The 54479-nt window shown below is 71.4% G+C and carries 59 protein-coding genes and 1 rRNA gene (1 of these 60 running past the window's edge); 30 read left to right on the top strand and 30 right to left on the bottom strand.

The window, feature by feature from the left end:
• A protein-coding gene (locus tag AB0E77_RS05220; protein ID WP_361566657.1) for a winged helix-turn-helix domain-containing protein crosses the window boundary here: on the bottom strand, nucleotides 1-237 show its beginning. Its footprint begins 639 nt before the window's first position; only the first 237 of its 876 coding nucleotides appear in the window; it begins with the start codon at nucleotides 235-237; the stop codon falls past the left edge of the window.
• Nucleotides 238-387: 150 nt separating this feature from the next.
• Here AB0E77_RS05220 and AB0E77_RS05215 point away from each other — a divergent pair, with 150 nt between their 5' ends.
• Entirely contained in the window at nucleotides 388-576 is a 189-nt protein-coding gene (locus AB0E77_RS05215; RefSeq protein ID WP_361565770.1) for a hypothetical protein, read from the top strand.
• Nucleotides 577-624: 48 nt separating this feature from the next.
• On the opposite strand, the gene AB0E77_RS05210 is transcribed toward AB0E77_RS05215, so the two are convergent.
• Entirely contained in the window at nucleotides 625-1536 is a 912-nt protein-coding gene (locus tag AB0E77_RS05210; RefSeq protein WP_361565767.1) for a GntR family transcriptional regulator, read from the bottom strand.
• A gap of 189 nt (nucleotides 1537-1725) precedes the next feature.
• Between AB0E77_RS05210 and AB0E77_RS05205 the strand changes: the two genes are divergently transcribed.
• The gene (locus AB0E77_RS05205) at nucleotides 1726-1911 is read left to right on the top strand and encodes a hypothetical protein (RefSeq protein ID WP_077799238.1); all 186 of its coding nucleotides are present in this window, start codon (nucleotides 1726-1728) and stop codon (nucleotides 1909-1911) included.
• 149 nt (nucleotides 1912-2060) lie between these two features.
• On the opposite strand, the gene AB0E77_RS05200 is transcribed toward AB0E77_RS05205, so the two are convergent.
• The 3 genes from AB0E77_RS05200 to AB0E77_RS05190 all read right to left on the bottom strand — a co-directional run bounded on the left by AB0E77_RS05200 (nucleotide 2061) and on the right by AB0E77_RS05190 (nucleotide 5114).
• Nucleotides 2061-3317: a GNAT family N-acetyltransferase gene (locus tag AB0E77_RS05200; RefSeq protein WP_361565764.1), complete on the bottom strand. Its 1257-nt coding sequence runs from the start codon at nucleotides 3315-3317 to the stop codon at nucleotides 2061-2063.
• Nucleotides 3318-3402: 85 nt separating this feature from the next.
• Entirely contained in the window at nucleotides 3403-4386 is a 984-nt protein-coding gene (locus AB0E77_RS05195; RefSeq protein ID WP_361565761.1) for an asparaginase, read from the bottom strand.
• Between the two features lie 92 nt (nucleotides 4387-4478).
• Nucleotides 4479-5114, bottom strand: a complete 636-nt coding sequence (locus AB0E77_RS05190) for an aerial mycelium formation protein (RefSeq protein WP_361565758.1) — start codon at nucleotides 5112-5114, stop codon at nucleotides 4479-4481.
• 171 nt (nucleotides 5115-5285) lie between these two features.
• On the opposite strand from AB0E77_RS05190, the gene dtd reads away from it, so the two are divergent.
• Entirely contained in the window at nucleotides 5286-5711 is a 426-nt protein-coding gene (dtd, locus tag AB0E77_RS05185) for a D-aminoacyl-tRNA deacylase (protein ID WP_361565756.1), read from the top strand.
• A gap of 15 nt (nucleotides 5712-5726) precedes the next feature.
• On the opposite strand, the gene AB0E77_RS05180 is transcribed toward dtd, so the two are convergent.
• From AB0E77_RS05180 to AB0E77_RS05145, 8 genes are all read right to left on the bottom strand, one after another.
• On the bottom strand, nucleotides 5727-6692 hold the full coding sequence (locus AB0E77_RS05180; protein ID WP_361565753.1) for a folate-binding protein: 966 nt from the start codon (nucleotides 6690-6692) through the stop codon (nucleotides 5727-5729).
• A gap of 9 nt (nucleotides 6693-6701) precedes the next feature.
• Entirely contained in the window at nucleotides 6702-7139 is a 438-nt protein-coding gene (locus AB0E77_RS05175; protein WP_361565750.1) for a Fur family transcriptional regulator, read from the bottom strand.
• 28 nt (nucleotides 7140-7167) lie between these two features.
• Complete coding sequence (locus AB0E77_RS05170) at nucleotides 7168-7836, bottom strand: restriction endonuclease subunit S (RefSeq protein WP_361565748.1); 669 nt, start codon at nucleotides 7834-7836, stop codon at nucleotides 7168-7170.
• Nucleotides 7833-9515, bottom strand: coding sequence for an N-6 DNA methylase (locus AB0E77_RS05165; protein ID WP_361565745.1), 1683 nt, complete (start codon nucleotides 9513-9515; stop codon nucleotides 7833-7835). The genes AB0E77_RS05170 and AB0E77_RS05165 overlap by 4 nt, the downstream gene beginning before the upstream one ends.
• Before the next feature lie 15 nt (nucleotides 9516-9530).
• Nucleotides 9531-10199: a hypothetical protein gene (locus tag AB0E77_RS05160; RefSeq protein WP_361565742.1), complete on the bottom strand. Its 669-nt coding sequence runs from the start codon at nucleotides 10197-10199 to the stop codon at nucleotides 9531-9533.
• A gap of 275 nt (nucleotides 10200-10474) precedes the next feature.
• A complete protein-coding gene (locus tag AB0E77_RS05155) occupies nucleotides 10475-11050 on the bottom strand; it encodes an FABP family protein (protein WP_361565739.1) in 576 nt (191 codons plus the stop codon).
• Nucleotides 11051-11216: 166 nt separating this feature from the next.
• The gene (locus tag AB0E77_RS05150) at nucleotides 11217-11429 is read right to left on the bottom strand and encodes a DUF397 domain-containing protein (protein WP_361565736.1); all 213 of its coding nucleotides are present in this window, start codon (nucleotides 11427-11429) and stop codon (nucleotides 11217-11219) included.
• Nucleotides 11411-12250: a helix-turn-helix transcriptional regulator gene (locus tag AB0E77_RS05145; protein ID WP_361565733.1), complete on the bottom strand. Its 840-nt coding sequence runs from the start codon at nucleotides 12248-12250 to the stop codon at nucleotides 11411-11413. Before AB0E77_RS05145 ends, AB0E77_RS05150 begins: the two co-directional genes overlap by 19 nt.
• 172 nt (nucleotides 12251-12422) lie before the next feature.
• On the opposite strand from AB0E77_RS05145, the gene AB0E77_RS05140 reads away from it, so the two are divergent.
• Genes AB0E77_RS05140 through AB0E77_RS05130 form a run of 3 tightly spaced genes read left to right on the top strand, consistent with a single transcriptional unit; the run spans nucleotide 12423 to nucleotide 13454 of the window.
• Nucleotides 12423-12815: a hypothetical protein gene (locus tag AB0E77_RS05140; RefSeq protein ID WP_361565730.1), complete on the top strand. Its 393-nt coding sequence runs from the start codon at nucleotides 12423-12425 to the stop codon at nucleotides 12813-12815.
• Nucleotides 12812-13063, top strand: coding sequence for a hypothetical protein (locus tag AB0E77_RS05135; RefSeq protein ID WP_361565727.1), 252 nt, complete (start codon nucleotides 12812-12814; stop codon nucleotides 13061-13063). Before AB0E77_RS05140 ends, AB0E77_RS05135 begins: the two co-directional genes overlap by 4 nt.
• 28 nt (nucleotides 13064-13091) lie before the next feature.
• On the top strand, nucleotides 13092-13454 hold the full coding sequence (locus AB0E77_RS05130; protein WP_361565724.1) for a DsrE family protein: 363 nt from the start codon (nucleotides 13092-13094) through the stop codon (nucleotides 13452-13454).
• Here the strand turns inward: AB0E77_RS05130 and AB0E77_RS05125 are convergent.
• From AB0E77_RS05125 to AB0E77_RS05090, 8 genes are all read right to left on the bottom strand, one after another.
• The gene (locus AB0E77_RS05125) at nucleotides 13448-13834 is read right to left on the bottom strand and encodes a VOC family protein (RefSeq protein ID WP_361565722.1); all 387 of its coding nucleotides are present in this window, start codon (nucleotides 13832-13834) and stop codon (nucleotides 13448-13450) included. The genes AB0E77_RS05130 and AB0E77_RS05125 overlap by 7 nt on opposite strands.
• A gap of 10 nt (nucleotides 13835-13844) precedes the next feature.
• Nucleotides 13845-14105 (bottom strand): DUF3099 domain-containing protein, encoded by a 261-nt coding sequence (locus AB0E77_RS05120; RefSeq protein ID WP_361565719.1) that lies wholly within the window; start codon nucleotides 14103-14105, stop codon nucleotides 13845-13847.
• A gap of 111 nt (nucleotides 14106-14216) precedes the next feature.
• Nucleotides 14217-14504 (bottom strand): DUF1416 domain-containing protein, encoded by a 288-nt coding sequence (locus tag AB0E77_RS05115; protein ID WP_100569102.1) that lies wholly within the window; start codon nucleotides 14502-14504, stop codon nucleotides 14217-14219.
• 31 nt (nucleotides 14505-14535) lie between these two features.
• Entirely contained in the window at nucleotides 14536-15381 is an 846-nt protein-coding gene (locus AB0E77_RS05110) for a sulfurtransferase (RefSeq protein ID WP_361565716.1), read from the bottom strand.
• 434 nt (nucleotides 15382-15815) lie between these two features.
• Nucleotides 15816-16553 carry a DUF2993 domain-containing protein gene (locus AB0E77_RS05105; RefSeq protein ID WP_361565714.1) on the bottom strand — a complete coding sequence of 246 codons (738 nt, stop codon included), beginning with the start codon at nucleotides 16551-16553 and terminating at the stop codon, nucleotides 15816-15818.
• 147 nt (nucleotides 16554-16700) lie between these two features.
• On the bottom strand, nucleotides 16701-17906 hold the full coding sequence (locus AB0E77_RS05100) for a hypothetical protein (RefSeq protein WP_361565711.1): 1206 nt from the start codon (nucleotides 17904-17906) through the stop codon (nucleotides 16701-16703).
• A gap of 2 nt (nucleotides 17907-17908) precedes the next feature.
• Complete coding sequence (locus AB0E77_RS05095; RefSeq protein WP_361565709.1) at nucleotides 17909-18163, bottom strand: MoaD/ThiS family protein; 255 nt, start codon at nucleotides 18161-18163, stop codon at nucleotides 17909-17911.
• Nucleotides 18164-18224: 61 nt separating this feature from the next.
• Nucleotides 18225-19085 carry an alpha/beta fold hydrolase gene (locus AB0E77_RS05090; RefSeq protein WP_361565706.1) on the bottom strand — a complete coding sequence of 287 codons (861 nt, stop codon included), beginning with the start codon at nucleotides 19083-19085 and terminating at the stop codon, nucleotides 18225-18227.
• 266 nt (nucleotides 19086-19351) lie between these two features.
• On the opposite strand from AB0E77_RS05090, the gene AB0E77_RS05085 reads away from it, so the two are divergent.
• The 5 genes from AB0E77_RS05085 (at nucleotide 19352) to AB0E77_RS05065 (ending at nucleotide 24687) form a co-directional block, all read left to right on the top strand.
• Nucleotides 19352-20125, top strand: coding sequence for a response regulator transcription factor (locus AB0E77_RS05085; RefSeq protein ID WP_361565703.1), 774 nt, complete (start codon nucleotides 19352-19354; stop codon nucleotides 20123-20125).
• 92 nt (nucleotides 20126-20217) lie between these two features.
• Nucleotides 20218-21216, top strand: coding sequence for a LacI family DNA-binding transcriptional regulator (locus AB0E77_RS05080; protein WP_361566654.1), 999 nt, complete (start codon nucleotides 20218-20220; stop codon nucleotides 21214-21216).
• 123 nt (nucleotides 21217-21339) lie between these two features.
• Nucleotides 21340-22434: a trypsin-like peptidase domain-containing protein gene (locus AB0E77_RS05075; protein ID WP_361565699.1), complete on the top strand. Its 1095-nt coding sequence runs from the start codon at nucleotides 21340-21342 to the stop codon at nucleotides 22432-22434.
• Between the two features lie 76 nt (nucleotides 22435-22510).
• The gene (locus AB0E77_RS05070) at nucleotides 22511-23251 is read left to right on the top strand and encodes a response regulator transcription factor (protein WP_361565697.1); all 741 of its coding nucleotides are present in this window, start codon (nucleotides 22511-22513) and stop codon (nucleotides 23249-23251) included.
• A complete protein-coding gene (locus tag AB0E77_RS05065) occupies nucleotides 23248-24687 on the top strand; it encodes a HAMP domain-containing sensor histidine kinase (RefSeq protein ID WP_361565694.1) in 1440 nt (479 codons plus the stop codon). The genes AB0E77_RS05070 and AB0E77_RS05065 overlap by 4 nt, the downstream gene beginning before the upstream one ends.
• Before the next feature lie 72 nt (nucleotides 24688-24759).
• Here AB0E77_RS05065 and AB0E77_RS05060 read toward each other — a convergent pair whose 3' ends face one another.
• On the bottom strand, nucleotides 24760-26565 hold the full coding sequence (locus AB0E77_RS05060; RefSeq protein WP_361565691.1) for a bifunctional metallophosphatase/5'-nucleotidase: 1806 nt from the start codon (nucleotides 26563-26565) through the stop codon (nucleotides 24760-24762).
• 182 nt (nucleotides 26566-26747) lie between these two features.
• Here AB0E77_RS05060 and mshD point away from each other — a divergent pair, with 182 nt between their 5' ends.
• The 8 genes from mshD to pstB all read left to right on the top strand — a co-directional run bounded on the left by mshD (nucleotide 26748) and on the right by pstB (nucleotide 36045).
• Complete coding sequence (gene mshD / locus AB0E77_RS05055; protein WP_361565689.1) at nucleotides 26748-27674, top strand: mycothiol synthase; 927 nt, start codon at nucleotides 26748-26750, stop codon at nucleotides 27672-27674.
• 204 nt (nucleotides 27675-27878) lie between these two features.
• Nucleotides 27879-30131 carry an RNA degradosome polyphosphate kinase gene (locus AB0E77_RS05050; protein ID WP_361565686.1) on the top strand — a complete coding sequence of 751 codons (2253 nt, stop codon included), beginning with the start codon at nucleotides 27879-27881 and terminating at the stop codon, nucleotides 30129-30131.
• A gap of 100 nt (nucleotides 30132-30231) precedes the next feature.
• Complete coding sequence (locus AB0E77_RS05045; protein WP_361566652.1) at nucleotides 30232-31314, top strand: CHAD domain-containing protein; 1083 nt, start codon at nucleotides 30232-30234, stop codon at nucleotides 31312-31314.
• Entirely contained in the window at nucleotides 31311-31733 is a 423-nt protein-coding gene (locus AB0E77_RS05040; RefSeq protein ID WP_361565684.1) for an NUDIX hydrolase, read from the top strand. Before AB0E77_RS05045 ends, AB0E77_RS05040 begins: the two co-directional genes overlap by 4 nt.
• 183 nt (nucleotides 31734-31916) lie before the next feature.
• The gene (gene pstS, locus AB0E77_RS05035; protein WP_361565681.1) at nucleotides 31917-33047 is read left to right on the top strand and encodes a phosphate ABC transporter substrate-binding protein PstS; all 1131 of its coding nucleotides are present in this window, start codon (nucleotides 31917-31919) and stop codon (nucleotides 33045-33047) included.
• Between the two features lie 122 nt (nucleotides 33048-33169).
• Complete coding sequence (gene pstC, locus AB0E77_RS05030; protein ID WP_361565678.1) at nucleotides 33170-34183, top strand: phosphate ABC transporter permease subunit PstC; 1014 nt, start codon at nucleotides 33170-33172, stop codon at nucleotides 34181-34183.
• Nucleotides 34180-35238 (top strand): phosphate ABC transporter permease PstA, encoded by a 1059-nt coding sequence (gene pstA / locus AB0E77_RS05025; RefSeq protein WP_361565675.1) that lies wholly within the window; start codon nucleotides 34180-34182, stop codon nucleotides 35236-35238. Before pstC ends, pstA begins: the two co-directional genes overlap by 4 nt.
• 30 nt (nucleotides 35239-35268) lie before the next feature.
• Complete coding sequence (pstB, locus tag AB0E77_RS05020) at nucleotides 35269-36045, top strand: phosphate ABC transporter ATP-binding protein PstB (RefSeq protein ID WP_030191650.1); 777 nt, start codon at nucleotides 35269-35271, stop codon at nucleotides 36043-36045.
• A 288-nt stretch (nucleotides 36046-36333) separates the two neighbouring features.
• Here the strand turns inward: pstB and pitH are convergent, their stop codons facing one another.
• Both pitH and AB0E77_RS05010 read right to left on the bottom strand, forming a co-directional pair.
• Nucleotides 36334-37332 carry a low-affinity phosphate transporter PitH gene (gene pitH / locus AB0E77_RS05015; protein ID WP_361565672.1) on the bottom strand — a complete coding sequence of 333 codons (999 nt, stop codon included), beginning with the start codon at nucleotides 37330-37332 and terminating at the stop codon, nucleotides 36334-36336.
• Nucleotides 37333-37339: 7 nt separating this feature from the next.
• Nucleotides 37340-37960, bottom strand: a complete 621-nt coding sequence (locus AB0E77_RS05010) for a DUF47 family protein (protein ID WP_009326469.1) — start codon at nucleotides 37958-37960, stop codon at nucleotides 37340-37342.
• 227 nt (nucleotides 37961-38187) lie between these two features.
• Here AB0E77_RS05010 and AB0E77_RS05005 point away from each other — a divergent pair, with 227 nt between their 5' ends.
• Entirely contained in the window at nucleotides 38188-38583 is a 396-nt protein-coding gene (locus AB0E77_RS05005; RefSeq protein WP_361565670.1) for a metal-sensitive transcriptional regulator, read from the top strand.
• Between the two features lie 16 nt (nucleotides 38584-38599).
• Here AB0E77_RS05005 and AB0E77_RS05000 read toward each other — a convergent pair whose 3' ends face one another.
• The gene (locus AB0E77_RS05000; protein ID WP_361565667.1) at nucleotides 38600-38779 is read right to left on the bottom strand and encodes a hypothetical protein; all 180 of its coding nucleotides are present in this window, start codon (nucleotides 38777-38779) and stop codon (nucleotides 38600-38602) included.
• Nucleotides 38780-38847: 68 nt separating this feature from the next.
• Nucleotides 38848-39723, bottom strand: a complete 876-nt coding sequence (locus AB0E77_RS04995) for a hypothetical protein (protein WP_361565665.1) — start codon at nucleotides 39721-39723, stop codon at nucleotides 38848-38850.
• 88 nt (nucleotides 39724-39811) lie between these two features.
• Here AB0E77_RS04995 and AB0E77_RS04990 point away from each other — a divergent pair, with 88 nt between their 5' ends.
• Nucleotides 39812-39982, top strand: a complete 171-nt coding sequence (locus AB0E77_RS04990) for a hypothetical protein (protein ID WP_361566707.1) — start codon at nucleotides 39812-39814, stop codon at nucleotides 39980-39982.
• Between the two features lie 445 nt (nucleotides 39983-40427).
• Entirely contained in the window at nucleotides 40428-42002 is a 1575-nt protein-coding gene (locus AB0E77_RS04985; protein WP_361565662.1) for an FAD-binding oxidoreductase, read from the top strand.
• A gap of 12 nt (nucleotides 42003-42014) precedes the next feature.
• On the opposite strand, the gene AB0E77_RS04980 is transcribed toward AB0E77_RS04985, so the two are convergent.
• Together AB0E77_RS04980 and AB0E77_RS04975 are read right to left on the bottom strand one after the other, a co-directional pair.
• Nucleotides 42015-42722, bottom strand: coding sequence for a phosphatase PAP2 family protein (locus AB0E77_RS04980; protein ID WP_361565659.1), 708 nt, complete (start codon nucleotides 42720-42722; stop codon nucleotides 42015-42017).
• Nucleotides 42723-42947: 225 nt separating this feature from the next.
• Nucleotides 42948-43967 (bottom strand): bifunctional lytic transglycosylase/C40 family peptidase, encoded by a 1020-nt coding sequence (locus AB0E77_RS04975; protein WP_361565657.1) that lies wholly within the window; start codon nucleotides 43965-43967, stop codon nucleotides 42948-42950.
• A 342-nt stretch (nucleotides 43968-44309) separates the two neighbouring features.
• Between AB0E77_RS04975 and AB0E77_RS04970 the strand changes: the two genes are divergently transcribed.
• From AB0E77_RS04970 to AB0E77_RS04945, 6 genes are all read left to right on the top strand, one after another.
• Complete coding sequence (locus AB0E77_RS04970; RefSeq protein ID WP_019526682.1) at nucleotides 44310-44618, top strand: hypothetical protein; 309 nt, start codon at nucleotides 44310-44312, stop codon at nucleotides 44616-44618.
• Nucleotides 44619-44823: 205 nt separating this feature from the next.
• Entirely contained in the window at nucleotides 44824-45633 is an 810-nt protein-coding gene (locus tag AB0E77_RS04965) for a hypothetical protein (protein WP_361565655.1), read from the top strand.
• Entirely contained in the window at nucleotides 45623-46972 is a 1350-nt protein-coding gene (locus AB0E77_RS04960) for a hypothetical protein (RefSeq protein ID WP_361565652.1), read from the top strand. Before AB0E77_RS04965 ends, AB0E77_RS04960 begins: the two co-directional genes overlap by 11 nt.
• Nucleotides 46969-48528, top strand: coding sequence for an SCO6880 family protein (locus tag AB0E77_RS04955; protein WP_361565649.1), 1560 nt, complete (start codon nucleotides 46969-46971; stop codon nucleotides 48526-48528). Before AB0E77_RS04960 ends, AB0E77_RS04955 begins: the two co-directional genes overlap by 4 nt.
• 12 nt (nucleotides 48529-48540) lie before the next feature.
• Nucleotides 48541-49953 (top strand): ATP-binding protein, encoded by a 1413-nt coding sequence (locus AB0E77_RS04950; RefSeq protein ID WP_361565647.1) that lies wholly within the window; start codon nucleotides 48541-48543, stop codon nucleotides 49951-49953.
• A gap of 18 nt (nucleotides 49954-49971) precedes the next feature.
• A complete protein-coding gene (locus tag AB0E77_RS04945) occupies nucleotides 49972-51555 on the top strand; it encodes a TraM recognition domain-containing protein (protein WP_361565644.1) in 1584 nt (527 codons plus the stop codon).
• 26 nt (nucleotides 51556-51581) lie between these two features.
• Here the strand turns inward: AB0E77_RS04945 and AB0E77_RS04940 are convergent, their stop codons facing one another.
• On the bottom strand, nucleotides 51582-52142 hold the full coding sequence (locus AB0E77_RS04940) for a GNAT family N-acetyltransferase (protein WP_361565641.1): 561 nt from the start codon (nucleotides 52140-52142) through the stop codon (nucleotides 51582-51584).
• 94 nt (nucleotides 52143-52236) lie between these two features.
• On the opposite strand from AB0E77_RS04940, the gene AB0E77_RS04935 reads away from it, so the two are divergent.
• Both AB0E77_RS04935 and AB0E77_RS04930 read left to right on the top strand, forming a co-directional pair.
• Nucleotides 52237-53487 carry a sensor histidine kinase gene (locus tag AB0E77_RS04935; protein ID WP_361565639.1) on the top strand — a complete coding sequence of 417 codons (1251 nt, stop codon included), beginning with the start codon at nucleotides 52237-52239 and terminating at the stop codon, nucleotides 53485-53487.
• Nucleotides 53484-54143, top strand: coding sequence for a response regulator transcription factor (locus tag AB0E77_RS04930; protein WP_361565636.1), 660 nt, complete (start codon nucleotides 53484-53486; stop codon nucleotides 54141-54143). Before AB0E77_RS04935 ends, AB0E77_RS04930 begins: the two co-directional genes overlap by 4 nt.
• A 58-nt stretch (nucleotides 54144-54201) precedes the next feature.
• Here AB0E77_RS04930 and rrf read toward each other — a convergent pair.
• Nucleotides 54202-54318: ribosomal RNA gene (gene rrf, locus AB0E77_RS04925) — 5S ribosomal RNA — on the bottom strand.
• Nucleotides 54319-54479 lie beyond the last annotated feature (161 nt).

Raw genomic sequence — 54479 nt, 5'->3', positions numbered from 1 at the left:
GGGCGGGCTGCCCTTGCTGACGTTGGTGAGCAGGCCGTCCTCCTGGAGGGCCCGCAGGGCCTGGCGGACGGTGCCGCGCTCCACGCCGAACTCGTCGGCCAGCTCGGCCTGGGTGGGCAGGCGGTCGCCCGCCTTGAGCTCACCCCCGCGGATCCGTTCCCGCAGGATGTCGGCGATCTCCTGGGACGAGAGCCTTCTGCTGCCGTTCACGGACACGTTCTCCTGAGTCACGACCAGACGCTACAACTCCGACCTACCTAACGGGAGTTGTTTGAAACTTGTTTATAACTAGTAGCCAAGTGGGGACAACATAGGCAGAGTTGGTTGCCAACTTCTCCGAGTTGGCGGAAGTTTTACCCTCCCGAAGCTTCCGAAGGGAGAATGACCATGCCCGTCCTCGCCCTCGTCTCCGCGGTCTTCGTCGTCGCCTTCGAGCAGATCGTCCAGTGGCAGTACGGCGCCACCGGAGTCGTCGGCCTGCTCCTGCTCACCATCGGCATCAAGGCCAAGAGCCCGTCCGTCAGCTCGGCCGGCGCGGTGGTGCTGGCCCTGCTGGTCGCGGGGCCCGCCCTGTGAGGAGCCGGCCCCCGGATCCGTGCGGGGGAGACCCGACACCGGAGGCGGTCAGTCCGTGAGCACCAGCTCCGTGCTGATCGTCTCCCACAGCGCGTCGAACCACAGGTGCGACTGCCGCACGAAGGACGTGTCCCGCGGGCCCGCCCCGTGCTCGAAGGCGAACAGCGTCGAGCGGGTGCCCTCGGCGTCGTACATCTCCACCTCCTCCTCGCCGACCCGCTGTTCGCGCCGCGTGAGCGTGTAGTAGGCGAACAGCGCCTCCGTGCCGTTGAGCAGGTACAGCTTCACCGGCGGGGTGAAGGGCAGTGCGCGGAAGGAGACGCTCACGTCGATGCCGTGCGTCGCGCGCAGCGCCAGCAGGTTATGCCGGAGCACCTGCCCCTGGGCGTTGCGCATCGCCAGCCACCGCTCGTGCACCGGGCCCCCGTTGCCTCGGCCCGCCACCGGCACCGGGAAGGCGAGGTCGATGTCCCGGCCCGGCAGCAGGACCCGGACGTCGACCTTGGCCGGTTTCCGCCGCCCCGCGTGGATCCGGCTCAGCGGTTCGCCGAGGGCGAGGGTGAGGGAGACCGCGGTCAGGCACAGCGCGTCGATCCTGACGTGCGGGGCGGCGAAGGCCTCCGCGATCCGCGGGGCGAGCGCCACCGTGGTCGGCCTGGGCAGCGCGTCGGGCCCGGTCAGCGCGGTGCCGGAGTCGGGCGCGACGGTCGCCGGGCTGCCCTTGGAGACGTTGGTGAGCAGGCGCTCCGACTGCAGGATGCGCAGGGCCTGGCGGACGGTGCCGCGCTCCACGCCGAACTCGTCGGCCAACTGGGCCTGGGTGGGCATGCGCTGGCCCGACGGCAGCCTCCCGGACCTGATCCGGGCGCGCAGTTCGTCGGCCACCTCGCGATGGGTTCTCGCGGGCTCCTGAGGCTTCTTCCGCCCGTTGACGGCGACGCGTTCCCTCTCCACGACCAAACCCTACAACTTCCCGCCATCTTTGGGCAGTTCACGGAAAGGTGGTTATGAGTCGCCCCCAAGCGGAGATAAGTAAAGAGAAGTTGGCTGCCAACTTGGGCAACGTGGTCGGCTCCTTCCGGGGGTTGGCCACCACGTGACAGCAGAAAGGGACGCGTCCCGCCCGGGACGGCCCGAAGGGGGACCGCCATGCCGCTCATCGCCATCGTCGTCGCCGCTCTGGCCATCGGGTTCGAGCAGCTGGTGCAGTGGAGGTACGGACCGATGGGAATCATCGCGTTCGTCGCCCTGTCCATCGGCATCAAGGCGAAGAACACCGCGATCGGCGGGGTGGGCGCGGTGATCCTCGTGATGCTGCTCGCCCAGTCCGGCTGAGCCGGCGTACCGCGGTCCGGGCTCCTTTCCGGAGGGGAGCCCGGAGCCCGGACCGCGGTCGGCACCACCGCACGACCACAACCACAACTGAAGAGCAGGCGCTGACTACGGACAGCGCGTCCATCCGCCGCCGGCAGAAGGGAGCGACCTCAGAACAGGTCCGGGCACCAAGGCCGCCTGGGCGTACGCAGCAGGGCGTCGGCCAGCCGGGCGGCGCCCGCTCGCTCTTCCCGGACCCGGCCGAGGGCCGCCAGCCGCACCGCCGACTCGTCACCCAGCCACAGCGCCGCCAGCTCGCCGGCGTCCAGGACCAGACCGGCGCTCTCGGTGGTCGGCGCGCAGGACGCCCCGTCCGGCGAGGCCTCCAGCCGCCACCGTCCGCCGGCCACACCGTCCCGGTCCACGACCTCCAGCACCAGCGTGCCCTCGGCGCCGTAGGTGCGCGCCTCCAGCGCCCGTACGACGTCCAGGATCCGCACCCAGAGCCAGTCGGCCTGCGTCACGATCCTGGCGGCGCGCGGGTCGGGCAGCAGGTGCGGGAGCAGGTCGTCGGGGGCCCGCCAGCCGCTCTTCACCGTGGTGATCCAGTCGATCGAGCACAGATACCGCCACAGCGCGCGCTCGGCGGCCGGGGTCACGGCGAGCAGCCAGTCGACGGTGGCCGTGTTCAGGGGCTGCTTGGCGTCGCCCCAGCGGTCGTCCGCCCGGTAGCAGACCATGCCCTCGACCTCGCCGTCCGCCGAGCGGTACACGGCGTAGAAGGGTTCGGTCCACGGGGTGCCCCGCATGTTCACCGCGCCGGTGCGCACCCGCCACCACAGGTCGGTGCGGCTCACCGCGCCGGGCTGGCTCCGGCGCAGCCGTTCGTGGAGCTCGGGGCCCAGCTTGCGGACGTCCTCGCCGTCCACGAGGTCGATCCGGCCGCCGTCCTCCGGGACCGCCCGGCGCGGGTCCAGACCGGCGCGGGGCACGTCGACGGCCCACTCGGTCATGGTGGTGGCGGGGCCGAAGCCGTAGCGGCCGTAGATCCGGTACTCCGCCGCGATCAGCGTCGCGACGACGTCCCCGCGCTCCCTCGCCGCCGCCAGGTCCTGCCCCATCATGCGGGTGAGCAGGCCGCGGCGGCGGTGGGTGGGGCTGACGGTGACGTTGGAGACGGCGTCGGCCCGCACGGGCGCCCCGCCGACGGCGGTGATCTCCTGGTCGAAGGACCGGAAGGTCGCCACACAGCGGCCCCCGTCGAAGGCGCCGAGAAGCCGGCCGGGGACGAACTCGTTCCGGCGCGCCTCCAGCTGCTCCGCGGAGACGGCGGGCGGCTGCAGGAACCCGGTGCTCAGGGCGCGGGTCCAGTCGGGGAACTCGGCCTCGGTTATGGGACGTACGTCGATGTCGGTGCGGCGGGTCATGCGCTCACGGTAGGCCGCCGACGCCACCGCCGTCGCGGGCATTTGCCCCCGGGCCGTCCGCACCGGGACCACCCCGCCGCACGTGTCAGAAGGCCGCCCGGATCTCCCCCACCTCGTGGCCGCCGCCGAGCAGCGGGGAGCGGCCGATGCGCTCGACCACCGGGGCGTCCACGCCCAGCAGGGTCAGGGCGCGGGCCAGTACCGGGCCCAGGGCCCTGCTCGCGCCGTCCTCCACCTTGAAGGCCAGTGCGCGGCCGTCCGGCAGGGCCACCGCCTGGACGGCCTCCGCGCCCATCTTGGAGAGCGTGCCGGGCACCTCGCGCATCAGCCAGGTGTCGGCGCGGCGGGTGCCGGCCACGTACTCGGGGTGGGCGCGCATCGCGTCGGCGACCCGGCGCTCGGCCGTGCCGGGCTCGGCGGCCACGAAGGAGCGGAAGGCGCGGGCCAGCCCGACCAGGCTGATCGCCATGAGCGGCGCCCCGCACCCGTCCGTGCCGACGGCGGCGACCGGCTCGCCCGCCGCGTCCTCCACAACCCTGTGGATGAGCCGCTGGAGCGGGTGGTCCGCGTCGAGGTAGCTCTCCAGCGGCCAGCCCCGCTGGGCGCAGACGGCCAGCATCGCGGTGTGCTTGCCCGAGCAGTTCATGGTGATCCGGTCGGGCCCCGCGCCCGACGCCAGGTAGGTGTCGCGCTCCTCGGCGTCCAGCGGCAGGTCGGGCGGGCACTGGAGCAGGGCCGGGTCGAGGCCGTACTCGTCGAGCATCTTGCGGACCAGGTCGCGGTGGAAGGGCTCACCGGAGTGGCTGGCGGCGGCCAGTGCGAGCCGCTCCCCCGCGAGGTCCAGCCCGGCCCGCAGCACGCCCGCCGCCTGCATCGGCTTGTTGGAGGAGCGCGGGAAGACCGGCGCGGTCACGTCGCCGAGCGCCAGCTCCACCGCCCCGTCTGCGGCCAGGACGACCAGACTGCCCCGGTGCCGCCCCTCGACGAACCCGGACCGGACGACCTCGGCGAGGACGGGCGGCACGGCGGGCGAGAGGGCGGACGTGGGCGCGGACGGGGACGCGGACATCGGCGGTGGCCTTCCGGACGGGTGACCCGCCGCCGTGACGGCCCGGGTTCACCGAGGCCCCGCGGGGCGGCCGGCGTAGGCCGCTCCCGGCGTCACACGAGCAGGTCGTCGACTTGTGCTTCCCCTTCACGGTACCGGCGTGCGATCTCCGCGCTGCAGTCGTCCGCCGTCCGCTGGAGCCACTGCCGCCGCCGGGAGACCTGCTGCTCATAGCGCACGAGGCGGCCCATCGCGGCGTTCAGCTCCGGATCGGTGCGGGCCGTCAGGTCGGACAGCTCCACCTCGCCCAGCATCTCCGCGGCCAGCCGCCTCCCCTCCTCGCCGCGCGGTGTGCCCAGCGTCACATGGCGGGCGGAGGACCGCTGCCGGGCCGGCGCGTCGGTGAGGATCTCCGACAGCCGCTCCACGACCGACGCCACGGACTCCGCGGCCGTCACGCCCGGATCCACCGCGGGCCCCGGACCGCGCCGTGCCAGCTCCGCCCGCAGGATGTCGATCCGCCCCTGAAGCAGCCGCCGTACGTAACTGAGATCGGCCTCCTCGAGCTGGGCGTCCCGGCGCAGGGTGCGCAGCTCGGGCAGGCTCAGCACGGGCAGGTCGTGCTCCGGCGGGCCCACGGGCAGCTCCGGGCTGTCCGTGCGCTGCACGGGCGGCCGGGGCGGCTCCAGGCCCCCCGGACGGCTCCACTCGACAGTCCCGGGCTGCTGCCCCGTACTCGGTGTGCTCATGTCCCTCAACCCGTCCCCTCGACCGGCGTCCGGGAAGCATCGTGCCACCCCAAGTGGCCGCTATGTGACCGAGTGCCCCCGATCGGCCCCAGATGGGTGGGTTATGGAGGGGAAAGAAGCCCCGTACGGCCCGCGTTCGGGCCCTCCCGGGCGGCACGGCATCATGGCGGCATGCGTGCGGTGGTGCAGAGAGTGGACGGCGCGAGCGTCGTCGTGGACGGCGAGACGGTGGGCGCGATCGACGGCGAGGGACTGTGCGTCCTGGTCGGCGTGACCCACGAGGACACCAAGGAGAAGGCGGCCCAGCTGGCCCGCAAGCTCTGGTCGGTGCGGGTGCTGCACGACGAGAAGTCGTGCAGCGACATCGACGCGCCGCTCCTGGTGATCAGCCAGTTCACCCTGTACGGCGACGCCCGCAAGGGCCGCCGCCCCACCTGGAACGCCGCCGCCCCCGGCGATGTCGCCGAGCCCCTCGTCGAGGAGGTCGTGGCGCAGCTGCGCGCGCTGGGCGCGACCGTGGCGACGGGCCGCTTCGGCGCGGCGATGCGGGTGTCGCTGACGAACGACGGCCCGTTCACGGTGCTGATCGAGGTCTAGCGAGGTCTAGGAGCCCTACGGCTCGACGACCGTCTCCTGGGCCGCCGCGGTGCCCTCGGCGAGCAGCCGGGCGTCCACGGGGACGTTCCGCTTGACGAGGGCGAGGGCGACCGGGCCGAGCTCGTGGTGGCGTACGGACGTGGTGACGAAGCCGATCCTGCGCCCGTCGGGCCCGTCGTCGGCGAGGCGCACCTCGGCACCGGCGGGCGGCAGGTGGACCTCGCTGCCGTCCAGGTGCAGGAAGACCAGCCGGCGCGGCGGCTTGCCCAGGTTCTGCACGCGGGCGACGGTCTCCTGGCCCCGGTAGCAGCCCTTCTGCAGATGCACGGCCGTGCCGATCCAGCCCAGCTCGTGCGGGATGGTGCGGTGGTCGGTCTCGAAGCCGAGACGGGGCCGGTGCTGCTCGACGCGCAGCGCCTCGTGGGCGAGGATCCCGGCGGGCGGGCCCGCCTCGGCGGCGAAGGCTTCCAGCTCCTCCCTCGGCAGGAAGAGATCACGGCCGTACGGCGTCTCGCGCACGACGGCGCCCTCGGGGGCCGCGGTGATGGAACCGGCCGGCAGGTGGACGACCGCGGTGTCGGCGGTGCGGTCGGCGACCTCGACCCGGTAGAAGAACTTCATCGACTCCAGGTAGGCGATCAGCGCCTCCTGGCTGCCGGGCTCCACATGGGCCCAGACGGTCTCGCCGTCGTCCACGAGGTAGAGGGCGTGCTCGATGTGCCCGTTGGCGGAGAGGATCAGCGCCTCGGTGGCCTCACCGGCCGGCAGCTCGCTGACGTGCTGGGTGAGCAGCAGGTGGAGCCAGGCCAGCCGGTCGTCGCCGGTGACGGTCACGACGCCGCGGTGGGAGAGGTCGACGAAGCCGGTGCCGTCGGCGAGGGCACGCTGCTCGCGGAACAGGTCGCCGTAGTGGGCGGCGACGCCTTCGTCCACGCCCTCGGCGGGGACGGCGCCGGGCAGGGACAGCAGGGGGCTCTTCATACGCCTAGCCTACGACTCGGTGCTCGAGCCCTTCCGGGAGCATTCCTTGCACCGGCCGAAGATCGCGAAGTGCTTCATGTCGGTGTCGAAGCCGAACTGTTCACGCAGCTTGGCGGTGAACTCGGCGGCCACCGACAGGTCGGCCTCGATGACGTTGGTGCAGTCCCGGCAGACCAGGTGGATGTGGTGGTGCCGGTCGGCGAGGTGGTAGGTGGGCGCGCCGTGCCCGAGGTGGGCGTGGCTGACCAGCCCGAGCTCCTCCAGCAGCTCCAGCGTGCGGTACACGGTGGAGATGTTGACCCCCGACGCCGTCTTCCTCACCTCGCCGAGGATGTCGTCGGGGGTCGCGTGCTCCAGGGTGTCGACGGCTTCGAGCACCAGCTGCCGCTGCGGGGTCAGCCGGTAGCCGCGCTGCCTGAGGTCGCTCTTCCAGTCGGTGCTCACCACAGGGCCAGTGTAGGAGTGCGGACCGCCGTCATGGGCTCGGAGGGCCGGAGGGCATGCGATCGGACAGGAGCAGATCGGCCAGTGTGCCGCGCAGGTCCGCGGTCGCGCGGACGACCTCCTCATGCGCCCTGATCTTCTCGTCCACGGCCTGGAGCGCTGCCCCGATCTCCCTCTGCCGGTCGGCGGTCGGCAGTGGCACCGGCAGGTCCATCAGGGTGCGCAGGGTGATGGAGCGCATGCCGGTGGTACCTGCCGCACGGCGTTCCAGCCAGTCCCCGGAGCTGTGGTGCGCAAGGCGGGCGAGCAGGTAGGGGGCTTGCAGCGGGTCGATCGCACGTACGCGGAACAGATGGGTGTTGTACAGCCATCCGCCCTCCTGCCCGGTCACCAGAGCCACCCGGCCCACCGTCCCGGTGCGCGTCACGAGAATGTCGTCGGCGAGCAGCCGGTATTTGCCCAGTCCTCGCGCCCGTTCGGGGTCGACACAGATCATCGCGGACCGGGCCGAGACCCTTCGGTGCCGGAGATCGGCCGGGCGGACCAGCGGGACGCCCCCCTCCACATGCTCGGTGGAGCGTACGGCAGGGCCGCCTCCCTGGATGTCGCAGATCTCCCCGAGGCGCACCGGAGTCCAGCCCTGGGGGTGGTCCGGGGAAAGGCCCTGTTCCGCGCCTGATTCAGCGGTTTCACCACTCACAGTCCGTACCTCTCCAGCATGCGCTCGACCGCGACATCCGCGTCCCTGGCCCGCGTCTGCGCCTCGGCAAGGCGTCCTGCCTGAGCGGCCAGTACCGACGAATCCCCGGCCGTGGGGGCGTCCGTTCGCGCGCCCGGTACGTACAGGGCGGGGCTGAGCAGGTGGTCCTGCTCCCTGAGCCGGTCGAGGGACACGGCTTCGCTCAGGCCCTCGGTCCCCGAGAAGGGGCGCCCCTCGGCCCGGTCCGCCCGCCAGCGCCGGTACTCCGTGAGGATGCGCTGCACATTCGGAGGGGTCAGTTCCTGGCGTACACGCGAGACCGGCGTGCCGAGCCGGCCGGCGTCGATGAGGAGTACCTCGTCGCACCGGCCCTCCGGATACCGCAGCAGCCAGACCGTGACCGAGATAGCGGTGGAGGTGAAGAGCTGCGCGGGCAGCGCGATCAACGCCTCCACCGCTCCGTCCTCCACCATCGCGGCCCGAATCCGCCGTTCTCTCGGGTTGGCGGAGAACGCCGCGATGTCCGGCATGATGACGGCTGCCCGCCCGCCGGGCTTCAGGGTGGTCACCGCGTACTGAAGCCAGGCGAAGTTGGCGTTGTGCCGGGGCGGTGGACCGTAGCGCCATTGCCGGTCGTCGACGGATCCCGTGAACTTCATGTTGAACGGGGGGTTCGTCACGACACGGTCGTACCCGCGGTCCTGTTCCGGGCCGGGACCGGTCGCGTCCGACAGTGCGGCGCTTCCGGTGCACAGGGCGGCGTCGGGCACCCCGTGCAGAGCGAGGTTCATCCCCGCCAGCATCAGCGGATGCTCGCCCACACCCGCACCGCTGGCCTGGACCCGTTCCCGCCCCTCAGTTGCCGCTACGGCGTTCCATGACGCCGACAGCAGCTCGCCTGCGCGGACGAAAGGGTCGTGCACGTGCCGGACGCCATCTCCGTCTTGAGCCACGAGGTCCGCGATGACGTCGACGGCCGCCCGGGGGGTGAAGAAGTCGCCCGCCCTCTTCCCCACCAGGTCGCTGTATCGGGTCAGCAGCCTTTCGTAGGCTTCGGCGTGCTCCTTCAGGTCCACGGGACCCGTGTCGTCCAGCTGCCGCACGGTGTCGGTCAGCGGGGCGTCCCGGAGATTGCGGGACAGAGCATCGAGCCGAGTCCGGTGGGCGGCGCCCAGGCCGTCCCCCACCGCCTCCGCCAGCAGCCGCACAAGGAGTGCACCGGTGTGCGGGAGGCTCTCCCGGGCCTCCGTGCTGATCTCCTGCCACGCGTCGGGGAGACAGGCCCGGACGTAGAGCAGGGACAGCAGCAGGGTGATGTAGTCGGTGGGGGACAGCTCACCGCGGAATCGTTCCGCCTCGACATCCGCCAGCCGATCCACCGTCTTGACCAGGAGCCGGGACCGGGCGCCGCCGAGCGAGGCGCGGAACCGGTCTCCGTAAGTGGTGCCCTCGGGCTCCCCGGGCTGCCTGGCATTCGCCGGAACAGTGCGGAGGTCCAGCCAGGCCAGGACGTCCGCCGCCGAGAAGACCTCGGCCTCCCCCGGCAGGTCGGCGGGCCGTTCCACGGGAACCGGAAAGTCCGTGTGGCGGCGTTCCCAGTTCGTCACCGCGGGCCGCTTCACGCCGGCGGACCGCGCGATGTCGGCCCGGGTGACGAAGACGCCCTCGAAGTCGCTCACCGTTCCTCCCGCACCTCAGAACCGGGGCGTGCGGGATCCGCGCAGCGCGTCCTGCCTGCCCGCGAGAACGCTCGGGAAGCGGTCCATGGAACGGGCCTCCTTCGCCAGCTCAGGGTCGATGTATCCCAGCATGCGGTAGATCTTGGCATGGTCGGCGGCCAGGTCCCGGTGGTGGATCGGTTCATGGTGCATGATCCGGTTGCGCAGCAGCACCAGCGACCACAGACCGTCGTACAGGGTGTCGCGGCGCCCCGAGAAACGCGGGAACGCCTTGTGCACCGTGGGCACCCAGAACAGCCGGTCATAGCCGGATCCCCCGCTCACCAACGACGCCCAGAACCCGAACGACAACTCGGCCACGATGTCGTCCGACGGTGCCGGGACAAGGCGACGGCGCTCGCACTTGGTGCGCGCCTTGGCCACGAGCCGCTGCCCGTTCGGGTTCAGGGGGGCCACGGCCCACCAGTCGCCGCGGCCGTAAGCCTGAGAGAGCTGCCGGTGCAGCGCGTTGCGCAGAGCGAGTTCCAGGCAGTGCAGCGGGCCGTACAGCGCGGCTGAGGCCTCCACGTTCCACCAGTACAGCCGCTCCGCCACCGAGGCGTTGCCCCGGGCAGCACGCAGATAGCGAGCAAGGCGGAGCCTGGAGAAGGCGCGGACCATCCACTCTGGCAACTTCTCGGACATACCAATCCCCCCACAATGACCGTGATAAAGTCGTACGTGAACGCTCTGGGCCCGCCTCTGCGCAGCACGCCACCCGGAGCACGGCTTGGGAACCCCCGCCGCCCGTCAGGGCGCCGGGGGTTTCTGCCTTCCCCACTCCCCTCACAGTAGCCACGTCAGCCAGCGCTCGCAACCGCAGTGCACTGCGGTCCATATCTGTTAACCCCACTCGGGGTATGAAACAGGGCCCCGCGGACATGCCGCGGGGCCCTCTGAGATCGTGCCCGGGCCAGCCCCTACTTGAAGAAGGCGATCCCGTCGTCGGGCATGTCATCGGGGAGGGCCTTGGCCCAGCGCTCGACGTCCTCCGGGGTGACGACCTTCTTCAGGTGCGCCGACATGTAGGGCCGCAGCTCGACCTCGGGGGTCTGCTTCTCGCCGACCCACATCAGGTCGCTCTTGACGTAGCCGTACAGCCGCTTGCCGCCGGTGTAGGGCTGCGAGGCGGCCGTGCGGGCCACGGCGTCGGTCACCAGGTCGATCTGCGGCTTCTGGTCGGCCAGTTCGCCGTACCAGATCTCGATGACGCCGTCGTCGCGGGTCATCGTGACCTCGACCTTGCGCTGGGCGTCGATGCGCCAGAAGCCGTGCTCGGACTCCAGCGGACGGACCTTGTTGCCGTCCTGGTCCAGCACCCAGGTGTGGGACTGGTACTCCAGGAAGTCCCGGCCGTCGTGGGTGAAGGAGACCTCCTGCCCGAAGTTGCACTTCTCGGCACCGGGAAAGTCGTGCACGCCGGCGCCCGCCCAGTTGCCGAGCAGGAAGGCGAGCGGGACGAGGTCCTTGTGGAGGTCGGACGGGATCTCGATCATGAGCAGAACTTCCTGGCGTGAGGGGTCAGCGCTGGCCCTGGTACAGCTTCTTCACGGTCAGTCCGGCGAAGGCGAGAACGCCGACGCAGACCAGGACCAGCAGGGCTTCGAAGAAGATCTCCACGGGGTGCTCCTTGAGCGGGCATACGACAGGGCCAGCCTCAGCTTACGCGGCCCGCCCCGGCTCTTCTCGCCGGACTCCGTCCAGGAAGGCGACCCATGCGGGCGCGGCGAACAGGAGCGCGCCGCGAGCGGGGTCCTTGCTGTCCCGGACGGGGACGAGGGGGAGGCCGGGGGCGACCTCGACGCAGTTGCCGCCGTCCTGGTTGCTGTAGCTGCTCTTGCGCCAGGTGATCGTGCTCAGATCGATGGCTCGCATGGCGCTTCCTCCAGCATCCGCTCGATGAACTCCCGCGACTCGCCCGGAGACAGGGCCATATCGCGCACCCGATCGTATCGGAGCTGCAGCTGGTCGACCGTCGTTGTTTCCTGGACCAGTTCGCCCGAGTAGCCGGTCTCGACCCAGGCGACAAGCCGTCCCGCGCCGCGCAGAAACATGGCGTCGGTGTTCGTCAACGCGTGCAGCCCTGCCGCCCACGGGACCACCTGGACGCTGATGTTGGGGCGCTCGCCCATCGCGATGAGATGGCGCAATTGCGCATGCCACTCAGCCGCGCTGCGCAGCGAACTGTGCAGCACCGTCTCCGAGAGGATGGCCCGGAACTGCGGCCCGCCCTCGGCCAGCAGCGGTTCACGGCGGCCCATGCGCGCCGCCACCTGCCTGTCCAGCTCCACGCCCGTCAGTCCGCCCTGGCTGAGCAGCTCCGCCGCGTATTCCGGCGTCTGGAGCAGGCCCGGCACGATGCTGGGCGAGTACTGCCACATACTCACCGCCTCGGCCTCCAAGACCATGTACCGCCGATACCGCTCCTTGAACTGCGTCGGATCCGCCACCGCCAGTTCCCACAGCGTGAGCAGCATCCCGCCCGTGCCGTAGTACTGGTCCAGCGCCTCCACGATCTCCGGGCCGCCCAGCGTATGGCCGTTCTCCATCTTTCCGAACTGGGACGCGTCCCAGCCCACCGCCTCCGCCATGCCCCGCAGGGACACGCCCCGCCCGTTCCGGAGCAGCCGCAGCTCCTCCGCGAACCGTGCCCTCGGTTCCTGACTGCGACCCGTGATCGCCCTCCGCTGCGGCACCCGCACCCCTCCCGGCTGTGGAATTTGTGGAATTTGGAGCGCCCGTTGTGGCACTAGCGACCGTTCCGGGCTTGGCGACCCCCCGCGTGGGTCATGCTCGTACTGCCCAGCGCTACGCAGAGTAGGGCAACTGTCGCATTCCGTACAGACATTGACGTAAGGGAGCGGACCCGTGAGAACAGAACCGGCCACCTACGAGCCCGGCACCGTGCTCTACGACACCGCCGCCGCCAAGATCGGTGAGTACCGGGGCCGCAGCGGGGCCCGCGTGATGCTCCGCCCCCTCGGCGGCGGCCGGGAGTGGGAGGCGGAGCCGGCCGCGCTGCGCCCGGCCACCGACCGCGAGCGCCTCGGGGCGAGCCTGCGGGCCGCGAACGACCGCACCCTCGCCACGCCCCCGGCCCCCGGTGAGCTGGAGCGGCCGCCCCTGCCGGTGCCCGGCTGCGAGGCGTGCGCCTGGCTGTCCGGCCGGCGCGAGGCCGCACGCACGGCGTTCGACCACAGCGCGGTGACGGACGCGAACGTCCTGCTGCGCGAGCACCAGCGCAAGGAGCACGAGGCATGACGTACGACGGCGGACTGCCCTACGAGGAGTGCAGGCGGGCCCAGCGGCTCGCGCCGCGACGGGACCGGGCTCCCCTCTCCCCCGGTTTCGCGGTGCCGCCGTTCCACCCGGCCCGCCCGCCGGGGCCCGCGCCGCGGCACAAGGCCCGGCACCGGCGGCGCACCCGGCTGGACGGCGCCACCGTCAGCGGCCTGCTCACCGTCCTGTGCGTCGCGACGTTGCTGGTGACGATCACCTTCGCGGTGTGACGCCGCCCGCGAGGGCTACGCTTCCGCCATGGCGAAGAAGCTCGTGATCAAGGTGACGGCCGGGGCCGATGCGGCCGAGCGGTGTTCTCAGGCGTTCACGGTGGCGGCGGTGGCCGTGGCCAGTGGGGTCGAGGTGTCGCTGTGGCTGACCGGCGAGTCCTCCTGGTTCGCCCTGCCGGGCCGCGCGGCGGAGTTCGAGCTGCCGCACGCCGCGCCGCTGCCCGATCTGCTCGACTCCCTGCTGGCGGGCGGCCGGGTGACCCTGTGCACCCAGTGCGCAGCCCGGCGCGACATCACCGAGAAGGACGTCCTCGAGGGCGTCCGGATCGCCGGCGCCCAGGTCTTCGTGCAGGAGGCGCTCGCCGACGACACGCAGGCGCTCGTCTACTGAGGAATCTCCGTCCACAGGCAGAACGGGTGGCCCGAGGGGTCGAGCAGCACCCGTACGTCGTCCTGCGGCTGCTCCTCGGCGAGCCGGGCGCCCTCCGAGACGGCCCGCGCGGTCTCGGCCGCCAGGTCGTCGACCTGGACGTCGAGGTGCAGCATCATCTGCTGGTCGCCCGGATGCCTGGTCGGCCAGACCGGCGGCACGTAGGCGGGCTCCGTCTCGAAGGCCAGGGCCGGGCCGTCGGTGCCGGGCGGCGGGCCGATGAGCACCCAGTGGGGTTCCTCCGCGCGCACCTCGTAGCCCAGCAGCCGCCGGTAGAACCCGGCGAGTTCGTGGGCGTCGTGGGCGTCGAGGACGACCGTGGACAGGCGTGCGCGCGGCATACCCGTTTTCCTACCGCCGCGGCCCCTTGCCGTCCAGCTCGTCCCACCACTCGTCGGACTTCGGGTCGCCCGAGGGGTCGTCCCACCAGCGGTCGTCGGGGCCTCTGCGGTTGGCGACCACCGCGGCCAGCGGCGGGATGACCATGGCCACCACGCACATGCCCACGGCCGCCGGGACGGACCAGATGCGGACGACTCCCCAGGCCAGGACGAACAGCGCGATGCAGGTCCCCATCATCACGAAGTAGACGTGCCGCCTCCGTGCGTACATGCGTCCAGGGTAGGTCCGGGGCCACCGGATCCACACACACCGAAGGGGCCGCACCCCAGGTGTCCAACCCGGTGGGTGCGGCCCCTCGGCCGTCAGATGGTGCGAGCGCCGTCAGACGGCGATCGCGACCTCCGCAAGACCGCCCTGCTGGGCGACGACCGTGCGGTCGGCGCTGGCGCCCGGGACGAGCGCCCGTACGGTCCAGGTGCCCTCGGCCGCGTAGAAGCGGAACTGGCCCGTCGCGGAGGTGGGGACCTCCGCCGTGAACTCGCCGGTGGAGTCCAGCAGCCGGACGTAGCCCGTCACCGGCTCGCCGTCGCGGGTCACCTGACCCTGGATGGTGGTCTCACCGGGCTTGATCGTCGAGGCGTCGGGGCCGCCGGCCTTCGCTCCGCACATGTCGTTCTCCTGAGGGGTTGAGGGGGCGGACTTACTTGTTGGCGCCGAGCTCGATCGGCACGCCGACCAGGGAGCCGTACTCGGTCCAGGAGCCGTCGTAGTTCTTGACGTTCTCCACGCCGAGCAGCTCGTGCAGCACGAACCAGGTCAGGGCCGAGCGCTCACCGATGCGGCAGTAGGCGATGGTGTCCTTCGCCAGGTCGACCTGCTCGTCGGTGTAGAGCTGCTTGAGCTCCTCGTCCGACTTGAAGGTGCCGTCGTCGTTGGCGTTCTTCGACCACGGGATGTTGCGGGCGGACGGGACGTGGCCCGGACGCTGCGACTGCTCCTGCGGCAGGTGGGCCGGGGCGAGCAGCTTGCCGGAGAACTCGTCGGGCGAGCGGACGTCGACCAGGTTCTGCGCGCCGATCGCCTTGACGACGTCGTCGCGGAAGGCGCGGATCGAGGTGTCCTGCGGCTTGGCCTTGTACTCGGTCGCCGGGCGCTCGGGCACGTCGGTGCCGTCGACCAGCTCGCGGGCGTCCAGCTCCCACTTCTTGCGGCCGCCGTCGAGGAGCTTGACGTTCTCGTGGCCGTAGAGCTTGAAGTACCAGTAGGCGTAGGACGCGAACCAGTTGTTGTTGCCGCCGTAGAGGACCACGGTGTGGTCGTTGGAGATGCCCTTCTTCGACAGGAGCTTCTCGAAGCCCTCCTGGTCGACGAAGTCACGGCGGACGGGGTCCTGGAGGTCCTGCGTCCAGTCGATCCGGATCGCGTTCTTGATGTGGTTCTTGTCGTACGCGGACGTGTCCTCGTCCACCTCGACGATCGCGATGGTCGGGTCGTCCACGTGGTCCTGCAGCCAGTCGGCGTCGACCAGGACGTCGCTGCGGCTCATGCTTTCTCCTCCGGGGCAGTTGCGGCGGGGCGTGCGGGTGCGAGGGTGTGCGCGCTCATGCCGGGACGGCGCGCGGGTGCCCTGAGCAGGGCGGTGAGGGGGATCGGACGGCGGCGTCGCCGTCCGCTCAGAAGGTGCGACAGAGCATGGCGGCAACGCGGCACAGGTCCACTGCCCGCCGCTTCGTGAGATCCGCCTGTCGCTTCATAGGACCCGATCGTAGGGACGGATACCGGGCCATGTCACCGGCATGTCGCATGATGAGACGCGATCGTCCGCACTGTGGGATCGAAGGGCCGTCCGGCGGGGCGCGAGGGAGGCGTCCTGCGTCTCGCGCGTCACCGCATCTGAGGGACGGACGCCGGTGTCTCGCCTGTCGGACGCCGGCCCGTCCAAGGCCGGATCGGAGGCCCGGAGGGGCGCCGCCCGTCGTCCTACCCGGCCAGCTTGACGTCCGAACCCTTCACCGTGATCTCTACACCGTTCTTCGCCGCCTCGACCTTGTCCAGCTCGATCCCGCCGGGCAGCTCGTCGATGGTCTGCTGGAAGTCGGTGATGGCCCGGATCCGGGACTCGGCGAACTGCTTGCCGCCGATCGTCGGCAGACCGTCGGCGACGACCTCGACGTCGTTGTCCTTGACCGTGACCGAGCTGAGGACGTCCACCGGCTCGGGCAGCTCGACGCCGAGCACCGTGGCCTGGAGCGACACCTTGATCTTGCCGTTGCCGCCGTCGGAGAGGCCGACGACCTTTGCGGTGATGCCGGGCCCGACGTCCGTCGGCTCGGACTTGGCGGCCTTCATCAGCTCGTCGTAACCGATCGTCGCGGTGCCGGTGGCCGTGGCCGCGGTGGCCGAGCTGAAGTCGCCGGAGAACTCGACGCCCCTCATGTCCGCCCGCAGGTCGTCGATGCGGATCTTCTCTCCGCCGTCGCCGGTGGAGGCCTCGTAGTCGTGGATGCCGACCTCGACCTCACGCAGCTCACCGCCGGCGAGCTGCGTGAGGAAGGGGAAGCCCTTGATGGACACGTCGGGCGTCGAGGCCAGGTTCTCGGTGGTGCGCAGCTTGTCCGCCGCCTCGCCCTCCGCGAAGTTGACCGCGACCCGGTCGGCGATCACGAAGAGCCCGCCCAGGATCACGACGACGACCAACAGTATTCGCAGTGCGCGCATGCGAGCGTTCCCCACCAGTAGGCGTCAACGACAGCGGTCCCCCGACGACCGGCGGCCGTCCTGCGCGAGCGTAACGCGCGGGATGACGGCCGCCGGATTTTTGTCGATCACCTGTGACAGGCGGGACGCGTGCGCCCCGGGGACCGGCTAGCCGAACGCCCGGCCGAGCACGTACACGGCCGGGGCCGCGGCGGCCAGCGGCAGGGCCACGCCCGCCGTGAAGTGCACGAACCGGGAGGGGTAGTCGTAGGCCGCGACCCGGTGCCCGATCAGCGCGCACACCGCGGCGCCCGCGCCGAGCAGCGCACCCTGCGTGCCGAGATCCGTCATCGCGCCGGCCGCGGCCCCGGCACCCGCCGCCGCGAGCAGCGCGACGACCACCGAGGCGGGCGTCGGCAGCGGCAGCGCGCGGACCACGACGGCCACGGCCACGGCGACCGCGCCCACCGTCACCGCGTCCGCGTCGGCCACGAGATAGCCGCCCGCAAGGACGGCCAGGGCCGCCGCGGCGACGGTCGCCATCAGGCCGTACATCCGCTCGTCCGGGTCGGCGTGCGACCGCAGCTGCACCACGAGGGACAGCAGCACCCACACGCCGAGCGTGCCGAGCAGCGCCGCCGGGGAACGGTCCGAGGCGAGCATCGCCGCGTCCGCGGCCAGCGCGCCCGCGAAGCCCAGCGCGATGCCCTGCCGGGCGGGCCACATGCCGTTCAGGCGGAACCAGCCGGCCGCGGTGACGGCCTGGAGGACGACCAGCGGGACGAGCAGCGCGTACGTGCCGACCGCCGCCGCACCGGCCAGCAGCAGCCCGAGCAGCGCCGTGAGCGCGGCCGGCTGCATCCCGGGGTCGATGATCGGCGACCGCCCCTCGGCGCGGGCCCGCTGCGCGTCGGTGATCCGCGCGTTGCCCGCGAGGGTGGCCGGGCCGTACTCGGGCGCGTCGGTGCCCGCGGGGGCCGGGGACTCGGCTGCGGTCGGGGCCGCGGGCGGCTCGGGCGCGTGGGGCTGCGGCTGCGACGCGTGCGGCTGGGACTGCTGCGCCTGGTACGGCTGCGGCTGCGCCGGGTACGGCTGCGGCTGGTACTGCTGCTGGTACTGCTGCTGGTACTGCTGCGTTCCGTAGGCCTGCTCCCCGTACCCCCCGCCGTGGGCGCCGGCCCCCTGCGGCGGCAGGTAGGCCGTCTCCTCCGCCGAGACGGGCGGTTGCAGCTGGGTCTCCCAGGTCTGGCCCTGCCATTGCTGGGTGTGCTCACCCTGCTGCTGGTGCTGTCCGGGCCACGCCTGAGCGTCGTACCCGTCGTGTCCCTCGTACGGCTGATACGGCTGATACGGCTGATACGGCTGATCGGTCATCGTCACCCTCCCGCGAACGGCGGGAGCACCTCGACCGTGCCGCCGTCGGCCAGCCGTACCGTCTCGTGCCCGCGCGTGCCCACGGGGTCGCCGTCGACGAGGAACGAGCAGCGCTTCAGCACGCGCGTGAGTTCGCCGGGGTGGCTCTCGCGCACCGCGTCGAGCGCGTCGGCGAGCGTGGCCGCCTCGTACGGCTCCTCGGCCACTCCCGCCGCGGCCTTCGCGGCGGCCCAGTAGCGCACCGTGACCTTTGCCATCTGGATCCTTCGTCGCCGGTGCCGATCGGCGTCCGTGCCGTCGGCGGTGAACACCGTCAGGCTAGCTCGCGCGCGCCACGGCCCAGTCGCCGATCCTGTGCAGCAGCTCCTCGCCGGAGGCGTGCTCGGCGTGGCCCATGCCGGGCTCCACCCAGAGTTCGCCGTGGTCACCGGCCGCCTCGGCCAGCATCCGGGGGTGGTCGAGGGGGAAGTAGCCGTCCCGGTCCCCGTGCACCACGAGCAGCGGCGTCGGCGCGATCCGCCCCGCCGCCTCCACCGGCGACAGCGGCACCGGGTCCCAGTCCCGGTGATGGATACGGGTGCGCAGGCCGTAGCGGCCCACCAGGCGTCCGGCGGGGCGCATCACCAGCCAGTGCAGCCGGCGCATGGGTGCCGTGCCCCGGTAGTACCAGCGGGCGGGGGCGCTCACCGACACGACGGCGTCCGTGCCCGCCCCGGTGTCGTCGCCGTACAGCGCGGCGTGCCGCAGCACCACCGAGCCGCCCATGGAGAAGCCGACGGTCACCAGGCGCGCGTGGCCGAGACCGCGCGCCCATGCCACCGCCGCCGCCAGGTCGAGCACCTCGCGGTCGCCGACCGTCGAGCGCCCGCCGGAGGCGCCGTGGCCCCGGAAGGAGAACGTGACGACGGCACCGTGGCGCGCGAACGCCTCCGCGATGCGGCGCACGTGCGGGCGGCGGGCGTCGCCGGTGAAGCCGTGGGCGACGACGAACACCAGGTCAGGGGTGTCGGAGCGGGCCGCACCGGGCTCGTACACGGCCTCGATGCGCACCCCGTCGGAGGTGCGCAGAAAGGTCCGCGTCGGCGTGCGGGGCGGGGTCCGTCCCGATGTCCCGCCGGGTGTCCCAGCATTCGGACGAATGGTGGAACGCGCCACATGACCTGCCCGACCGTCGCTCATGTCGGCTATTCTGCTGGGCAGAGGACTCGGGCGACGTAGCCCCCGGGTCCTTTTGTGCTTTCGGGAGCGTTCACCAGCGTTCACCTCCCGGACTCGCAGCGGGCGCCACGGGCGCGGGGCCCGCACCGTACGAAGCAGTGCCGTAAACTCCCCCGCTGCCTTGAAGGCGCGGGAGGTGCCCCCATCGCAGGGACCGAGGAGGAACCAGACGTTATGGGCGAGCGAACCGTGCACGACCGCAGGACGACCCAGGCAGGTGGGGCGCGATGAGTTCTCTGCTGCTCCTGACCAACGCCCTCCAGCCGTCGACGGAGGTGCTTCCCGCCCTCGGCCTGCTGCTGCACAACGTCCGCGTGGCTCCCGCGGAGGGGCCCGCTCTCGTCGACACCCCGGGCGCGGACGTGATCCTCGTCGACGGGCGCCGTGATCTCCCCCAGGTCCGCAGTCTGTGCCAGCTGCTGCGGTCCACCGGGCTGAGCTGTCCGCTGATCCTCGTCGTCACCGAGGGCGGCCTCGCCGCCGTCACCGCCGACTGGGGGATCGACGACGTGCTGCTGGACACCGCCGGTCCGGCGGAGGTCGAGGCCCGGCTCCGGCTGTCCATGGGCCGCCAGCAGATCGTCGCCGACGACTCCCCCATGGAGATCCGCAACGGCGACCTGTCGGTGGACGAGGCGACGTACTCCGCCAAGCTCAAGGGCCGGGTCCTGGACCTGACCTTCAAGGAGTTCGAGCTGCTGAAGTACCTCGCGCAGCACCCGGGCCGGGTCTTCACCCGCGCCCAGCTGCTCCAGGAGGTGTGGGGCTACGACTACTTCGGCGGCACCCGCACCGTCGACGTGCACGTACGGCGGCTGCGCGCCAAGCTCGGCCCCGAGCACGAGTCGCTGATCGGCACCGTCCGCAACGTCGGCTACCGCTTCGTCACCCCGGAGAAACCGGAGAAGAAGGAGCGGGCCGCGGAGGAGACCGGGGCGAAGAAGGCCTCCGCGGCGACGGCGGACGCCACGGAGGAGACGCCCGCCGCGGCCGAGGCCTGAGCGTCACCGGGCGGCCCGAGGGCTGATACGCCCTGCCCGGAGCGGGTCCATCCGCGTAGACTCCGCGCGTGGCCAAGGTGACTCGGGATGATGTGGCGCGGCTGGCGGGGACTTCGACCGCCGTCGTCAGCTATGTCATCAACAACGGACCCCGGCCGGTCGCCCCGGCCACGCGCGAGCGTGTCCTCGCCGCGATCAAGGAGCTGGGGTACCGGCCCGACCGGGTCGCCCAGGCCATGGCGTCGCGGCGCACGGACCTCATAGGTCTGATCATCCCGGACGCCCGCCAGCCCTTCTTCGGGGAGATGGCGCACGCCGTGGAACAGGCGGCGTCCGAGCGCGGGAAGATGGTCCTCGTCGGCAACACCGACTACGTCGGCGAGCGCGAGGTCCACTATCTGCGCGCCTTCCTCGGTATGCGGGTCTCCGGTCTGATCCTGGTCAGCCACGCCCTGAACGACCTGGCCGCCGCCGAGATCGAGGCGTGGGACGCCCGGGTCGTGCTGCTGCACGAGCGGCCCGAGGCGATCGACGACGTCGCCGTCGTCACCGACGACCTGGGCGGCGCCCAGCTCGCCGTGCGCCATCTGCTGGAGCACGGGTACGAGTACGTCGCCTGTATGGGCGGCACCGCCGAGACGCCGTCCGTCGGCGACCCGGTCTCCGACCACGTCGAGGGCTGGCGGCGGGCGATGAAGGAGGCCGGAATCTCCACCGAGGGCCGGCTCTTCGAGGCGCCGTACAACAGGTACGACGCCTATCGCGTGGGTCTGGAGCTGCTCTCCGGCCCGCAGCGGCCGCCCGCGATCTTCTGCTCCACCGACGACCAGGCGATCGGCCTGCTGCGCGCGGCGCGCGAGCTGCGCATCGACGTCCCCGGCGAGCTGGCGGTGGCCGGCTTCGACGACATCAAGGAGGCGGACCTGGCCGATCCGCCGCTGACGACGGTCGCCTCCGACCGGTCGGCGATGGCCCGGTCCGCCGTCGACCTGGTCCTGGACGACGGGCTGCGGGTCGCGGGCTCGCGGCGGGAGCGGCTGAAGGTGTTCCCGTCGCGGCTGGTGGTACGCCGCTCCTGCGGCTGCGAGTAGCCTCCCGCCGCCGGACCGCACCGTCACGGGACCGGGCGTCTTTACATCGGGCATACGAGGTTCTGCCGGGCTTCTCAGGCGGGACTCAGGATGCTCTCATGCGCGGGCGCGAAGCTCATGAACATGACCGAGAGCCTCCGCCGCAGCGGCGAGTACGAGAACCCGTATCCGTACGCCACCCCCTACGAGGGCGCCCAGCAGCACGCCTCCTCGCCGGAGAGCCCCGCGGGCCCCGCGACCCCGGGGAGCCACACGAGCCCGGTGAATCCGGAGTGGCCGCCCCCGCCCGCGCAGCCGCCCCACCCCCCGACGGCCGCCGGCCCCGGTGAGCCCGCCCGGCCGGGCCGCACGCGGACCCGGCGCGGCCCGGTCGCCCTGCTCGCGGCCGTGGCGATCGTCGCGGCGGCCGTCGGCGGCGGCACCGCCTACGGCATCCAGGAGCTGACCGGCGGCGACACCGTCGCCTCCAGCTCGACCAGCACCACCGTGGTGCCCTCCAGCCAGAAGGGCACGGTCGCCGGCGTGGCCCAGGCGGTCAGCCCCAGCATCGTCGAGATCAACGCCACCTCGAACGCCGGCTCCTCCACCGGATCCGGTGTGATCATCACCGGTGACGGCGAGATCATCACCAACAACCACGTCGTGTCCGGCGCCTCCTCCGTCAAGGTGACGACGAGCGACGGCAAGCAGTACACCGCCGAGGTCGTCGGCACCGACAGCAAGAAGGACCTCGCGCTGATCAAGCTCCAGAACGCCTCCGGCCTCAAGACGGCCACCCTCGGCGACTCCGACGGCGTCCAGGTCGGCGCCCAGGTCGTCGCGATCGGCTCCCCGGAGGGCCTGACCGGCACCGTGACCAGCGGCATCGTCTCGGCCCTGAACCGCGACGTCACCGTCTCGACGGACGAGGGGCAGCAGCAGGAGCAGCAGCGCCAGGGCGGCCAGTGGCCGTTCGAGTTCGGCGGCCAGGAGTTCAACGGCGACACCGGCTCGTCCACGACGACGTACAAGGCGATCCAGACGGACGCCTCCCTCAACCCGGGCAACTCCGGCGGCGCGCTGATCGACATGAACGGCAACATCATCGGCATCAACTCGGCGATGTACTCGTCGACCGAGTCCTCCGCGAGCGCGGGCAGCGTGGGCCTCGGCTTCGCGATCCCGGTCAACACGGTGAAGGCCGACCTGCCCGCACTGCGAGCGGGCGCGAGCGACTGACCGGGGGCGCGGACGTGCGACGCTGAAGGCGTTGGCACAGCCCCCCGTACCCACCGCATCCGAGGATTCCGAGACCATGAGCCCCGCAGACGCCGACCGCGACCGTGACACCCAGCGCATCCTGATCGTCGACGACGAGCCGGCGGTCCGCGAGGCGCTCCAGCGCAGCCTCGCCTTCGAGGGGTACGGCACCGAGGTCGCCGTCGACGGCGCCGACGCCCTGGAGAAGGCGGCGGCGTACCGGCCCGACCTCCTCGTCCTCGACATCCAGATGCCCCGCATGGACGGCCTGACCGCCGCCCGGCGGATCCGCGGCGCGGGCGACACGACCCCGATCCTGATGCTGACGGCCCGCGACACCGTCGGCGACCGGGTGACCGGCCTGGACGCCGGCGCCGACGACTACCTGGTCAAGCCCTTCGAGCTGGACGAACTCTTCGCCCGCATCCGCGCGCTGCTGCGCCGCAGCTCCTACGCGGCGGCGGTGGAGGCGAGTGCCGCCAACGACGACCGGCTCACCTTCGGCGACCTGACGATGGACCTGACGACGCGGGAGGTCGTACGGGCCGGGCGGCCGGTGGAGCTGACCCGCACGGAGTTCACGCTCCTCGAGATGTTCATGGCGCACCCGCGCCAGGTCCTCACCCGGGAGCAGATCCTGAAGGCCGTGTGGGGCTTCGACTTCGAGCCGTCGTCCAACTCGCTCGACGTGTACGTGATGTACCTGCGCCGCAAGACCGAGGCGGGCGGCGAGCCGCGCCTCGTCCACACGGTCCGCGGCGTGGGCTACGTCCTGCGGCAGGGCGGCGCGGAGTGATCAGACGCTTCCGCGCCCTGCCGCTCCGCTCCCGCCTGGCCCTGCTGGTGGCGGCGGCGGTGGCCTTCGCGGTGGCGGCGGTCTCGGTGACGTGCTGGTTCGTGGTCCGCAACCAGCTGTACGACCAGCTCGACGACCAGCTGCGCGGTGAGCAGCCGTCCAGCCAGCTCCTGCAGAGCATGCTGGCCAACTGCGGGTCCTCCCATCCGCAGGAGCTGCCCAAGACCCCGAACGCCCCCATCGTCACGATCCTCTACTCGGACGGCTCCACCTGCGTCGATCCCGGCAGTGAGGAGATGCGGGTGCACGACGTGGACGTGGCCGTCGCCGACGGCCTGGCGAAGAACGCGCTGCACACCTCGAAGACCACCGACGGCACCACCGTCCGCGTCTACACCCGCCCGGTCCTCGACCGGCTCACCCGGCAGGTGCAGCCCGGTGTCGCCGTCTCCGTCGCCAAGCCGGTGGACGAGGTCACCCAGCCCCTGTCCTCCCTCGTCTGGGTCCTGCTCCTCGTCTCCGGCATCGGCGTCGTCGGCGCCGGAGCCGCCGGGCTCGCCGTCGCCCGGGCCGGGCTGCGTCCCGTGGACGAGCTCACCGAGGCCGTCGAGCACGTCGCCCGCACCGAGGACCTGAACGTCCGCATCCCCGTGGAGGACGCCAGCGAGGACGAGATCGCCCGCCTCTCCCGCTCCTTCAACTCGATGACCTCCTCCCTCGCCAGCTCCCGCGACCTGCAGCAGCAGCTCATCGCGGACGCGGGACACGAACTGCGCACGCCCCTCACCTCCCTGCGGACCAACATCGAGCTGCTCTCCCGCAGCGAGGAGACCGGCCGCCCGATCCCCGAGGCCGACCGCAAGGCGCTCCTCGCCTCCGTGAAGGCGCAGATGACGGAGCTGGCCGCGCTCATCGGCGACCTCCAGGAACTGTCCCGACCGGACACCGGCCAGCACGCGGGCAAGGCGCGGATCCTCGACTGGCAGGACGTCGTCGAGGCGGCCCTGCGCCGGGCCAGGCTGCGCGGCCCTGAGCTGACGATCACCGCCGACGTCCGGCCCTGGTACGTACGGGCGGAGCCCTCCGCGCTGGAGCGCGCGATGGTCAACATCCTGGACAACGCGGTGAAGTTCAGCCCCGAGGGCGGTGCGGTCGACGTCCGCCTCGCCGACGGCGTCCTCACCGTCCGTGACCACGGCCCCGGCATCCCCGCCGAGGAACTCCCGCACGTCTTCGACCGCTTCTGGCGCTCCCCGTCGGCGCGCGCGCTGCCCGGCTCGGGCCTCGGCCTGTCGATCGTGGCCCGCACGGTCCAGCAGGCGGGCGGCGAGGTGACCCTGACCCCGGCGGAGGGCGGCGGCACGACCGTCACGGTCCGGCTGCCGGGGGCGCCCGTGCCGCCCCCGGACCTGGACGCGGGGAATGGGGAGCACTGACACGGCACGAGGCCCGGACCGCGTACCGGACGGACGCGGTCCGGGCCTCGACGCGCGAGAGCCGGCAACCGGTTACTTCACGACCGTGATCCGGTCCGCCGCCGGCGGCGCGATCGGGTCCGTCGCCGACGAGTTGGCCGTCAGGTACTGCTCGAGGGCAGTCAGGTCGTCCGTGCCGACCAGCTCGTCCGTGCCCTGGCCCAGCGTGGTGAAGCCGTCGCCGCCGCCCGCGAGGAAGCTGTTCATCGCGACGCGGTAGGTGGCCGCGGGGTCGATCGGGGCGCCGTCGAGGCGGATGGTGTCGGTGACGACCCGGTCCGCGCCCGTCTTCGTCAGGTCCAGGGTGTACGTCAGACCGGACGAGACCTGGAGGACCTTCGGCGCCGCCTCGTTGCCGCCGGTCACCTGCTCCTTGAGCGCCTGGATCAGCTGGGCGCCCGTGTAGCTGCGCAGGTTCACCGTGTTGGAGAAGGGCTGGACGGTGAAGCCCTCGGCGTAGGTCACCACGCCGTCGCCCTCACCGGCCTTGGCCGCGTAGGTGAGCGGCGCCCGGATGCCGCCCGGGTTCATCAGCGCCAGGTCGGTCTCCGGGTCCAGGGACTTGCCGTAGGCCAGCTGCGCGTCGGCGATCAGGTCGCCGAGGGGGGACTCGGTGCCGGTGTTGCCGATGTCGCCGGAGATGTAGCCGACGGGGCGGTTGCCGATCGGGGCGGCCAGGGTGTTCCACCGGTCGATCAGGCGGGTCATGTCCGGTGCCTTCGTGACGTCCCGCGTCACCACGTGGTTCGCCGACTTCACGGCCGTACGGGCGATGTCGCCCGTCGCGCGGTCGTACGTCAGCGTCGTGTCCGTGTAGAGGCGGCCGAATGACGCGGCCGAGGTGACCATGCGGGGGTTGCCCGCCGGGTCGGGGATCGTGCAGACGTACGCGTTGTGGGTGTGGCCGGTGACCAGTGCGTCGACGTCGGGCGTGATGTTCTTGGCGATGTCGACGATCGGCCCGGAGATGCCGTCGCCTGCGCCCGGGGAGTCGCAGTCGTAGTTGTAGGAGGACGACGCCGGGAAGCCGCCCTCGTGGATGAGGGCGACGATCGACTTCACGCCCTGGCGCCGCAGCTCCTTGGCGTACTTGTTGATCGTCTCGACCTCGTCCTTGAACTGCAGGCCCTTCACGCCGTCCGCCGAGACGATGTTCGGGGTGCCTTCCAGGGTCACGCCGATGAAGCCGACCTTGACGCCCTTCTGCTTCCACACCCAGTAGGGCTTCAGGATGGGCTTCCTGGTCTTCTCGTCCAGGACGTTGGCCGCCAGGTACGGGAAGTCGGCGCCCTCGAACTCCTGGTCCGTGGGGCAGCCGTCGGTGGGGTGGCAGCCGCCGTTCTGCAGGCGGGCCAGCTCCCGGGCTCCCTCGTCGAACTCGTGGTTGCCGACGGAGGTCACGTCGAGGTCGAGCTTGTTCAGCGCCTCGATGGTCGGCTCGTCGTGGAAGAGACCGGACAGCAGCGGGGAGGCGCCGACCATGTCGCCGCCGGCCGCGGTGATGGAGTACGGGTGGCCCTTGCGGGCCTGGCGCAGGTGGGTGGCGAGGTACTCGGCACCGCCCGCGTCGACGGTCTTCGTGGTGCCGTCCGGCTGGAGTTCGGTGACCCGGCCCGAGGAGCCGGCCGGGGGCTCCAGGTTGCCGTGCAGGTCGTTGAAGGAGAGGAGCTGGACGTCCTGGTAACGGCCCGGCCGGTGACCGTGGTGGTTCTCGCCCGCGTTCGCCGGCAGCGCCGCGGCGGCGAGCGCCCCGGCGGTGGCGACGCCGGCGGCCACCGCGAGCAGGCGGTTGGCGCGGCGTCTGCGGCGCGGTTGGTACGGCTGTGCTGTGGCTGGCATGCGCCCCCCTGTGGGTCTGCCTGCGGATCTGCCTGGTGCGGGCCGTCGAGGAGAGGGACGGCCCGTCGGCGCAGCCTAGGGTCAACGCGCGTAGCGCGACAGGGGTTTCCTGGTTACGACTGGGTTTACGTTCTCCGTCCCGTGCCGCCCTTTTGCCGGGCCCGGCCCTTACCCTCGTACGCATGACCAGCGACGACACCGTGCGGCCCGGCCGCCCCCGCTCGATCGAGACCCTCGCCGCACTCACCGCGGACCAGACGGAGGCCGTGCTGGCCCTGCTCGGCGACGCCGCCCGGAACGACGGGCAGCACGCCGTGTCCGAGCAGGGGCGCCTCCAACTGCGCGGCGGGGCGCGGGAGGGCGTCGCCCATCTGCTGCTCACCGTGGACGGTGAACTCGTCGGCTACGCCCAGCTGGAGGACACCGACCCGGTGGAGCCGCCGGCCGCCGAACTGGTCGTCCACCCCTCGTACCGGGGGCAGGGTCACGGGCGGGCGCTGGGTTCCGCGCTGCTCGCGGCCTCCGGCAAGCGGTTGCGGATCTGGGCGCACGGCGGGCACTCCGCCGCCCGGCATCTGGCCCAGGTGCTCGGGCTGACCCTCTTCCGTGAACTGCGGCAGATGCGGCGCCCGTTGGCCGGCCTGGACCTGCCGGATCCGCGGCTGCCCGAGGGCGTGACGGTGCGCACCTTCGTGCCCGGACAGGACGACGCGGCCTGGCTCGCGGTGAACGCCGCCGCCTTCGCCCACCACCCCGAGCAGGGCTCCCTCGCACAGCGGGACCTCGACGACCGCAAGGCCGAGTCCTGGTTCGATCCGGCCGGCTTCTTCCTCGCCGAACGCGGGGACGAACTGATCGGCTTCCACTGGACGAAGGTGCACGCCGAGGAACGGCTCGGCGAGGTGTACGTCCTCGGCATCCGGCCCGACACCCAGGGCGGCGGCCTCGGCAAGGCGCTGACCACCATCGGCCTGCGGCACCTGGCGGAGCAGGGGCTGCCCACGGCGATGCTGTACGTCGACGCCGACAACAAGGCCGCCGTCTCCGTCTACGAGCGGCTCGGCTTCGTCACGCACGAGACGGACCTGATGTACCGCACGGAGACCTGAGCCGCACCGTGACGCAGGGCGACGACGTGAGCGGGGGCGCGGTCCGCCGGAGGCCCCCCGCTATCCCACACGTCATGTCCTCGTAACCATCGATTCAGACAGCCTTGCGACCCTCGCCGAATGAAGCCGACCGTGCCACCAGGAGCGGAGCATTCCGTGCCTTCCGACGCGCCTGTCCTGCGCCCGGCGCGGAAGAATGGGTCCATGAGGCAGCCGAACAGCCAGGCCGAGGTCCAGCACCCGCAGCCCTCCGTGGGCTCCATCGCCGCGCACCGCCCGCACACCGTGGCGGCCACCGTCTCCGACCTGGAGCCCGACATCGACGCGGACCTGGACGGGTACGAGGAGTCGCCGGCACCCGGCACCGACGGCACCGGCACGGACGCCGCCCTGCCCCAGGGCCGCTTCCTGGACCGCGAGCGCAGCTGGCTCGCGTTCAACGAGCGCGTCCTGGAACTCGCCGAGGACCCGACCACCCCGCTCCTCGAGCGCGCCAACTTCCTCGCGATCTTCGCCAGCAACCTGGACGAGTTCTTCATGGTCCGCGTGGCCGGCCTCAAGCGCCGCATCGCGACCGGGGTGGCCACCCGCTCCGCCTCCGGGCTCCAGCCCCGCGAGGTGCTGGAGATGATCTGGGCCCGCTCCCGCGAGCTCATGGCCCGGCACGCCGCCTGCTTCCACGAGGACGTCGCCCCGGCCCTCGCCGAGGAGGGCATCCACCTGGTCCGCTGGAACGAGCTGGCGGAGAAGGAGCAGGCCCGCCTCTTCACCCTGTTCCGGCACCAGATCTTCCCGGTCCTCACCCCCCTCGCCGTCGACCCGGCACACCCCTTCCCCTACATCTCGGGTCTCTCCCTCAACCTCGCGGTCGTCGTCCGCAACCCGGTCACGGGCCACCGGCACTTCGCCCGCGTCAAGGTGCCCCCGCTGCTCTCCCGCTTCCTGGAGGCCTCCCCGGGCCGCTACGTCCCGATCGAGGACGTCATCGCGGCCCACCTGGAGGAGCTGTTCCCGGGCATGGAGGTCCTGGAGCACCACGCCTTCCGCCTCACCCGCAACGAGGACCTGGAGGTGGAGGAGGACGACGCCGAGAACCTTCTCCAGGCGCTCGAGAAGGAGCTCATGCGGCGCCGTTTCGGCCCGCCGGTCCGCCTGGAGGTGGAGGAGTCCGTCGACCGGGAGGTCCTGGACCTGCTCGTCCGCGAGCTGAAGATCGGCGAGGCGGAGGTCTACCCCCTGCCCGGCCCGCTGGACCTCACCGGTCTCTTCCGCATCCACAGCCTCGACCGTCCGGAGCTGAAGTACCCGAAGTTCGTCGCCGGCACCCACCGCGACCTCGCCGAGGTCGAGTCCGCGTCGGCGCCGGACGTCTTCGCGGCCCTGCGCAGCCGCGACGTCCTGCTCCACCACCCGTACGACTCCTTCTCCACCTCCGTGCAGGCCTTCCTGGAGCAGGCGGCGGCCGACCCGGACGTCCTCGCGATCAAGCAGACGCTGTACCGCACCTCCGGCGACTCCCCGATAGTCGACGCGCTCATCGACGCGGCCGAGTCCGGCAAGCAGGTCCTCGTGCTGGTCGAGATCAAGGCGCGCTTCGACGAGTCCGCCAACATCAAGTGGGCCCGCAAGCTGGAGGAGGCCGGCTGCCACGTCGTCTACGGGCTGGTCGGCCTGAAGACGCACTGCAAGCTGTCCCTGGTCGTCCGCCAGGAGGGCGACACCCTGCGCCGCTACAGCCACGTGGGCACGGGCAACTACCACCCGAAGACGGCCCGCCTCTACGAGGACCTCGGCCTGCTCACCGCGGACCCTCAGGTCGGCGCGGACCTCTCCGACCTGTTCAACCGCCTCTCCGGCTACTCCCGCCGCGAGACGTACCGCCGGCTGCTCGTCGCGCCCAAGTCCCTGCGCGACGGCCTGGTCTCCCGCATACACAAGGAGGTCCAGCACCACCGCGCCGGCCGCCACGCCTATATCCGCATCAAGGTCAACTCGATGGTCGACGAGGCCGTCATCGACGCGTGCTACCGCGCGTCCCAGGCGGGCGTCCCGGTCGACGTGTGGGTGCGCGGGATCTGCGCGCTCCGCCCGGGCGTGGCGGGCCTGTCGGAGAACATCCGGGTCCGCTCCGTCCTCGGCCGCTTCCTGGAGCACTCGCGCGTCTTCGCCTTCGGCAACGGCGGTGAGCCCGAGGTCTGGTTCGGCAGCGCCGACATGATGCACCGCAACCTGGACCGCCGGATCGAGGCGCTCGTCCGGGTCACCGACCCGGGGCACCGGGCGGCCCTGAACCGGCTCCTGGAGACCGGCATGTCGGACGGCACCGCCTCCTGGCACCTCGGACCGGACGGCGAGTGGACCCGGCACGCGACCGACGCGGACGGCCAGCCGCTGCGCAACATCCAGGAGATGCTCATAGACGCCCGGAGGCGCCGGCGTGGCACAGCAACACCTTGACCCGACGAACCGCCTGGCCGAACCGGCCGCACCGCCCGACTCGTCGGCGTCCCCCGGCCCGAAGGCACCGCCCGCCGCGGACGCCGGACCGGCCGGTCCGGTGTCCGTGGAGGCCCTCGCGAGCTACCTCCGTGCCCAGGCCACGGAGTTCCTGCGCGCCCTGCGCCTGCACCGCGAGTCGGGCGCGGGGGCCGGCCCGAACGGGGGCCCGCCCGGCCAGGGCACCGGCGACGACGGCCCCGTGGACCCGGCCCGCGCCCTGCGCCGCGCGGCCCGCCGCCTCAGCGGCACCCTGCACACCTACCAGCCGCTGCTCGACGCCGACTGGGCGGAGGGCATGCGCCCCGAGCTGGCCTGGCTCTCCGGCACGCTGGCGCAGGAGCACGCGTACGCGGCGCGCCTGGAACGCCTGCTCCAGGCGCTGCACCGGCTGTCCGGCTCCTCGGCGGTCCCGGCCCGCCGGCAGCCGGCGGCCGTGTCCGCGGGCCCCTCCGCGCTGTCCGCTCCCGCGTCGTCCTCCGGTCTCCCGGACCGCGCGAACCTCACCGTGGGCGCGGCCAAGGCGGGCGCCCTGCTCGACCGCCGGCTGACCCTGGCCCGCACCCGGGCCCACTCCGCCGCCCTGCAGGCCCTGGGCAGCAGCCGCTTCCACGCGGTCGCCGACAAGGTCGCGTTACTGGCCAGCGAGGTGCCCCTGCGGCGACCCGAGGGCACCGCCGCCGACCTCCGTCCGCTGGCCCGCGCGGCGGAGGGCCGCCTCCGCGACGCGGTGGCCGCACTGCCCCTGGTCACCGCGGGACACCCGTACAACGCCGAGGCGCTGATCCACGGCCTGTCCCCGGAGCCGGCGCCCCACCCGCAGGACGCCCCCTGGCACCAGGTACGCCTGCTGCTGCGCCTGCACCGGTACGCCCGCGAGGTCCTGGCCGGCGAGGACGGCCCGGACGGCGAGGACACCCACCTGCTCACCGCGGGCGAGGCCCTCGACCGCCATCGCGACGCCTCGGAGGCCGCCGCCGCCGCGGCCCAGGCCGCCCGCACCCCCCGTATCGCCCCGGCCACGGCCTACGCGCTCGGCGTGCTCCACGCCGACCAGCGCCACGAGGTGGAGGCGGCGCGGTACGCGTTCCGGCACGACTGGCGGCGCGGAAGCGTCCGCGAGGGGACGGCGAACCCCGCATGAGCACCCCCGGGGGCGCCACCGTGCACGCGGCCGGCTGCGTCCTGTGGCGTCGCGCCCCGGGCACCGGCGAGCCGCAGCTCTGTCTGGTCCACCGGCCGAAGTACGACGACTGGTCGCACCCCAAGGGCAAGCTGCGCCCCGGCGAGGACCCGCTCGCCGGGGCCCTGCGCGAGGTGGCCGAGGAGACCGGCTGCACCGCGGTCCCCGGCGCCGAGCTGCCCACCGTGCGCTACCCGGTGAACGGCCGCCCCAAGGAGGTCCGGTACTGGACGGCGCAGGCCGTCTCGGGCACGTTCACCCCGAACGACGAGGTGGACCGCGTCCAGTGGCTGTCGCCCCCGGCCGCCCGGGCCCGCCTCACCCACCCCCGGGACCGCGCCCTCGTCGACGCGCTGCCACCGGACCTCGGGTCCGTCTGACCCGGGACCTCGCCGTGTCCTCGACGTAAGCGTTCCGTGACCTCACCGCACCGTCCACAGGGGTTCACCCCTCGTTCATTCACGCCCATCGGCGGCTTCACCTGTTCTGCCTAATTTCGGCCGTAGACAGTCCTCGCACGCCGCCGGATTCAGGACGGCGGCTCCTGGAAGGAACTCCCTCAAGTGAAGCTTCAGCGCGTGAACCGGCGGGCCCTCGCTCTCGGTGCTCTCGCCGTCTCCGGCGCCCTGGCCCTCACGGCGTGCGGCTCCGACGACACCGGCGGAAACAGCAACGGCGGCGGTGCGTCCGCCAGCACGCAGGCCGGCAACATCAAGTGCGAGGACGCCAAGGGCCAGCTCCAGGCCTCCGGCTCCTCCGCGCAGAAGAACGCGATCGACGCCTGGGTCAAGCAGTACGTCGCGGCCTGCAAGAGCGTGCAGATCAACTACAACCCCACCGGCTCCGGCGCGGGCATCACCGCCTTCACACAGGGCCAGACCGCGTTCGCCGGTTCGGACTCCGCGCTGAAGCCCGACGAGATCGAGGCGTCGAAGAAGGTCTGCAAGGACGGCCAGGCCATCGACCTGCCGATGGTCGGCGGCCCGATCGCCGTCGGCTTCAACGTCCCCGGCGTCGACACGCTCGTCCTGGACGCCCCGACCCTCGCGAAGATCTTCGACAGCAAGATCTCCAACTGGAACGACGAGGCGATCGCCAAGCTCAACCCCGACGCCAAGCTCCCCGACCTCAAGATCCAGGCGTTCCACCGCTCGGACGAGTCCGGCACCACCGACAACTTCACCAAGTACCTGAAGGCCGCCGCGCCGAAGGACTGGTCGTACGAGCCGGGCAAGTCCTGGGAGGCCAAGGGCGGCCAGTCCGCGCAGGGCTCCTCCGGTCTGGCCGCGCAGGTGAAGCAGACGTCCGGCGCCATCTCGTACTTCGAGCTGTCGTACGCCAAGGACGGCATCAACACCGTCGACGTCAAGACCGAGGCCGCCACTCCGGTCAAGGCCACCGTCGAGAACGCCACCGCCGCCATCGGCGCGGCCAAGGTCGTCGGCACCGGCAAGGACCTCGCGCTGGAGCTGGACTACACGCCGAGCGCCGACGGTGCCTACCCGATCGTCCTCGTGACCTACGAGATCGCCTGTGACAAGGGCAACAAGGCGGAGACCCTGCCCGCCACCAAGTCCTTCCTGAACTACATCGCCTCGGAGGACGGCCAGGGCCTGCTGGCGGACGCCGGCTACGCCCCGATGCCCGCCGAGATCATCACCAAGGTCCGCGAGAACATCGCGAGCCTGAGCTGACCCGAGTGCGGTCCGGTCCCCACCGGGGCCGGGCCGCACCGTCCGGTGCACCGCCGCCAGGAGCCCCCTACGGGCTCCGACCGAGCCGTCGCCCACGACGGCTCCGCAGACCGGAGAACCCGATGGACATAACCACTGATCCTCAGAAGCCAGCAGCAGCCCCCGCACCCCACCGCCCGCCGCACCCCGAGGGCAGGCGGGCCGCACGCGGCGCCGTCCGTCCCGGTGACCGGATCTTCGTCGGGCTCTCCCGCGGATCCGGCATCCTCGTGCTGGTCATCATGGCCGCCATCGCGGCCTTCCTCACCTACCGCGCCTGGCTCGCGATCAGCGAGGACGAGGCCAACTTCTTCACCAGCTTCGACTGGAACCCGAGCGGCGTCCCGCCGCGGTTCGGCATCGCGGTCCTGGCCTTCGGCACGGTCGTGTCGTCGATCATCGCCATGGCCATCGCCGTCCCGGTCTCGGTCGGCATCGCCCTGTTCATCACGCACTACGCGCCGCGCAGGCTGGGCGGCGCCATCGCGTACGTGATCGACCTGCTCGCGGCCGTGCCCTCGATCGTCTACGGCCTGTGGGGCGCGCTCTTCCTCGTCCCGCACATGGACGGCCTCTTCGGCTGGCTGGACGAGTACCTCGGCTGGACCGGCATCTTCGAGTGGAACGGCGGAGCGCCGCGCTCGCTGCTCACCGTGGGCGTCCTGCTCGCGATCATGATCCTGCCGATCATCACCAACGTCAGCCGTGAGGTCTTCCGGCAGGTCCCGCGCATGCACGAGGAGGCCGCGCTGGCCCTCGGCGCCACGCGCTGGGAGGTCATCCGGATGTCGGTGATCCCCTTCGGCCGCTCCGGCGTCATCTCCGCCTCGATGCTCGGCCTCGGGCGCGCGCTCGGCGAGACGATGGCCGTGGCCATGGTGCTCTCGCCGACCTTCGACATCAACGCCAGCCTGCTCGACCCGGGCGGCGGCACCTTCGCCCAGAACATCGCCAGCAAGTTCAACGAGGCCACCGTGATGGGCCAGGACGCGCTGATCGCCTCCGGCCTGGTGCTCTTCGTCATCACACTGCTGGTCAACGGCGCGGCACGCATGATCATCGCCCGCCGCAAGGAGTACTCGGGGGCCAACGCATGAGCCACGCAACCCTCACCCCCAAGAGCCGCGGCTCCCTGCGCGGCGCCACCCTGCCCTTCTGGTTCCCCTGGGCGGTCGCGGCCGGCTCGGTCGCCGCCGGCCTCGGCATCAGCGCCGCGGCCGGGCTGCACAGCAGCATCCAGTGGGCCCTGATCGCCGTGGTCCTCTTCGTCGGCGGCACGTACGCCGTCTCGGCGCGCGTCGAGGGCGGCCGGCAGGCCAAGGACCGGGTCGCGACCAGCACGGTCTGGGTCGCGTTCCTGCTGGCCCTGATCCCGCTGCTCTCCCTGATCTGGGAGACGCTCAAGCGGGGCGTGCAGGTCCTCGACGGCTACTTCCTCAGCCACTCGATGGGCGTGGTCGCCGACAGCGAGCCCGGCGGCGGCATCTACCACGCCATCCTCGGCACCCTGGAGCAGGTCGGCCTCGCCACCCTGTTCTCCGTGCCGATCGGCGTGCTCACCGCGATCTACCTGGTCGAGTACGGGCGCGGCAAGCTGGCCAAGGCCGTCACCTTCTTCGTCGACGTCATGACGGGCATCCCGTCGATCGTCGCGGGCCTGTTCGTCCTCAGTCTGTGGGTGCTCATCCTCGACATGGGCCCGTCCGGCGTCGCCGGCTCGTTCGCCCTGTGCATCCTGATGATCCCCGTGGTCGTCCGCTCCACCGAGGAGATGCTCAAGCTCGTCCCGAACGAGCTGCGCGAGGCGTCACTGGCGCTCGGCGTGCCGAAGTGGCGCACGATCCTGAAGGTCGTCCTGCCGACGTCGGTCGGCGGCATCATCACCGGCGTCATGCTGGCCATCGCCCGCATCACCGGTGAGACCGCCCCCGTGCTGCTGCTGGTCTGGGGCACCGACTTCATCAACGCGAATCCGTTCAAGGACCCGCAGGAGTCGCTGCCGATGTACATCTACCTCCAGTACAGCGCGGGCTCCGACGCCGCCTACGACCGCGCCTGGGCGGCTGCCCTGACGCTCATCGCGTTCATCATGATCCTCAATCTGGTGGCCCGCGGCATCGCCCGCTGGAAGGCCCCGAAGACCGGTCGCTAAGGCCCCGGACCGAAAGAAGCAGTGATTCACATGGCCAAGCGCATCGATGTCAGCGGCCTCAACGCCTACTACGGCTCCTTCCTGGCCATCGAGGACATCTCGATGACCGTCGAGCCCCGCTCCGTGACGGCCTTCATCGGCCCCTCCGGCTGCGGCAAGTCCACCTTCCTGCGCACCCTCAACCGCATGCACGAGGTCACGCCCGGCGGCCGTGTCGACGGCAAGGTGATGCTGGACGACGAGAACCTCTACGGCGCCGGCATCGACCCGGTGGCCGTGCGGCGCGAGGTCGGCATGGTCTTCCAGCGCCCGAACCCGTTCCCGACCATGTCCGTCTACGACAACGTGGCGGCGGGCCTGCGCCTGAACGGCAAGTACAAGAAGTCCCAGCTGGACGACATCGTCGAGAAGTCCCTGCGCGGCGCCAACCTCTGGAACGAGGTCAAGGACCGCCTGAACAAGCCGGGCTCCGGCCTCTCCGGCGGCCAGCAGCAGCGTCTGTGCATCGCCCGCGCGATCGCGGTCGAGCCGAACGTCCTGCTCATGGACGAGCCCTGCTCGGCCCTGGACCCGATCTCCACCCTCGCGATCGAGGACCTGATCGGCGAGCTGAAGGAGCGCTTCACGATCGTCATCGTGACGCACAACATGCAGCAGGCGGCGCGCGTCTCGGACCGTACGGCCTTCTTCAACCTGGCGGCGGTCGGCCAGCCCGGCAAGCTGATAGAGATCGACGAGACGGAGCGCATCTTCTCCAACCCGTCGGTCCAGGCCACGGAGGACTACATCTCCGGCCGCTTCGGCTAGGCCGATTCCGATCCCCTCGCGGTGCTGCATGGCGGTGCCACCGCGAGGCGCACAAGGGCCCGCCCCCGGAATCCGGGGGCGGGCCCATTACGCATATGACGCAGCCACGGGCAGTCGCGTGCCCGTCAGGCTGACGCAGCTGCGGGCAATCCTGCCTCCCCCAGTGCCTGAACGGCCTCGGAGCTACCCCCAGGGGCGGCACGCGTGGGGTGGGCGCTGGAGTCCTCCCCTCTGGGGGAGGCACCTAGGGAGCGCCGAGCCGCGCGACCCCACCCGGGCGAGGGCGCGCTACAGCACCGCCAGATCCACCAGCCAGTAGGAACACGCGGCCACGACCGCAGCCGCGGGCATCGTGATGAACCACCCCAGGATGATGTTCTTCGCGACCCCCCACCGCACCGCGTTGACCCGCTTGGTCGCCCCCACACCCATGATCGCCGACGTGATCACATGCGTCGTCGAGATCGGCGCGTGGAACAGGAACGCCGACCCGAACATGATCGAGGCACCCGTCGTCTCCGCGGCGAACCCCTGCGGGGGATCCAGCTCGATGATCTTCCGCCCCAGCGTCCGCATGATCCGCCAGCCACCCGCGTACGTCCCGAGCGACAGCATCAGCGCGCAAGCGATCTTCACCCACACCGGAATCGGATCGCCGTAGTCCTCGACGTCGGCGATGACCAGCGCCATCACCACGATGCCCATCGTCTTCTGCGCGTCCTGCAGACCGTGGCCCAGCGCCATACCCGCCGCCGACACCGTCTGCGCGATACGGAAGCCGCGCTTGGCCTTGTGGGGGTTGGAGCGGCGGAACATCCACATGATCGCCGTCATGACGAGGTAACCGACGACCAGACCGATCACCGGCGACACGAACATCGGGATGACGATCTTGTCGACCACCCCGTGCCAGTACACCGTCGTGCTGCCCGCCAGCGCCGCGCCGACCATGCCGCCGAACAGCGCGTGCGAGGACGACGAGGGCAGGCCGAAGTACCAGGTGATGAGGTTCCAGACGATGGCACCGATCAGCGCCGCGAAGAGGATGCCCATCCCCTTCGAGCCCTCGGGCGTCTCGATCAGCCCCTCGCTGACGGTCTTGGCGACCCCGGAGCCGAGAAAGGCACCGGCGAGGTTCATCACGGCCGCCATCGCGAGCGCCGCCCGGGGCGTCAGTGCCCGCGTCGACACGGACGTCGCGATCGCGTTCGCCGAGTCGTGGAAGCCGTTGGTGTACGTGAAGAAGAGCGCGACCCCGATGGTCACGACCAGAGCGAAGGTGTCCATGAAGTGCTCAGGACTCCTTGACGGCGATGGTCTCCACCGTGTTCGCCACGTGCTCGAACGCGTCGGCAGCCTCTTCCAGCACGTCCACGATCTGCTTCAGCTTCAGCACCTCGATGGCGTCGTACTTGCCGTTGAAGAGGTGGGCCAGCAGCTTGCGGTGGATCTGGTCGGCCTGGTTCTCGAGCCGGTTGACCTCGATCCAGTACTCGGTGAGGTTGTCCATGGTCCGCAGGTTCGGCATGGCCTCGGCGGTCAGCTCGGCCGCCCGCGCCAGTACCTCGATCTGCTGCTCGACGCCCTTGGGCAGTTCCTCGACGTTGTAGAGGACGACCAGGTCGACGGCCTCCTCCATGAAGTCCATGATGTCGTCGAGGGACGACGCGAGGGAGTAGATGTCCTCACGGTCGAACGGCGTGATGAACGAGGAGTTCAGCTGGTGGAAGATCGCGTGCGTGGCGTCGTCACCCGCGTGTTCTGCGGCCCGCATACGCTCTGCGATCTCGGCCCGGGCGGAAGCGTCCGCCCCGAGCAGTTCCATCAGGAGCTTGGAGCCCGTGACAATGTTGTCCGCGGACGCGGCGAACATGTCGTAGAAGCTCGTCTCCCTGGGGGTCAGACGAAAGCGCACGTGGGGTCCTCGGGGTGCATCGGATTCGGTCAGGCTGATGCTAGGCGCATCATCCGGCCACGGCTAACGGGCCGTCCCCCAGTGTCGCCCATGAGGCACAGTGATGAGCAGGGGGGCGACGCGGGGCCGTGTTCCGCGCTGCGCCGAGGGCTCCCCTACCCCGGAAAATTCGGTACCATATACCCGCCAGGGGTATATTTCGGCACACGGTCCACCAGGAGGACGCGATGACGACCAGCGAGGCCGGCGCGGGCGCGCCCTCCGCCACCGTGGGCCCGGCGACCACGGCCGACGCGGTGGAGACGGACGGTACGGACGTCGTCACGGACCACGACCGCGGCGTGCACGGTTACCACAAGCAGAAGGACGAGCACCTCAAGCGCCTGCGCCGCATCGAGGGCCAGATCCGCGGCCTGCAGCGCATGGTCGACGAGGACGTCTACTGCATCGACATACTCACCCAGGTGTCGGCCTCCACGAAGGCCCTGCAGTCCTTCGCGCTGCAGCTCCTCGAGGAGCACCTGCGCCACTGCGTCGCCGACGCGGCCGTCAAGGGCGGCTCGGAGATCGACGCGAAGGTCGAAGAGGCGACGAAGGCCATCGGCCGCCTGCTGCGCACCTGAGCCGAAGGGCTCCGCACTACTGACCGCCGCCGGTACAGCGTTCCTCGGCCACCCGCAGCACCTTGTCGATGCTCTCCAGGCTGAGCCGCTCCCGCGCGGCGGAGGCCGCGATGATCAGCTCCCCGCAGAGCTCTATCTCGGCGAGTGCCACGTGGTCCTGAACTGCCGTACCGCCGACCGGAGCCACGCGCGTCACCTCGTCTCTGCCGTCACCGGCTTCCTAGAGTAGGGAGCGGCCTACGCACCGCGCATGGCACGGAAGGGCTAGTTCTTGCCGCCCACGCCTGTCCCCGCCCCCTCGGCGATCTTCCCGGCGTAGATGTCGTCCTCGTCGGGCAGCCGTACGCGCACGGCGGCGCCGAAGTCGTAGAGCAGGGTCGTCGAGGCGACGGCCACGGTGCCCTCGCTCCGCCCGTTGGCGAAGCTGAACCGGTGCCGGACCTTGCGGATGCGGCCCGCGTCGTCGAGGTAGGCGTCGAAGGGCACGTCGGTGGTGGCGAAGCCCTCGGCCGCGGCGGCCAGCGCGTGCCGGTTGCCGTCGGAGGCGGCCCGCGCCGCCCGGGCGAGATCGGCGGTCCCCCGGTAGTGCCGCACCTCGGTCCCCGCGACCTCGGTGCGCCCCACGTACGTCGCCGACCGCGTGCCGCGCAGCACCTCTGCGGCGGCGAACGGGTCCGTCGCGCCGCCGGTCACCAGGTTTCCGTCGGAGAGCGTGGCGGTCGCCACCCGCACCCACTTGTCGTCGGGCACGCCGGCGCCCCGGTTCTTCATGAACAGGGCCCCGGGCGTCAGCAGCTCGGTGATCGGCCGGTGCCCGCTCGCGCCCGCGGGGTCCTGCGGCAGCCGCACCTTCAGCCTGCCGAGCCGCTCGCGGAAGTCGTACACACCCTCGCCGCGGATGGTCACCCGGGTCCCGCCGCTGGCCATCTCCATGGCGGTGCGGGCCTTGGAGCTGCCGGCGGCCACCAGACGGTCCGCGGCCCGGTGCAGCACGCGGACCGAGTCCCCGGACCGGTCGTCCTGCACGGCGGCCCCCTGCCCGGAGCACCCGGACGCGGCCAGCCCCGCGCCGACCACGGCCCCGACGACGGAGACCGTCCCCGCCCTCCTGCCCCGCCGCTCCCTCTCCCGCCCGCCCATCGCCACCTACCCCAGCCGACACGGCCCGTCCCGGACCCCCTGCCGTCCCGGTTAACGACGGGTGGGCGACGCCGGTAACGTGGTGGCCGTGGCTCAGCAGGACGCACCCGAAGCTCCCCGGGACATACCGGACCACCTCACGACCACGGTCGAACAGGGCGCCTTCTGCGTCGCCCACTGCACCTGCGGCTGGCGCGGCCCGGCCCGCAGAGCCAGAAGCCAGGCCCGCACGGACGCGGAGTCCCACCGCGCTTCCTGACTGCGGCAGCCGTGAGCTGCGGGCACTCGTGCCGCTGAGGCGGGCCGCGTGAACCCCACCCCCACGCCTTACCTGCGGGCAGTCGTGCCGCTGGGGCGGGCCACGTGAACCCACCCCCACGCCATACCTGCGGGCAGTCGTGCCGCTGGGGCGGGCCGCGTGAACCCCACCCCACGTCTTACCTGCGGGCAGTCGTGCCGCTGGGGCGGGCCGCGTGATTCCCACCCCACGACTTAGCTGCGGGCAATCGTGCCGCTGGGGCGGCACGGGTGGGCGCAGCGGCACCCCGCAACGCCGGGCCGCGAACACCCACCCGCCCCGGACCCACGCCGGGCACCTCACTCGCGCCGGGCCACGCGACACACCCGCCCGGCCCACCCGTGGAACCCCCACCCCCACCACCCCGTCTCCCTCCAAGAACCCCCCACGGGACCCGGAGACGCACATGAACCGGCGCACCTTCCTGACCGGCACCGCAGCCGCCACCCTCACCCTCCCCCTCACCACCACAACGGCCTGTACAGCAACACCCCCTGACACCCCCTCCGACGCCAACAAGAACCCCGCAACCACCACCGCCACCACCGCCACCAGACGCGCCCCCGCCCCCGCCCCCGCCACCTGGACCGCCCTGGCCAAGTCCCTCGACGGCCCCCTCCTCCGCCCCGGCGACCGCCCCTGGCCCACAGCCCACCAGCTCTACAACACCCGCTTCGACACCCTCCGCCCCGCCGCCGTCGCCTACCCATCCCACCCCGACGACATCCGCACCGCCCTCTCCTACGCCCGCGCCCACCGCGTCCCCGTAGCGGTCCGCAACGGCGGCCACTCCTACGCCGGTTGGTCCTCCGGCGACAACCGCCTGATCATCGACGTGTCACGACTCGACCGCATCCGCGCGAGCAGCAACCAGGCCACCATCGGCGCCGGCGCCAAACTCATCGACGTCTACCGCGCCCTGGCCGCCAAGGGCGTGACGATCCCCGCCGGCTCCTGCCCCACCGTCGGCATCTCCGGCCTCACCCTCGGCGGCGGCCACGGCGTCGTCTCCCGCGCCTACGGCCTGACCTGCGACAGCCTCACCCAGGCCACCCTGATCACCGCGGACGGCAAGCAGATCACCGCCAACGCCAGCGCCCACAAAGACCTGTTCTGGGCTCTCCGCGGCGCCGGCAACGGCAACTTCGGCATCGTCACGGAGCTCCGCTTCCGCACCCACCCCGCACCCCAGGCCGTAACCGCGTATCTGACCTGGCCCTGGGCGAAGGCCGCCGCGGTCGTCCGCGCCTGGCAGGAGTGGGGACCGGCCCAGCCCGACGAGATCTGGTCGTCCCTGCACCTCGAGTCGGGGCCCCACGGCAACCCGACCGTGTCCGTCGCCGCCTTCTCCCTCGGCACCTACGGCGAACTGCAGAACGCGGTCGACCGCCTCGCCGCCCGCATCGGCGCCTCGGCGAGCAGCGTCTTCCTCAAACGGCGGTCGTACGAGGCGTCCATGGAGCTGTACGCCGGCTGCTCGTCGTTCGCCACGGACGCCCGCTGCCACCTCCCCGGCTCCACACCCGGCCGCTCCCCGCAGGGCGCGCTGAAACGCGAGACGTACGCGGCACGCTCGGACTTCTACGACCGTTCCCTGTCACCCGCCGGCATCCGGGCCCTGCTGGCCCAGGTCCGCTCGGTGCGCGGCGGCACCGGCAGCATCGTGTTCACCGCACTCGGCGGGGCGGTGAACCGCGTCGCGCCGACGGCCACGGCGTTCGTGCACCGCCGCTCCCGGATGCTGGCCCAGTACCTCGCCGCCTGGCGCCCCGGCACGAGCGGCGCGGCGGCCCAGACATGGCTGGCGTCCGCGTACGGTGCCATGCGCCCGTACGCCTCGGGCGCCGCGTACCAGAACTACGCGGACCCGGCGCTCAAGGACTGGCGGCGGGCCTACTACGGAGACGCGGCCCCGCGCCTGGCGAAACTCAAGCGCCAGTACGACCCGGACCGCGTCTTCACCTTCCCCCAGGCGCTGTAGCCCCGGACGGTCCTACGCGGCGAGGTCCCGCTCCTCGGACCCGGCGTTCTCCCGCCGGGCGCCCGGGATCACGGGACCCTGCCCCTCGTCGGCCCGCCCCCGCGCGCTGATCAGCCGGCCCGCCCGCGGCGACCGCTCGACGGCCTTGGCCAGCGGCGTCAGCAGGGCCATGGCGACCGGGGAGAGCAGCAGCGCGACGGCCGTGCCGAGGGCGAAGCCGCCGATGACGTCGGTCGGGTAGTGCACGCCCATGTAGACCCGGGCGAAGCCGCCGAAGAGGGCCAGCACGATCGCGGCGATCCCGAACTTCCGGTTGGCGACGAACAGGGCGACGGCCAGGGCCATGACGAGCGTCGCGTGGTCGCTGACGAAGGAGTAGTCGTCCTTGCCGGAGACGAGCACTTCCAGCCCGTCATGGTCCTTGAACGGCCGGGGACGCTCCACGAAACCCCGTATCGGCACGTTGACGAGGACGGCGATACCGGCCGCCAGCGGCGCCCACACCAGAGCGGCCACGGACGAGGCCGCGTCCGCGCCGCCGCGCTTGCGCACACCCCACCAGCACCACAGCACCAGCAGCACGATCGCGAACAGCAGCCCGTACTCGCCCACGAACTCCATGACCCGGTCGAACCAGTGCGGCGCGTCCTTGGCCAGTCCGTTGATGTCGTAGAGCAGCTCGACGTCGGGGTTCGACCCGGATTCGGCGAGTCCAGCCATGTTGCAGCGGCCCCTTCGTCATGTCCGGCGGCGCACCCTGCGCACGCCTCTCCTGCCACCCCCGTGGTCGTAGATCCGCCGGCGCTCCACGTGCTGCCGCACACCTACACGACAACAGGAACGCACGGCCCCCGTTGATACGTTCCACACTCCACCGAATGATCACGCAGACGTTATCGAAGAGAGATACGTCGTCGCAGCTCAGGGGATGGGTTCACGTTCGGTTCACACCGTGGTGGGCAATGCTTTCGCGCCATCTTCGGTCACCCGGGTGGCCCCGAAGTAGTCGGGTGTGTCGACCGGGTCGAAGCGGATCACGGCCCCCGACCGCGGCGCATCGATCATGTACCCGCCGCCGACGTAGATCCCCACGTGCCGGATGGCACGGGAATCGGCCAGATCGTCGGAGAAGAACACCAGGTCCCCCGGCAGCAGCTCGTCCCGGGCGGGGTGCGCCCCCGCGTTGTACTGGTCGTTGGCGACGCGGGGCAGCTTGATCCCGACACTCTCGTACGCGGCCTTGGTCAGCCCCGAACAGTCGAACCGCCCTCCTTGCTCGGCGGTCCCGTTCCCACCCCACAGATAGGGCGTCCCGAGCTTCTTCTGCGCGTACGCGATGGCCCCGGCGGCCTGCTCGGAGGGATCCACCCGCGTCGTGGGCGCGGCGAAGCTTTTCTCCAGCGTCGTGATCACCTTGACGTAGTTCCGCGTCTCCTTGTACGGCGGGACACCCTGGTACTTGATCACCGCATAGGCCCCCGCGTTGTAGGAGGCCAGCATGTTCTCCGTCGGATCGCCGGGCACGTCCTTGACGTACGAGGCGAGGGAGCAGTCGTACGACGCGGCCGACGGAATGGCGTCCGCCGGGTCCCACACGTCCCGGTCCCCGTCCCCGTCCCCGTCGATGCCGTGGGTGGCCCACGTCCCGGGGATGAACTGCGCTATCCCCTGCGCCGCCGCCGCGCTCTGTGCCTTCGGGTTGAACCCGCTCTCCTGATACAACTGGGCCGCGAGCAGCGCGGGGTTGATGGCGGGACAGAGATTGCCCCACTTCTGCACGAGCGCCTGGTACGCCGCGGGCACGCTGCCCTTGGCGAGCCTCTTGGCCCCGCCGGCCGCACCGCCGGCCAGGTTCCCGGCGACCACGTAGACACCGACGACGAGCAGCATCACGAAGCCCATTCCCAGGGCGACGGCGACCCCGGCACCGACCCACATCTTGCGCATGCCCCAACCATCCCCCACGGGGCCACCGTTCAGTGCCGTTTCCCGGCCATGTCGTCCAGGCCGACCGACCCGCCAGTCAGCGGAAGGGCTTAACGACGCGGCCACACGACAGGTTGCGCACCAGCGTCATTGCCCGGCGTAACCTACCGTGATACACAGAGTGACGATACGAATCTTTGCATACCGGTCCGCGCCGCCCTCCGAGGGAACGACGGGGACCGGTGGCAAGCTATTCGTACGAAACCCGCCAATCGATGACGCCAAGTCGACATACGACGGCGCCGTCGTCGGCGACAATGAGGCCTGACCTCTGCACGAACGCAGGGGGCGCGGAACTACCCAACAGGGGCGGTGACTTACATGCTCTTTGCGGCCGACGAGGGAGACATCAACACCATCATCGGAGGGATCGCTCCGGACTGGGGCCCCTTCGGCAGCCTGGGCAACGAGGCGAAGGTGATGATCGAGGTGGTGATGGCCGTGGCCATCCTGCTCTGCCTCGGCATCGCCATCTGGGGCGCCGCCAAACAGCGCATCGGCGCCACGGCTCTCCGGGACACCTTCAGCGCGGAACAGGGCAAGGGCCTCATCATCGCCGGGCTGACGGGCGTGTTCATCATCGGCTCACTCGGCACCCTGTTCACCATCGTGTACGGCATGGCCGTGTAGGCGGGCGCGCGGTCCACCGGTCCCGCCGGGCGCGCCCGGTTCCCCCTCCATCCCACCCGCCCGTCGTGCCCACCGGCTGAGGTTGCGTTTCCCTGATGTCCAGTCACCACACCGCGTACGAGCGGGTGCCAACACCGCTACCGTCATACTTCTACGGCATGGTGTACGAGGTGTTCCCGCACGACGTCGAGGGGGCGTACGCGGCATGAGTCTCGGAGACGACCACCAGTCCTCCGGCGGTTACGGCGGCACGGGCCAGACGCGGACGCGGCTGCCCGACAACGGCGGCGACGCGTTCGGGGGCGCGCGCCGCGGCGGCCGCTCGTCCTCGCGCAGCCTGATCACCGTGGTCGGCGTGGTCGTCCTGCTGATCGCCGCGATCGCCTTCGCGAACCGTGGAGGAGACGATTCCGCATCCCCGGACGACGCCACCGACAAGCCGAAGACATCGGCAACGGCCCCGTCGGGCACCCAGCCGGTCCAGTCGGGCTTCGCCCATGACGAGCAGGGGGCACAGAGCGCGGCGGCGAACTACGCGGTGGCACTGGGCTCGGCGAACATGTTCAACAAGGCCAAGCGCGACGCGATTCTGCAAGCGCTCATCGTCCCCTCGAGAGTCGCGGGCTTCCAGGCTTCTCTGGACAAGGCGTACAGTCCGGCGTTCAACAAGAACGTCGGACTGAACGAGGACGGTTCGACACCGAAGGGCTACACCTTCGTGTCACGCACGAGCCCGCTCGGCACCAAGGTCACGGAGAACTCGCCCGACACCGCCACTGTCGAAGTCTGGTGCAGCGGCCTCCTCGGACTCGCGGGCCAGAACTCCACCGCCCCGGTCACCAGCAGCTGGTTCACCATCACGACCAAGCTGGAGTGGACCAACGGTGACTGGAAGATCGTGACGCACTCCCAGAAGGACGGTCCAGCGCCGATTCCCGGCGATGACAAGGCATCGAGCGCCGACGAGATGGCCAAGGCCGTCCAGGAGTACGGAGGGTTCACGTATGCCCGCTAACCACCGCGTACTCAAAGCGACCGGTGCCGTCGCGGCCGTACAGGCGGCAGCGATGCTCCTCGCCACCCGCGCCTTCGCCGCCCCCACTCCTTCACCGACTCCGAGTGACGACCCCTGCGATCTGATCCACGGCCCCGCCAAGGACTACTGCGAACGCGGTGAATCCGGTGGCGGCTCCACCGGCGGTTCCGGAGGAGACGCCCCCGGGCTCACCTCCACCCTCGACCCCCTCTCCTCCCTCGCCAAGGGATGCGCCGACGCCGCGTCCTGGACGATCGACCGGCTCAGTGCCGCCGTGCAGGACACCGCCAACGTCGACTTCACCAACCAGAAGTTCCTCCAGCAGTACGCCGTCGTCTTCGCCGCGTCGACGATCCTCACGCTGCTCCTCTGGCTGCTCGCCGTCGCGAAGCGTGCCGTGCGCGGCGTCCCCTTCACCACCGCGTTCTCCGAGGCCATCGGGTTCCTCTGGCTCACCGTCCTGGCGTCGGCCTTCACACCGCTGATCCTCTACACGGTCGTCTCCGCCGCCGACGGCGTCAGCGACGTCCTCGCCAAGACCACCGGCAACCAGACCGACACCTTCTTCGGCACCTTCTCCGGCGCCCTGGAGAAGGGCGAGGGCATCGGCGGCGGCCCGATCATGCTGATCGTCGTCTCCCTGGTCTCCATCCTCGCCGCCGGCGTCCTCTGGCTCGAGCTCGTCATCCGCGCCGCCCTGCTCTACGTCGGCGCCCTGCTCGGCACCGTCGTCTACGCCGGGCTGGTCGACAAGAACCTGTGGGGCCACGTCCGCCGCTGGGCCGGGATCATGATCGCCGTGATCCTGGTCAAGCCCGTCATCGTCATCGTCCTCGGGCTGGCCGGCGCGCTCTCCGCCGACGACGGCCCCGACGCCTTCTCCGCCGTCGTCTCCGGCCTCGCGATCATCCTGCTCGCCATCTTCGCGTCCGCGATGATCTACCGCTTCGTCCCCGGCTTCGGCGACGAGATCGCCGGCTCCCGCAACAACCGCATCATGCAGGGCGCCGAGGGCAAGGCCGCGGCCGTCATCAGCTCCCCGGCCAACCTCGTCGCCCAGGGCATCAGGACCCACAGCACCCGTCACAACGGCGACGGCGGAGGCGGGAGCCAGTCGAGCTCCTCCTCCGCGTCCCGCCCGGCCAATCCCGCATCCGGCGGGGTCGCCGCGCACAGTTCGCGCCCCTCGAACGGCGGCGGCGGAAATGTCCCCTCCGCCGCACCCGCACCGCGCTCCGGCAGCCCGGTGAACACGCCCCATGCCAGCAACACCCGCAACAGCGGCACCAGCAACAGCTCAGGAGGTGACGGGCGTTGACGACCGAGTCCCACATGTCCCATCCGGTCACGCCCCGCCGTACGTATCTGATCGGCCGCGCCCGGCCGAACGCGATCGTCGGACGCAACCGCGAGACCGGCGAGATCGCGCTGATCATCGCGGGCGCGTTCCTCGGCATGATGTGCGGACTCCTCGTCCCCGTCCTGACCCTGCGCATCGTGCTCCTCATGGGCTTCCCGATGCTCGCGCTGGCGGCGGTCTACGTGCCGTACAAGCACCGCACGTTCTACAAGTGGTTCGAGATCAACCGCAGCTACAAGCGGACCCTGCGCAGCGGCACGACGTACCGTTCCGGCGCCATCGAGGCCGGTACCCGGCTCGACGGCCGGGAGGTCGAGGTCGGGCCGCCGCCCGGCATCGGCCGTATCACCTGGCTGGCCGCGCCTTTCGGGCCGGACGAGATCGCCGTACTGCTGCACGCCGACCGCAAGACGGTGACGGCCGCGATCGAGATCGAGGGCCCCGGCGTCGGCCTGCGCGACTCCGAGGACCAGGAGGCCCTCGTCGACCGCTTCGGCACCCTGCTCAAGCACGTGGCCAACGGCGACGGCTTCGTCACCCGCATCCAGATGCTCGCCCGCACCCTCCCGGCCGACCCGGACGCGCACGCCAAGGACGTCGCCGTGCGCGGCGACGACAAGGCGCTGCCGTGGCTGCAGCGGTCGTACGACCAGTTGCAGTCCATGGTGTCCACCAGCAGCGAGCAGCACCGCGCCTATCTCATCGCCTGCATGCACTACACGCGCGAACTGGCCGCCGAGGCCCACACCATGGCACGCGCGGCCCGGCCGCAGAACGGGCGCAAGGTCGACCGCGACGCCGGGCTCGCCGTCGTCATGGCCCGCGAGCTGACCGACATCTGCTCGCGCCTCCAGGAGGCCGACATCCGCGTCCGCCAGCCCCTCGGGCAGGGCCGGCTCGCCTCCCTCATCCACTCCATGTACGACCCGGACCACCCGATCGACCACATCCAGGCGATGACCAAGCGCAACGCCTGGCCGGCCGAGCTGGACGCCATGGAGCCCACCTTCCTCCAGGCCAAGACCCGCGAGTCCTCCACCCGCGCCCCCTGGTGCCACGCCACGGCCTGGGTGAAGGAGTGGCCGATGACCCCGGTCGGCGTGAACTTCCTCGCCCCGCTGCTCGTCCACACCCCGGACGTCATCCGCACGGTCGCCGTCACGATGGACCTCGAGCCCACCGAGGTCGCCATCGAGCGCATGCTGACCGAGAAGACGAACGACGAGGCCGAGGCCTCCCGCGCCGCCAAGATGAACCGCACCGTCGACCCGCGCGACATCGCCGCCCACAGCCGTCTCGACCAGCGCGGCGAGGATCTCGCCAGCGGCGCGGCCGGCGTCAACCTGGTCGGCTACATCACCGTCTCCTCCCGTTCGCCCGAGGCGCTCGCCCGCGACAAGCGGACGATAAGGGCCTCGGCCGGAAAGTCGTACCTGAAACTGGAGTGGTGCGACCGTGAGCACCACCGCGCCTTCGTGAACACTCTTCCGTTCGCCACCGGCATCCGAAGGTAGGGGCTGAGCCTGATGCGGGACCCGCTGTCCGTCCTCACCGACGCCTTCACGTCCTTCCTGTTCGGGAAGGTCGAGACGACCCGCCTCCCGGTCCGCACCTCCACGGGCCAGGCCCAGGCGGTCTACCTGCCCACCGCCGCCCCCGGCCTCGGCGACTCCGGCGTGATCATCGGCCGCGAGGTCTACTCCGGCAAGGGCTACATCTACGACCCCTTCCAGCTGTACGGCCAGCAGCTCCCCGCCCCGCACTGGCTGGTGCTCGGGGAGTCCGGAAACGGCAAGTCGGCGCTGGAGAAGACGTACGTCCTGCGCCAGCTCCGTTTCAAGGACCGCCAGGTCGTCGTCCTGGACGCCCAGGGCGAGGACGGCGTCGGCGAGTGGAACCTCATCGCGCAGGAGCTGGGGATAACTCCCATCCGCCTCGACCCGATGGCCGCCCTGGACCACGGCATCCGGCTCAATCCCCTCGACCCGGCGATCACCACGACGGGCCAGCTGGCCCTGCTGCGCACGATCATCGAGGTCGCGATGGGCCACGGCCTGGACGAGCGCTCCGGCTTCGCCCTCAAGGTCGCGCACGCCTACGTCAACGAGACCATCGTCGAGCGCCAGCCCGTCCTCACCGACATCGTCGAGCAGCTCCGCCACCCCGAGCCGGAGTCGGCCGAGGCGATGAACGTGGACATAGACGACGTACGGGCCTGGGGCCTGGACGTGGCGCTGGTCCTGGACCGGCTCGTCGACGGTGACCTGCGCGGCATGTTCGACGGCCCGACGACCGTCGGCATCGACCTCGACGCGCCGCTCATCGTCTTCGACCTGTCCCACATCGACCGCAACTCCATCGCGATGCCGATCCTCATGGCCATCGTGGGCGTGTGGCTGGAGCACACCTGGATCCGGCCCGACCGGAAGAAGCGCATCTTCCTGGTCGAGGAGGCCTGGCACATCATCAACAGCCCGTTCGTGGCGCAGCTGTTCCAGCGGCTGCTGAAGTTCGGGCGCCGGCTGGGTCTGTCGTTCGTGGCGGTGGTCCACCATCTGTCGGACGTCGTGGACGGGGCGGCGGCGCGGGAGGCCGCGGCCATCCTGAAGATGGCGTCGACCCGGACGATCTACGCCCAGAAGGCCGACGAGGCCCGGGCGACCGGCCGGGTGCTGGGCCTGCCCCGGTGGGCGGTGGAGATCATTCCGTCGCTCACTCCGGGCATCGCGGTGTGGGACGTCAACGGCAATGTCCAGGTCGTCAAACACCTGGTGACCGAGACGGAACGCCCCCTGGTCTTCACGGACCGCGCGATGACCGAGTCCTCCGCCGACCTCACGGACGACGCGCTGCGCGCCGCCGAGCTGGAGGCGGAGGAGCGGGCGGCGGCCTTCATGGAACAGCACATCGGCGACTCGTCCGAATCGACGGTGGCGTAGGCGGGGCGGGAGAGACGCATGAGACCGGACGACCGCCACGACCAGCGGCCGGGACAGCAGGGCGGCATTCCGGACGGCCTGCTGGTCGGCATACTGGCTTTCCTCCTCGGCATGACCGTGCTGGTGTGGACGGCGACGGGCCTCGCCGGCCTGTTCGCGCACGGCTCCTGGCCCGCCGGCATCACCTTCGCCGGTACGCCCCTGGCGATGCGGCATCTGATCGCCGAGCCCCATGACATCACCGGCGCCTGGCCGGACGCCCCCGCGGCGGAGCTGTCCGGGTACGGGCTGTTCTGGGGGCTGTTCATCGGTCAGCTGATGGTGCTGGTCGTCCTGGCGGTGTTCGTGATGGGCACGCTGGCCCGTTGGAAGGCGGTACGGCTCCAGCGCCGGGCCGCGCGGTCACCGGCGGGTCAGACCCCGCCCCCGCCCGCGACGGCACAGGCCCAGCCGCCCACACAGGCGCAACAGACGCAGACGCAGCCGGCCTGGTCCCCGCCGCCCCCGGCGGCACAGGCACCTTCGGACCCGGACCCGGACCCGGCTGCCGCGCCCCGCCACGAGGTGCCGACCCCGAGGACCGCCCCGGAGCCCGCGCCGGCCGCCGCCGAGTCCGAGGACCGTGCGGCGACGGAGGAGGCGTCCGCGGCCACCCGGCTGGGCGGCAGCCGCGGCGGACGGGAGAAGATCCTGCTGGGCACGCGCGAGAGCCGCCGCTCCACGGCGACGCAGGCCGTGAGCGACGCGGCGGGCCCCGCCCTCGTCGTCACGTCGAACCCCGCCCTGTGGCAGGACACCAAGGACGCCCGCGCCAAGCTCGGGCCCGTCCTGCTCTACGACCCCACCCACCTGTGCGACACCCCGGCCCGCCTCCACTGGTCCCCGATCGCGGGCTGCGAGGACAAGCCGACGGCCGTCGTCCGGGCGACCGCGCTCCTCACCCCGGTCCGGCCCACCGCCCGCCTCGACCAGGCCGTCAGCGACACCGCCACCACGCTGCTGCGCAGCTACCTCCACGCCGCCGCCGTCGACGGCCGCACCGTCCGCCACGTCCACCGCTGGGCCCAGGGCAGCCAGATCCAGGACGCCGTACGGATCCTCCGCACCAGCCCCAAGGCCGCCCCCGGCGCCGCGGGCGAACTCGAGGCGGCGCTCACCGCCCACCCCGAACGCCGGGACATGGCCCAGCAGCTGACCAGCCGCGCGCTGGCCGCCCTCTCCATGATCAACATCCGGGAGGCATGCACTCCCAACCGAACTGATGCCCTCACCTTGGATTCCTTCGTCCACGAACAGGGCACCCTTTACGTGGTGGGGGAATCCATCGAGGACCCCCGGACGAGCCCGGGCGCGATGCCGCTGCTGACGGCGCTCGTCTCCAGCGTGGTCGAGCGCGGCCGGCGCATGGCCGAACGGTCATCCTCCGGTCGCCTCGACCCACCACTGACCCTCGTCCTGGACGACGTCGCCGCCGTGGCCCCGCTCCCCCAGCTCCCCGAGCTGCTCGCCACCGGCGCGGACCGGGGCATGCACGCCCTGGCCCTGCTCCGCTCCCGCGAACAGGGCCGCGCCCGCTGGCCGCACGACGAGCTGCCGGTGTAACAGCGGTGTGGGAGGGGAGCGGGGCGTCAGCGCTCGACGACGAACTCCAGCTCCACCTCGCCGGGCTTGGCCGCAAGCGGCACGGTGCGGCCGCTCGGCGCGAACCCGGCCTTGCGATAGAAGCCCTGAGCGCGTGCGTTGTCCTCGTGCACGATCAGCCGCACCCGCTCCGCCCCGGCGGCCCACGCCCACTCCAGCCCGGCGTCGAACAGGGCCTTGGTCAGCCCGCTCCCCCGCCACTCGGGCCGCACGAACACCCCGACGACGTGCCCCTGCCTCCGGTCCACGGGCAGCCCGGCCCAGTCCGTCGTCCCGGCCTCCTCCATCAGCACCGTCAGCGTGCCGAGCCACAGCCCGTCCGGGCCCTCGGCGACGATCTGCTGGGCCCTGGACACGCCCTCGGCGGACCCGGCCGCCCGCTCCTGCCAGAAGGAATCGGGCCGGGCCACGGCGTCGTCGTAGGTCTCCATGAAGGCGAGATGCGCGACGGGATCCTGCAGCGCGCGCAGCCGCAGCTCCTTCACGGCGGGCCACTCGTCGGCACGTATGGACCGGATCACGTAGTCACCGGGGACCGAGGCACTCATACGGGCCACCGTAGTACCCCGGTACTACACCCCTCATCTCATATACGGTCCCGGGACGGACGTCCGCCGCCCCGGCAGGCCCGACCATGGTCGTATGGAGCAGCCCGTGGTGGAAGAGCGAGCGGCCGAGCCCCTCACCGAGTACGTACAGCGCGTCAACCGGCGGGTGCGCGCCTTCGACCGCCGCCGTCCCCTCGTGTGGGACCTCCACTTCACCGGCTTCTGGGTGACGGCCGCCCTGATCGACTACGCCGGCGGCGGCTGGCGCAACGTCGCCCAGAATCCCGGCGTCCCCGGCGGACTCGTCCTCGCCATGAGCCTCGGTCTCACCGTCCCCCTGCTCTGGCGCCGCAGCCACCCCGGCACCGTCCTCCTCACCATGGCGCCGGTCGCCGCGCTGAACGCCTGGACGGGCGCCGCCCTTCAGGTCTCCCTGCTCCAGCTGGTCCTCCTCTTCCACATCACGCTGCGCCTGCCCCTGCGGAACCTGTGGTGGGCGGCGCCCCTGATGACCGTCCCGACGTGCGTCACGCTGGCCCGCTACGGGGAGGAGCCGGGCCCGTGGAACCAGCAGCTCGGCTCGCAACTGCTGGCCATGGGGATCGCGGCGCTCATCGCCGTCACGGTCCGCACCCGGCGCAACTACACGGAGGTCCTCGAGGACCGCGCCCGTCGCCTGGAAATCGAACGCGACCAGCAGGTCCGGCTCGCCGCCAACGCCGAACGGGCCCGCATAGCCCGCGAGATGCACGACATCATCGGCCACAACCTCTCCGTCATCACGGGCCTCGCCGACGGCGGCCGGTACGCCGCCGCGAAGTCCCCGGAGCGCGCCGCCCAGGCCCTCGACGCCATCGGCACCACCAGCCGCCAGGCCCTGGGCGAACTGCGGCGCCTGCTCGACGTGCTGCGCGAGGAGGAGAAGGAGCAGGCCGAACTCGCCCCGCAACCCGCACTCACCGACCTCGACCGGCTCGTCGACGGCGTCCGCAAGGCCGGCCTGCCCGTCCGCACGGCCATCAGGGGCGACACCGTACTCGCCCCGGGCCGCCAACTCGCCCTCTACCGCGTCATCCAGGAAGCCCTCACCAACACACTCAAGCACGCCGGCCCCGACGCCACCGCCCAGATCGACCTCTCCTACGGGGCGGGCGGCGCCGTCACCCTCACGGTCACCGACACCGGCCGCGGCGGCCCGGCCCCCGCGCTCTCCGACGGCCGGGGCCTGCCGGGCATGCGGGAGCGAACGTCCCTGTACGGAGGGACACTTGAGGCCGGCCCGCGCCCGAGCCCCGACCGGGGTTGGCGCGTTCACCTGCACCTACCGGAGGAAAGCCCGCAGTGACCACCGTCCTGATCGCCGACGACCAGCCCCTCCAGCGTTTCGGCTTCCGGATGCTCCTGGAGAGCCAGGACGACATGACGGTGGCGGGCGAGGCCGTGAACGGCGCCGAGGCCGTCCGTATGACGGCCGAACTCCGCCCCGACGTCGTCCTCATGGACGTCCGCATGCCCGGCCTGGACGGCATCGAGGCGACCCGCCGCATCATCGCCGCCGGCCACCGCACCCGGGTCCTCATCCTCACCACCTTCGACCTCGACGAATACGCCTACGCCGGCCTGCGCGCCGGCGCCTCCGGCTTCCTGGTGAAGGACGCCCAGCCGGAGGAGCTCCTCTCCGGCATCCGCGCGGTGGCCACGGGCGACGCGGTGGTCGCCCCGAGCCTGACCCGCCGTCTCCTCGACGCGTACGTCCACCACCTCCCGGCCGCCAGGCAGGCGCCCGGCACCCCGGACCCCCGTCTCGCCTCCCTCACCGACCGCGAGACCGAGATCCTCCGCGTCATGGGCCAGGGCTGGACCAACACGGAGATAGCGGAACGCCTCCACCTCGCCGAATCCACGGTGAAGACCCATGTGGGCCGCATCCTCGCCAAGACGGGTTCACGGGACCGCGTCCAGGCGGTGATCCTGGCGTACGACACAAAACTGGTGGGCTGAAAGAGCGGGAAACGCAGAAAACCCCGCACCGTAAGGTGCGGGGTTTCCCGGAATAATTGTTCGGCGGCGTCCTACTCTCCCACAGGGTCCCCCCTGCAGTACCATCGGCGCTGAAAGGCTTAGCTTCCGGGTTCGGAATGTAACCGGGCGTTTCCCTAACGCTATGACCACCGAAACACTATGAAACTGTCAACCGCACCACGCCTGACACAGACATGGGGTTGTTCGTGGTTTCAGAACCAACACAGTGGACGCGAGCAACTGAGGACAAGCCCTCGGCCTATTAGTACCGGTCACCTCCACACCTCACGGTGCTTCCAGATCCGGCCTATCAAC

Origin of the sequence: Streptomyces sp. NPDC032940 (assembly GCF_040636935.1) — a bacterium.
Classification (GTDB): domain Bacteria; phylum Actinomycetota; class Actinomycetes; order Streptomycetales; family Streptomycetaceae; genus Streptomyces.
The sequence above is the reverse complement of the archived record's forward strand: the minus strand, read 5'-3'. Positions and strand labels throughout refer to the sequence as shown.

Excerpts from the sequence above, each read along its gene's own strand:
- AB0E77_RS05215 (WP_361565770.1), top strand. The coding sequence starts at position 388 with ATGCCCGTCCTCGCCCTCGTCTCCGCGGTCTTCGTCGTCGCCTTCGAG.
- AB0E77_RS05205 (WP_077799238.1), top strand. The coding sequence starts at position 1,726 with ATGCCGCTCATCGCCATCGTCGTCGCCGCTCTGGCCATCGGGTTCGAG.
- AB0E77_RS05200 (WP_361565764.1), bottom strand. The coding sequence starts at position 3,317 with ATGACCCGCCGCACCGACATCGACGTACGTCCCATAACCGAGGCCGAG.
- AB0E77_RS05195 (WP_361565761.1), bottom strand. The coding sequence starts at position 4,386 with ATGTCCGCGTCCCCGTCCGCGCCCACGTCCGCCCTCTCGCCCGCCGTG.
- AB0E77_RS05190 (WP_361565758.1), bottom strand. The coding sequence starts at position 5,114 with ATGAGCACACCGAGTACGGGGCAGCAGCCCGGGACTGTCGAGTGGAGC.
- dtd (WP_361565756.1), top strand. The coding sequence starts at position 5,286 with ATGCGTGCGGTGGTGCAGAGAGTGGACGGCGCGAGCGTCGTCGTGGAC.
- AB0E77_RS05180 (WP_361565753.1), bottom strand. The coding sequence starts at position 6,692 with ATGAAGAGCCCCCTGCTGTCCCTGCCCGGCGCCGTCCCCGCCGAGGGC.
- AB0E77_RS05160 (WP_361565742.1), bottom strand. The coding sequence starts at position 10,199 with ATGTCCGAGAAGTTGCCAGAGTGGATGGTCCGCGCCTTCTCCAGGCTC.
- AB0E77_RS05155 (WP_361565739.1), bottom strand. The coding sequence starts at position 11,050 with ATGATCGAGATCCCGTCCGACCTCCACAAGGACCTCGTCCCGCTCGCC.
- AB0E77_RS05150 (WP_361565736.1), bottom strand. The coding sequence starts at position 11,429 with ATGCGAGCCATCGATCTGAGCACGATCACCTGGCGCAAGAGCAGCTAC.
- AB0E77_RS05135 (WP_361565727.1), top strand. The coding sequence starts at position 12,812 with ATGACGTACGACGGCGGACTGCCCTACGAGGAGTGCAGGCGGGCCCAG.
- AB0E77_RS05130 (WP_361565724.1), top strand. The coding sequence starts at position 13,092 with ATGGCGAAGAAGCTCGTGATCAAGGTGACGGCCGGGGCCGATGCGGCC.
- AB0E77_RS05125 (WP_361565722.1), bottom strand. The coding sequence starts at position 13,834 with ATGCCGCGCGCACGCCTGTCCACGGTCGTCCTCGACGCCCACGACGCC.
- AB0E77_RS05120 (WP_361565719.1), bottom strand. The coding sequence starts at position 14,105 with ATGTACGCACGGAGGCGGCACGTCTACTTCGTGATGATGGGGACCTGC.
- AB0E77_RS05115 (WP_100569102.1), bottom strand. The coding sequence starts at position 14,504 with ATGTGCGGAGCGAAGGCCGGCGGCCCCGACGCCTCGACGATCAAGCCC.
- AB0E77_RS05110 (WP_361565716.1), bottom strand. The coding sequence starts at position 15,381 with ATGAGCCGCAGCGACGTCCTGGTCGACGCCGACTGGCTGCAGGACCAC.
- AB0E77_RS05105 (WP_361565714.1), bottom strand. The coding sequence starts at position 16,553 with ATGCGCGCACTGCGAATACTGTTGGTCGTCGTCGTGATCCTGGGCGGG.
- AB0E77_RS05100 (WP_361565711.1), bottom strand. The coding sequence starts at position 17,906 with ATGACCGATCAGCCGTATCAGCCGTATCAGCCGTATCAGCCGTACGAG.
- AB0E77_RS05095 (WP_361565709.1), bottom strand. The coding sequence starts at position 18,163 with ATGGCAAAGGTCACGGTGCGCTACTGGGCCGCCGCGAAGGCCGCGGCG.
- AB0E77_RS05090 (WP_361565706.1), bottom strand. The coding sequence starts at position 19,085 with ATGAGCGACGGTCGGGCAGGTCATGTGGCGCGTTCCACCATTCGTCCG.
- AB0E77_RS05085 (WP_361565703.1), top strand. The coding sequence starts at position 19,352 with ATGAGTTCTCTGCTGCTCCTGACCAACGCCCTCCAGCCGTCGACGGAG.
- AB0E77_RS05075 (WP_361565699.1), top strand. The coding sequence starts at position 21,340 with ATGACCGAGAGCCTCCGCCGCAGCGGCGAGTACGAGAACCCGTATCCG.
- AB0E77_RS05070 (WP_361565697.1), top strand. The coding sequence starts at position 22,511 with ATGAGCCCCGCAGACGCCGACCGCGACCGTGACACCCAGCGCATCCTG.
- AB0E77_RS05060 (WP_361565691.1), bottom strand. The coding sequence starts at position 26,565 with ATGCCAGCCACAGCACAGCCGTACCAACCGCGCCGCAGACGCCGCGCC.
- mshD (WP_361565689.1), top strand. The coding sequence starts at position 26,748 with ATGACCAGCGACGACACCGTGCGGCCCGGCCGCCCCCGCTCGATCGAG.
- AB0E77_RS05050 (WP_361565686.1), top strand. The coding sequence starts at position 27,879 with ATGAGGCAGCCGAACAGCCAGGCCGAGGTCCAGCACCCGCAGCCCTCC.
- AB0E77_RS05040 (WP_361565684.1), top strand. The coding sequence starts at position 31,311 with ATGAGCACCCCCGGGGGCGCCACCGTGCACGCGGCCGGCTGCGTCCTG.
- pstC (WP_361565678.1), top strand. The coding sequence starts at position 33,170 with ATGGACATAACCACTGATCCTCAGAAGCCAGCAGCAGCCCCCGCACCC.
- pstA (WP_361565675.1), top strand. The coding sequence starts at position 34,180 with ATGAGCCACGCAACCCTCACCCCCAAGAGCCGCGGCTCCCTGCGCGGC.
- pstB (WP_030191650.1), top strand. The coding sequence starts at position 35,269 with ATGGCCAAGCGCATCGATGTCAGCGGCCTCAACGCCTACTACGGCTCC.
- pitH (WP_361565672.1), bottom strand. The coding sequence starts at position 37,332 with ATGGACACCTTCGCTCTGGTCGTGACCATCGGGGTCGCGCTCTTCTTC.
- AB0E77_RS05005 (WP_361565670.1), top strand. The coding sequence starts at position 38,188 with ATGACGACCAGCGAGGCCGGCGCGGGCGCGCCCTCCGCCACCGTGGGC.
- AB0E77_RS04995 (WP_361565665.1), bottom strand. The coding sequence starts at position 39,723 with ATGGGCGGGCGGGAGAGGGAGCGGCGGGGCAGGAGGGCGGGGACGGTC.
- AB0E77_RS04985 (WP_361565662.1), top strand. The coding sequence starts at position 40,428 with ATGAACCGGCGCACCTTCCTGACCGGCACCGCAGCCGCCACCCTCACC.
- AB0E77_RS04980 (WP_361565659.1), bottom strand. The coding sequence starts at position 42,722 with ATGGCTGGACTCGCCGAATCCGGGTCGAACCCCGACGTCGAGCTGCTC.
- AB0E77_RS04970 (WP_019526682.1), top strand. The coding sequence starts at position 44,310 with ATGCTCTTTGCGGCCGACGAGGGAGACATCAACACCATCATCGGAGGG.
- AB0E77_RS04965 (WP_361565655.1), top strand. The coding sequence starts at position 44,824 with ATGAGTCTCGGAGACGACCACCAGTCCTCCGGCGGTTACGGCGGCACG.
- AB0E77_RS04960 (WP_361565652.1), top strand. The coding sequence starts at position 45,623 with ATGCCCGCTAACCACCGCGTACTCAAAGCGACCGGTGCCGTCGCGGCC.
- AB0E77_RS04950 (WP_361565647.1), top strand. The coding sequence starts at position 48,541 with ATGCGGGACCCGCTGTCCGTCCTCACCGACGCCTTCACGTCCTTCCTG.
- AB0E77_RS04945 (WP_361565644.1), top strand. The coding sequence starts at position 49,972 with ATGAGACCGGACGACCGCCACGACCAGCGGCCGGGACAGCAGGGCGGC.
- AB0E77_RS04940 (WP_361565641.1), bottom strand. The coding sequence starts at position 52,142 with ATGAGTGCCTCGGTCCCCGGTGACTACGTGATCCGGTCCATACGTGCC.
- AB0E77_RS04935 (WP_361565639.1), top strand. The coding sequence starts at position 52,237 with ATGGAGCAGCCCGTGGTGGAAGAGCGAGCGGCCGAGCCCCTCACCGAG.